Origin of the sequence: Ferruginibacter sp. (genome assembly GCF_028288465.1) — a bacterium.
Classification (GTDB): Bacteria; Bacteroidota; Bacteroidia; order Chitinophagales; family Chitinophagaceae; genus Ferruginibacter.
The window spans coordinates 1-57,671 of sequence record NZ_JAQBNR010000068.1 but is presented as its reverse complement, the minus strand read 5'-3'; the positions used below and the strand labels follow the sequence as shown (position 1 = coordinate 57,671).

35 protein-coding genes (1 of these 35 running past the window's edge) are annotated in these 57,671 nt (G+C 42.3%); 7 read left to right on the top strand and 28 right to left on the bottom strand.

The genetic code is table 11. From position 1 onward, the window contains the following. A protein-coding gene (locus tag JWR61_RS25275; RefSeq protein WP_290337203.1) for a pyridoxal phosphate-dependent aminotransferase crosses the window boundary here: on the bottom strand, positions 1 to 1,033 show its 5' portion. It extends 158 nt beyond the left edge of the window; only the first 1,033 of its 1,191 coding nucleotides appear in the window; the start codon lies at positions 1,031 to 1,033; its stop codon lies beyond the left edge, outside the window. A 289-nt stretch (positions 1,034 to 1,322) separates the two neighbouring features. On the opposite strand from JWR61_RS25275, the gene JWR61_RS25270 reads away from it, so the two are divergent. Then, positions 1,323 to 2,051, top strand: coding sequence for a hypothetical protein (locus JWR61_RS25270; RefSeq protein WP_301930445.1), 729 nt, complete (start codon positions 1,323 to 1,325; stop codon positions 2,049 to 2,051). A gap of 38 nt (positions 2,052 to 2,089) precedes the next feature. Here JWR61_RS25270 and JWR61_RS25265 read toward each other — a convergent pair whose 3' ends face one another. Then, positions 2,090 to 2,578 (bottom strand): hypothetical protein, encoded by a 489-nt coding sequence (locus tag JWR61_RS25265; RefSeq protein ID WP_301930444.1) that lies wholly within the window; start codon positions 2,576 to 2,578, stop codon positions 2,090 to 2,092. A gap of 181 nt (positions 2,579 to 2,759) precedes the next feature. Continuing rightward, a complete protein-coding gene (locus JWR61_RS25260; protein WP_301930443.1) occupies positions 2,760 to 3,089 on the bottom strand; it encodes a hypothetical protein in 330 nt (109 codons plus the stop codon). 321 nt (positions 3,090 to 3,410) lie between these two features. On the opposite strand from JWR61_RS25260, the gene JWR61_RS25255 reads away from it, so the two are divergent. Continuing rightward, positions 3,411 to 4,103, top strand: coding sequence for a DUF1080 domain-containing protein (locus JWR61_RS25255; RefSeq protein ID WP_301930442.1), 693 nt, complete (start codon positions 3,411 to 3,413; stop codon positions 4,101 to 4,103). A 268-nt stretch (positions 4,104 to 4,371) separates the two neighbouring features. Further along, positions 4,372 to 4,998, top strand: a complete 627-nt coding sequence (nth, locus tag JWR61_RS25250) for an endonuclease III (protein WP_301930441.1) — start codon at positions 4,372 to 4,374, stop codon at positions 4,996 to 4,998. A 113-nt stretch (positions 4,999 to 5,111) separates the two neighbouring features. Here nth and JWR61_RS25245 read toward each other — a convergent pair whose 3' ends face one another. From JWR61_RS25245 to JWR61_RS25225, 5 genes are all read right to left on the bottom strand, one after another. Further along, on the bottom strand, positions 5,112 to 6,392 hold the full coding sequence (locus JWR61_RS25245) for a Xaa-Pro peptidase family protein (protein ID WP_301930440.1): 1,281 nt from the start codon (positions 6,390 to 6,392) through the stop codon (positions 5,112 to 5,114). A gap of 193 nt (positions 6,393 to 6,585) precedes the next feature. After that, the gene (locus JWR61_RS25240) at positions 6,586 to 7,422 is read right to left on the bottom strand and encodes a rhomboid family intramembrane serine protease (RefSeq protein ID WP_301930439.1); all 837 of its coding nucleotides are present in this window, start codon (positions 7,420 to 7,422) and stop codon (positions 6,586 to 6,588) included. Between the two features lie 255 nt (positions 7,423 to 7,677). Further along, the gene (locus tag JWR61_RS25235; RefSeq protein WP_301930438.1) at positions 7,678 to 7,875 is read right to left on the bottom strand and encodes a hypothetical protein; all 198 of its coding nucleotides are present in this window, start codon (positions 7,873 to 7,875) and stop codon (positions 7,678 to 7,680) included. 154 nt (positions 7,876 to 8,029) lie between these two features. Then, positions 8,030 to 9,274: a sorbosone dehydrogenase family protein gene (locus JWR61_RS25230; RefSeq protein ID WP_301930437.1), complete on the bottom strand. Its 1,245-nt coding sequence runs from the start codon at positions 9,272 to 9,274 to the stop codon at positions 8,030 to 8,032. 62 nt (positions 9,275 to 9,336) lie between these two features. Continuing rightward, entirely contained in the window at positions 9,337 to 10,011 is a 675-nt protein-coding gene (locus JWR61_RS25225; protein ID WP_301930436.1) for a DsrE family protein, read from the bottom strand. 100 nt (positions 10,012 to 10,111) lie between these two features. Here JWR61_RS25225 and JWR61_RS25220 point away from each other — a divergent pair, with 100 nt between their 5' ends. After that, a complete protein-coding gene (locus tag JWR61_RS25220) occupies positions 10,112 to 11,077 on the top strand; it encodes a c-type cytochrome (RefSeq protein ID WP_301930435.1) in 966 nt (321 codons plus the stop codon). Positions 11,078 to 11,331: 254 nt separating this feature from the next. Here the strand turns inward: JWR61_RS25220 and JWR61_RS25215 are convergent, their stop codons facing one another. Next, a complete protein-coding gene (locus tag JWR61_RS25215; protein ID WP_301930434.1) occupies positions 11,332 to 11,808 on the bottom strand; it encodes a nuclear transport factor 2 family protein in 477 nt (158 codons plus the stop codon). 51 nt (positions 11,809 to 11,859) lie between these two features. On the opposite strand from JWR61_RS25215, the gene JWR61_RS25210 reads away from it, so the two are divergent. From JWR61_RS25210 to JWR61_RS25200, 3 genes are all read left to right on the top strand, one after another. Continuing rightward, the gene (locus JWR61_RS25210; RefSeq protein ID WP_301930433.1) at positions 11,860 to 13,731 is read left to right on the top strand and encodes a CocE/NonD family hydrolase; all 1,872 of its coding nucleotides are present in this window, start codon (positions 11,860 to 11,862) and stop codon (positions 13,729 to 13,731) included. A gap of 288 nt (positions 13,732 to 14,019) precedes the next feature. Beyond that, on the top strand, positions 14,020 to 14,925 hold the full coding sequence (locus JWR61_RS25205; protein ID WP_301930432.1) for a cation diffusion facilitator family transporter: 906 nt from the start codon (positions 14,020 to 14,022) through the stop codon (positions 14,923 to 14,925). A gap of 239 nt (positions 14,926 to 15,164) precedes the next feature. After that, positions 15,165 to 15,605 (top strand): SET domain-containing protein, encoded by a 441-nt coding sequence (locus JWR61_RS25200; protein WP_301930431.1) that lies wholly within the window; start codon positions 15,165 to 15,167, stop codon positions 15,603 to 15,605. 19 nt (positions 15,606 to 15,624) lie between these two features. On the opposite strand, the gene JWR61_RS25195 is transcribed toward JWR61_RS25200, so the two are convergent. The 19 genes from JWR61_RS25195 to JWR61_RS25105 all read right to left on the bottom strand — a co-directional run bounded on the left by JWR61_RS25195 (position 15,625) and on the right by JWR61_RS25105 (position 57,336). Beyond that, a complete protein-coding gene (locus JWR61_RS25195; RefSeq protein ID WP_290337220.1) occupies positions 15,625 to 16,290 on the bottom strand; it encodes an ABC transporter ATP-binding protein in 666 nt (221 codons plus the stop codon). Between the two features lie 164 nt (positions 16,291 to 16,454). Next, entirely contained in the window at positions 16,455 to 18,842 is a 2,388-nt protein-coding gene (locus JWR61_RS25190; RefSeq protein ID WP_301930430.1) for an ABC transporter permease, read from the bottom strand. Between the two features lie 51 nt (positions 18,843 to 18,893). Further along, positions 18,894 to 21,299, bottom strand: coding sequence for an ABC transporter permease (locus JWR61_RS25185; protein WP_301930429.1), 2,406 nt, complete (start codon positions 21,297 to 21,299; stop codon positions 18,894 to 18,896). 103 nt (positions 21,300 to 21,402) lie between these two features. Next, positions 21,403 to 23,787, bottom strand: coding sequence for an ABC transporter permease (locus tag JWR61_RS25180; RefSeq protein ID WP_301930428.1), 2,385 nt, complete (start codon positions 23,785 to 23,787; stop codon positions 21,403 to 21,405). Positions 23,788 to 23,869: 82 nt separating this feature from the next. Continuing rightward, positions 23,870 to 26,308, bottom strand: a complete 2,439-nt coding sequence (locus JWR61_RS25175) for an ABC transporter permease (protein WP_301930427.1) — start codon at positions 26,306 to 26,308, stop codon at positions 23,870 to 23,872. A gap of 146 nt (positions 26,309 to 26,454) precedes the next feature. Beyond that, complete coding sequence (locus JWR61_RS25170) at positions 26,455 to 28,893, bottom strand: ABC transporter permease (RefSeq protein ID WP_301930426.1); 2,439 nt, start codon at positions 28,891 to 28,893, stop codon at positions 26,455 to 26,457. A gap of 333 nt (positions 28,894 to 29,226) precedes the next feature. Then, on the bottom strand, positions 29,227 to 31,677 hold the full coding sequence (locus tag JWR61_RS25165) for an FtsX-like permease family protein (RefSeq protein WP_301930425.1): 2,451 nt from the start codon (positions 31,675 to 31,677) through the stop codon (positions 29,227 to 29,229). Positions 31,678 to 31,869: 192 nt separating this feature from the next. Further along, a complete protein-coding gene (locus JWR61_RS25160) occupies positions 31,870 to 34,254 on the bottom strand; it encodes an ABC transporter permease (protein WP_301930424.1) in 2,385 nt (794 codons plus the stop codon). 233 nt (positions 34,255 to 34,487) lie between these two features. Continuing rightward, positions 34,488 to 36,830: an ABC transporter permease gene (locus JWR61_RS25155; protein WP_301930423.1), complete on the bottom strand. Its 2,343-nt coding sequence runs from the start codon at positions 36,828 to 36,830 to the stop codon at positions 34,488 to 34,490. Between the two features lie 198 nt (positions 36,831 to 37,028). Next, positions 37,029 to 39,452 carry an ABC transporter permease gene (locus JWR61_RS25150; protein ID WP_301930422.1) on the bottom strand — a complete coding sequence of 808 codons (2,424 nt, stop codon included), beginning with the start codon at positions 39,450 to 39,452 and terminating at the stop codon, positions 37,029 to 37,031. 237 nt (positions 39,453 to 39,689) lie between these two features. Next, positions 39,690 to 41,210, bottom strand: coding sequence for an FtsX-like permease family protein (locus tag JWR61_RS25145; RefSeq protein ID WP_367881825.1), 1,521 nt, complete (start codon positions 41,208 to 41,210; stop codon positions 39,690 to 39,692). A 31-nt stretch (positions 41,211 to 41,241) separates the two neighbouring features. Continuing rightward, positions 41,242 to 42,036 carry an ABC transporter permease gene (locus JWR61_RS25140; RefSeq protein WP_301930421.1) on the bottom strand — a complete coding sequence of 265 codons (795 nt, stop codon included), beginning with the start codon at positions 42,034 to 42,036 and terminating at the stop codon, positions 41,242 to 41,244. A 222-nt stretch (positions 42,037 to 42,258) separates the two neighbouring features. Further along, positions 42,259 to 44,634, bottom strand: a complete 2,376-nt coding sequence (locus JWR61_RS25135) for an ABC transporter permease (protein ID WP_301930420.1) — start codon at positions 44,632 to 44,634, stop codon at positions 42,259 to 42,261. Positions 44,635 to 44,855: 221 nt separating this feature from the next. Then, positions 44,856 to 45,899 carry a hypothetical protein gene (locus JWR61_RS25130; RefSeq protein WP_301930419.1) on the bottom strand — a complete coding sequence of 348 codons (1,044 nt, stop codon included), beginning with the start codon at positions 45,897 to 45,899 and terminating at the stop codon, positions 44,856 to 44,858. Positions 45,900 to 46,317: 418 nt separating this feature from the next. Beyond that, the gene (locus JWR61_RS25125) at positions 46,318 to 46,923 is read right to left on the bottom strand and encodes a VanZ family protein (RefSeq protein WP_301930418.1); all 606 of its coding nucleotides are present in this window, start codon (positions 46,921 to 46,923) and stop codon (positions 46,318 to 46,320) included. A gap of 139 nt (positions 46,924 to 47,062) precedes the next feature. Beyond that, entirely contained in the window at positions 47,063 to 49,486 is a 2,424-nt protein-coding gene (locus tag JWR61_RS25120; RefSeq protein WP_301930417.1) for an ABC transporter permease, read from the bottom strand. 424 nt (positions 49,487 to 49,910) lie between these two features. Continuing rightward, a complete protein-coding gene (locus JWR61_RS25115; RefSeq protein WP_301930416.1) occupies positions 49,911 to 52,289 on the bottom strand; it encodes an ABC transporter permease in 2,379 nt (792 codons plus the stop codon). Positions 52,290 to 52,403: 114 nt separating this feature from the next. Then, positions 52,404 to 54,788 (bottom strand): ABC transporter permease, encoded by a 2,385-nt coding sequence (locus JWR61_RS25110; RefSeq protein WP_301930415.1) that lies wholly within the window; start codon positions 54,786 to 54,788, stop codon positions 52,404 to 52,406. Positions 54,789 to 54,876: 88 nt separating this feature from the next. Continuing rightward, positions 54,877 to 57,336 (bottom strand): ABC transporter permease, encoded by a 2,460-nt coding sequence (locus JWR61_RS25105; protein ID WP_301930414.1) that lies wholly within the window; start codon positions 57,334 to 57,336, stop codon positions 54,877 to 54,879. Between the last annotated feature and the right edge of the window lie 335 nt (positions 57,337 to 57,671).

The window sequence follows — 57,671 nt, the reverse complement described above, 5'->3', positions numbered from 1 at the left end:
CGGCCGAATTGGTAATTACATTTTCACCGTCTGATTTACCAAAATAAGAAGATACATCAGGAAAAATATAAAAGGCGCCTTCCGGTTCGCTGCATTTAATGCCAGGAACATCTTTAATTATTTCCATTACTTTAGCCCTTCTGCGGGTAAATTCAGTCGTCATATCCATAGAAGGTTTCAGATCACCGGTTAATGCTGCTACTGCGGCTTTTTGGGTGATAGAACAAGTGGCACTTGTGAACTGGCCCTGTAATTTTTCGCATGCCTTAGCTACTTCCACATTGGCCGCGATATAGCCCAGGCGCCAGCCGGTCATGGCAAAACCCTTACTCAGACCATTGATCAGGATAATCCTTTCTTTCAGGTCGGTAAATTGCGCAATGCTTTCGTGCTTGCCTACAAAATTGATGTATTCGTAAATCTCATCTGCAATGATATAAACATTCGGGTATTTTCTTAACACGTTGGCCAGACCTTCCAGTTCCGCTTTGCTATACACTGCGCCGGATGGGTTGCAGGGAGAGGAAAACATGAACAAGGTTGTTTTATCCGTAATGGCTGCTTCCAGTTGTTCGGGTGTAACTTTAAAACCACTTTCCAGGCTGGTACTTACCTGCACCACAACACCACGGGCAATTTTAACCAGTTCTGAATAAGTAACCCAGTAGGGTGTAGGAATTACCACTTCGTTACCGTCGTCTACCACAGCTAAAATGGCATTGGCCAGGCTCTGTTTTGCCCCCGTAGAAGTAACAATATTTTCAGGCTTATAATCCAGGTTATTGTCGCGTTTTAATTTGGTACAAACTGCTTCTCTTAAATCTGCAAAACCCGCTACCGGAGTATAATGACTCCAGTTGTCGTTGATAGCTTTTATAGCCGCATCCTTGATGAACTGAGGTGTATCAAAATCAGGTTCTCCAAGGCTAAGGTCAATTACGTCAACCCCTTTTGCCCTTAATTCGCGGCCCAGTTTGGCCATTTTAAGTGTTTCCGGTTCTGCAAAGCGATCCAATAAAGAAGAAATATGCATGTAGTTTAATTTTAGGATTGCGAAATTACAGGAAACCAGACATTTATTGCATAGATAAATACAGAAATCATTTTTTGGGTAAAAGTTTTTGAACCGGCAAGGTGAATTCTTAGAAAAAATCTACAGGATGGCTACCAATTTCATCTTCCGGATGAACATAACGTGCACCTGTTTTCCTTCAACCTGATTAGCCGGCCTGCTTATGAGTTGAGCGTATTATCCGGCTAATCGTAATAATCATTATCTTTAAAAAATGCGCAGCTGATTCTCTTCGCTAACCCATTGTCATATGAAAAATAGCTTTTCAATCCTTCTTTTAGTTTTACTGCTCCAGTGCGGTGTGATTGCCGCACAGGATTCCTCCCAGGCCTGTAAAGTACTTACTCCAACATTGAATATGCGCTACACAGGTGAGTGTAAAAACGGCCTTGCCACCGGCCAGGGCGAAGCCTTCGGCCAGCATCATTATAAAGGCACATTTGCGAATGGCAAACCAAACGGCGCCGGCGTTTATTATTATGACGACAGTACTTACCATGCCGGCTTTTTCCAGGACGGCCAAATGGAAGGCAAAGGCGAAACGCATTATATGCACAATGGAAAAGCTGACAGCACCATCAAAGGGTTCTGGAGCGGCAATACTTACCGTGGTAAAGATTATAAAACCTACGATTTTAACGGCGCCACCATGTTTGACCGGTATGAGATTAAAGCTACACCTCAGTCGGGCCGCACCATCAGCTTTGAAATATCTACAACTTCAGGTTCTCCAACCGGTGTTCCTTCCGATTTCCAGGGACAGCCAGGCTATGTTTTAAGACTGGAAGATATTGTTGCGGGTGACCAGGCGATCATAAGAAAGTTATCTACAGTAGAAACGCCTACCAGGTTTCATGTTACATATGATATTGACAGGTTCCCCGTAAAGTTATACGTCACCATGTCGAACGGAAACAACTTTACGCTGAACCTGTATAAAGCGGCCACCTGGTCGGTACGGTTGTATGTAAATAAGTAATATTCCAGTCTGAAAACGATAAACCCCGCTCCCCTCCTCTATTCACACAATTTCAATGTGGCTGCATTGCGGTTGCTCATTTGTATTTTGTTGATTTTTGAAGCCTTGTCGAAATATACAATCAGGATGCCGTATTTGGTTTGGTAAGCATCCCAGGTTACATCTTTTATAGAAGGGTTACCCAGCACATTAAATAAACTGGTTCTTGCAGCCCCTATCAGCGGAATGCTTAGCTTGCCTTTAAAATGTGCCCCGATCTCTATATAATTCCTTTCAGTAAAAAAAGAAATGTCTTTGTCTTTAAAAAAAACACCGCCACAGGTGCTGCCATTGGTTTCAGGCGTGGCACTGGTAAAACATGGGAATTGTTTTTCAACATCTGCCAGGGTTGAATAAGTAAATAACCGGTTCACGGTTCCTTCCAGCACATCCACGTCAAATGGCGGACAAACGACAGTGGTCTTAAGCTGAGCCTGCAGCAGCATTGAACTTATTAACCCTGCCACTAAAAGAATACTTGTTTTCATACTGATATTGTTTTAAATAATGATTGAACCAATTTTGAAATTAACTTGTGCAATGCCCTGTAAAGCAAATTCCTTGCTACAATTCATTTAAACAACTATCTTTTTTATAAAATGGAATGAAACTCAATTCAGGCGTATCCCGCTAAGAGCTCCAGGTAAAACTTTGCGGATTCAGTTTACGTTACTCAAATACCAGGTACATCCCCAGGCAAATTATGCAAATGGCTACGGAAGTAAGTCCGAATAAAATAACATTGTACAAATCAGGAAAAGGATTTAGGATGGTAAGCAGACAACTTACAAAGCCCAGAAAAGCGCCTGCTGCCATACAAATAAACCCTGCCTGCAATTTTTTAGCATTCTTTAATTTTCTGAACGCCCTTAAATGAGTGCTGATGGAAGCTGCATCCAGCCCGCTTTCTTTTAATTTTTGTTCTACGATTTCTGGTTCCAGTTTAGCGGCTATCCATTGCTGAATAATAGTAAGATCAACTGTTAAAGTATCTGACATGGCGGTAGATTTGGCAATCGTAAATGTGTAATGGCATCTGAAACTGACAATTAAAATAGCAAGATTTTTTTAAACTGGCAAATTGGCCTGCATTTTTTAAACGAAAAAAGTAAAAGATAAAGTCCGGTCAGTTACTGAAACTGTCTTATTAATCCGGTGTCCCCGCTGAGTTATTCATTATGACGCCCAGTTTAGGAAGAACAACATGCAACTCTTTTTCAACATTCACTCCCGGTATTAATGCGTATGCAAATTGGAATCATTGAAGCCTATTTTATCAAGATGTGCTATCTTTAGTTGAACGGTTTAAAAAATTGCAATATGAAAAAAATCACACTGCTTGTCCTTGGCTTTTGTTGTTGCTCTGTTACAAAAGTAGCGGCACAGGATACAGCTTACATTCATCCCAATACAAAAGAAAAAGGCTGGCAGGATGTTTTTACAAAAGGCCTCACCAACGCTGTTTTCCCTGCAGGTGTATGGAAAGATTCTGCCGGTATTTTTACCGCGTCAAAAGATGAAGCATTGTGGAGCAAAGATCAGTATGATGATTTTGTGGTTGACCTGGAATTTCAAACAGCTGAAGGAACCAATAGTGGCGTGATAGTGCATGCTACGGATATTAAAGACTGGATACCGCACTCCGTTGAAATACAGATTGCGGATGATTATTCAAAAGAATGGAGCAACGTATCACCCAACTGGCAATGTGGTGCTGTGTTCGGTCATAAACCCGCCACCAATAAGTCACTAAAACATCCGGGTGAATGGAATCATTTTACCATTACCTGCCGTGGAAAAATGATCTGGATTGTGTTAAACGGAACGCTGGTAAACGAATGCAATATGGAGTTGTTTACTTCTGCCAAAACAAATCCCGACGGCTCGGAAGTACCTGCCTGGCTGCCCAACCCGATGGCTACGCTGCCGCTGCATGGTTATATCGGCTTCCAGGGAAAACATGCGGGTGCTCCTATTTATTTCAGAAATATTAAGATCAAGAAACTCAGTTAGCATTTTCACACCACGGAACGACCGATATAAAGGGAACGACGAAATACAGCGAAAGCCTTTATATTCCTTCGGTGCAACCCCGTCAACGGTTAATCCCGATAGCTATCGGGACTGACGGTGGTTGATAAAACTCCTTCATAATTTACTGAGCTTTTCTAACCGCTGACGGGGCTTAACTATATCCAGTTGACGATTAGATAAAAAATTATCCCTTCTTGTAAAAAATGATTGCAAATTATTGTAGGTTTAACTCTTAAAAAATTGATGGATGCCAACAGTTAACTGGTCTGAAGCAGTAAAGCCTTTATTAAAAAAATACCTTGGCAAAAAACACCCGCTGGAGTATAAAAGTGTGTACCAGTTAATGGTGATGGTGGTGTTGTCTGCACAGGATTCTGACAAACATATTAACCAGATTGCCTCCAAATTTTTCACAGCCTTTCCAAACATGAAAGCGCTTTCGCAGGCCACACCGGAAGCCATACAGGAGCAAATAAGTGACGTAAGAAATTTTGGCAATAAATCTAAATGGCTGAGTGAATTGTCGAAGAAAATAAAAGACGATAAAAACATTCCGCTTTCGCTCGATGAGTTGACAGAGTTGCCCGGCATTGGACGTAAATCTGCCAATGTAATAAAGCGTGAAGCTGGCGCCGCTCCTGAAGGCATTGTTGTAGACCTGCATGTTGTACGGGTGGCGCCGCGGCTGGGTATTGCAAGCGGTACAGACCCAAAGAAAATTGAAAAACAACTGATGGAAGCATTGCCTGCCAAACAGTGGGACGCAGGTATGGCCATGTCATTTTTAGGGAGAGAAATCTGCCGGCCAACCAACCCACAATGTGAAGTGTGTGTGATGAACCCGGTTTGTGCTTATTATAACGGAACCAAATAAATTGCCTGGCTAAGCAAAGACACTTATAAACGAATACCTCCCGCAAAATGCAGGAGGTATTTCTGTTTTGATGGTATTCGATAATAGTAAATGTATAGCCGCTAAAGTGAGTATTAAAAAGGTTCCATGATAGATTTGCTTTGTCCCGAAAACCATTTGGGTCCTTCCTCCGTCATGTAAGCGCAATCTTCCAGCCGTATACCAAATTCGCCTGGTATTGAAATTGTTGGCTCTATACTAAAACACATGCCCGGCTGTAATTTTTGCTGGTTGTCTTTTACCATATTGCCCCATTCGTGCCCGTCCATACCAATACCATGACCGGTACGATGCGGCAAGCCGGGGAGTTGATATCCGGGCCCAAAACCTGCATCCGTAATTACTTTCCGTGCAGCAGCATCTACCATCCCACAGGCGCCACCAATTTTAGCGGCAGCAAATCCGGCAGCCTGCGACTGCTTTTCCAGGTTCCATATGTCTGTTTGCCTTTTGGTTGGTTCAGCTCCAAACACAGTCGTACGCGTAATGTCGGATGTATACCCTTCTACCCTGCAACCACAATCCATTAAAACAATATCTCCCTTCTTTAATAGCCTTGGTTTGATGGTACCATGCGGAAATGCAGAAGCTTCTCCAAAAAGACACAATGCCCCATCGGCATCGCCGCCTAAATCACGTTGCGCTTTTCCAATGATGGAAGATAATTCGCCCGGTGACATGCCTTCACGTAACTGGCTGATGCCAACTTTAATGCCACCCAGTGTAATGTCACTTGCCCGTTGCATCAAGGCTATTTCAGCTGCTGATTTTATCATCCGGCAGTTCATGGTAACAGGTGTACCGCTTGCAAAATTCAGGTGGGTCGCTTCTTTCCTCACGCCATCCATAATAAAAAAACGTACCTGCTCTTCAATGCCAACAGTGCCCGATGTAACACCGGCATCTTTCAACACTTTTGCTATGAGTTTATAAGGACTTTCATCTTCCTGCCAGGCATATACATCTTTACCGATGGTAATCTGCTCCCGAAAACGGGCTTCTTCAAAACCAGGGCATACATATCTTACAGGGCCGCTTGCCGGAATAATGGCCACCATCGTACGCTCACTTGGCCACCAGCTGATGCCGGTAAAATATTTCAAATTTGTACCGGACTCCATAATCAATGCCCCCATCTTTTGTTCCGTCAGCAGGCGTTGCGCCTTCTCAATCCTTGCCTCCCGTTCCTTTACAGTGATAGGTGCCACATCCCCGGGCATGAATGGACGCTGATTTGCAGCACCTGCTGCTCTTCCTTTTTCTTCAGGCGTTGTAAACGAGCTCATGCCTGCAACTACTCCTCCGGCAACTGCCATAGCAGACAGATTTATAAAATTTCTTCTTTTTAACGTCATAATAATTGGGATTGTTCGTGATTGATTCCTTTGTCTGAAGATAGTAATTTTATTGTTTCAATAATCCCGCCAGGTAAAACTGTCATTTCATTAATAAACGCAGCCGAAATGAGTGTAATTTGTTCGATTGAAAAAAGGCCAAATAGCAGCGTTTTATATTGTTGTAAAAACTTAACAGGCAAAAATTCGTTGCTCACCTGCTATATTTTTTCAGCTTTTCTTTTTCCGCCTGGCTTAAGCTGTCCATACCGTTTGAATTTATTTTATCCAGAATTTTATCTATCTCTTTTTGCCTGCTGGTTTTTTCAGCATTGTATTTATGATCTATGGAATAATAATCATCGTGCTTTTTAAAGAATAAATTGTCTGCCAGTAAAAAATGCGGCTTTGTAATAATCAAATAAATAAAAACAATTGTTGGAATACAGATGACGAGGATAGTAATATAATTTTCTTCGATAGCCGTCGGCTCAAAAAGCAGTGCTGTGGCCATTCCAACGAGGGCGCCACCCAAATGTGCGTCATGCCCTATATTTCCTTTTTTAGATTTAATTCCATAAATGGCATAGCCAACATACACCATACCGTACAACCATCCCGGCATGGAAAAAGGCAGGCCGAAAAAACCAACACTCATACCGGGATACAAGGCGATGGAAGCAAAGATGATTCCGCACACCGCACCGGATGCACCCACAGCGCTATAATCACCATGGTTTTTATGTACCAGTAACGAAAGCAAATCTCCCCCGGTTAAACTGGCAAAATAGATCACTAAAAATGGCAGCTCCCCAAGGGTGTTTTCAATGTGTCCGCAAAAAGCATACAGGCTGAACATATTAAAAAGGAGGTGTGTCCAGCTCACATGTAAAAAGCCCGAAGTAACCAACCGCTTGTAATCTTTATCAATGAGAATTTTATCTACTTCAAAAGTATAGGTATCAAAAAAAACGGAGTTGGTAAATCCCTTGTACGAAAAAGCGATATTGGCAACAATCATCAGCAAGCCGGCAAGACCAATGTTTGTCATAAGTGAGACGGTTATTATTTAACACAAAAATTTCCGGTGCTCAATATACACTTAATACAAATTCAAAAACAAGCTGTCATCTGCCATATCTTAAAATGAAATACCCGGAATTGTACGTGGTGCATCTGAATTGCAGATTAATTTAAAAATATTTTATGCATTGACTCAACGCTAAAAATAAAGGTTGCCAATCTTCCGGAAATTACTATTGTCCGTTGCCTGTCAACCTTTCAACTAGCAATGTTGCTGCGTTATTTATTTATCCCTGCGGTCGCCTCTGTCGCGGTCGTGATCATAATCCCTGTCATAATCTCTGTCGTATCCGCGATGATGATGATGCCGTTCGTAGCGTTCATCGCTGTAATCCCGGTGGCGGTAATTGTATTGTGTACAACTGGAAAACGATATCACCGCAACGATGGCAACTGCAAATCCGGTAAGTAATTTTTTCATATCGATATGTTTTATACCCTTATGACGAAAATTATATGCCTGGGTTGCTGTTGATATTTCTATTAACGAATATTTACGAGTCATTACATACTACTCGTCTATTTCCGTAATAAAAATTCCTCATTATTAATGAAATTACCGCCCAATCAATCCCCTACTTTTTATACTTCACCCGATAAACATTTCCAGTAAAATCATCGGCGATATACAGGCTGCCATCCGGGCCTTGTGCCAGTCCGCAGGGCCTTGGCTGGCTGGTGCCGACTGCAAAATTGTCTGCAAAAATTTCCCATTTACCAGAGGGTTTATTTTTATTAAAAGGTACAAATGCTACCAGGTAGCCCTTTTGCAATACCGGCGATTTACCATGAAATGCAATAAAAGCACCCTGCCGGTATTTTGCCGGAAATTGGTTGCCGGAATAAAATAGTAATCCATTGGGGGCCAGATGTGCAGGAAAATCCATCACGGGGTTTTGGGCTTTTGCACCACCTGTTTTTTTACCGTCGCCGCCATATTCTGGTGCCAGTATTTTTTTGTGCAATTTAGCATCATAATACACATACGGCCATCCGCCATCACTTCCCTGGTGTACCTCATACATGGTTTCTGCAGGCTGACTTTTGGAATCTTCTTCGCTGTACAGGGCAGGGTAAAGCTCATGAAACTGATCCCGGCCATGCTGCATAATAAACAACGAATGGGTATTGACGTTCCAGTCTAATCCCACTACATTTTTAAACCCGGTGGCATAGCGAATACCTTCTTTATAGCCCTGGTTTAAACGGTTGGTTTTAAATTTCCAGATGCCGCCTACTGAATCCAGCAAGGGGCAGGGCATTGGCGCCTGCAGTGAAGTACCATTAATTAAACAACTGTTGCTATAGGATCCGCAGTTTACATACAGGTTACCTGCATCATCTACAGCAATGGATTTGGAGTTATCGCGGTTATGGTTCACCAGGCCGGTAATAATTTTTTCCGGTTTGTCGCGGTCAATTACTTCGCCCGTGGCATTTAATTTATACCGGTATACATCCTCATTGCTGGAAGCATAGAGATAATTATTTTTTACGAAAATACCTGTACCCGCGTAGTCGCCAAAACCATACTGCACGTTGATGTGGCCCTGTTTATCCGCTTTTAAAAAGTAAATGCCTTTACCATCTTTTAAACGCCCGAGTTTAACATAGATGCCGCCTTGTTTGGTGACAGCCAAATGACGGGCTCCGTCCATTCCGGTGGCAATGATGGTTGATGTAAATCCTGCGGGCAACTTCAACCCTTCAACCAGCTGATGGGTTGAATCGGTCAAAACATTTTCAGGGTTAGCGGCAAAAATAGTTGTTGTACTAAGAAGCAAACAGAGACAACTGGTAAGCAAGGCTGATTTTTTCATTGGTTTATTTTTAGAGCGCAAAGATGCGCTTTTAAATGATTTATGAACAGCAGAAGAAGTTGTTATTTTCTTTCACTCAAATTATAGAGCACATAACCCTTAAGCTGGTAGCCGGATAAAACTGTTTGGGCGGTTAGTGATATTTTCACTTCAGGCAACATATCTTCTTTAGCAAATTTTTTGAAAGCCATTGCCTGGCCACAGGCAATAAAACGGGCGCCGATATTTTTAAGTTCACTGATTAGTTTCAGGTTCGGATTACCTGTTTTATATTTTTCTTTATATCGTTCACTGGTGCAAAATGCATTGAGTGCGCCGGCATGCACTACAATTACCGGCAAAATTTTAGCGATTGGTATACCGGAAGCCACGTGCAGGTTGATGATACGTGCCACTTCAACCAAACCATAATTGGCTTCGTTAATTACAGAGTCCGCATTATTGTCTGTCAGTTCAAAAAGCAATTTATAAGTGATGGTGGGATCGGGAATTTCTGCCGGATCTTTTACCGGCACCACTCCGGAAAACTCACCTGCATTAAAAACGGGATAGACTGCACTGGCTCTTAGTTTATCCCAGCGTTCTATTTCGGCATACTGCTTTTCAATTTTTAAAGAGTCTGCGTGTAACAGTGCTCTCAGGCTGCTGTCTTTTGAAAACTGTATGGAAGGCGGTGTTTGAGCCATACCTGTAAAACATAGTACAGCACCAGTGATGGTAGCGATTATTTTTTTCATTCGTTGCTGGTTTAAAAAGAAAGATACATTTTTTTGTCCTGCATTTTTACCGGATTCTGGTTAAATTTGTTCAGCAGCCTGAAGCGCAGCGCAACGTATTATGATGTATATACTAAACAGCCGGCAAGGCGGCATTTGGGGTTTATTGTTTTTGATAGTGGTTATATCTGCAGGGTGTGGTGAACAATCCGGTCACAAACAAAACTTAACAACAGCGTCAACGGATGTGTGGCAGGCACCCGATACCGCTGCGCTTGCATCCATGCCGGACGGGAATTTAATAAAATATGGCAGGGAGCTGATTGCTAATACGGCGGCCTATCTTGGCCCTAAAGGCAAGGTGGCACAAATAAGCAATGGTATGAACTGTGGCAACTGCCACCTGGATGCCGGCACCCGCCCAAATGGAAATAACTTTGCTTCGGTAGCATTTACTTATCCCCGGTTCAGAATGCGGAGCGGCAAAAAAGAGTCAATACAGTTTAGAGTAGAAGATTGTATGCAGCGAAGTTTAAACGGAAGCGCACTCGACAGCAATGGCAAAGAAATGAAAGCTATGGTAGCCTATATCAAGTGGCTCGGTAAGGATGTTACTTCGAATACAGTAATAAAAAAAGATCCTGATTTACCATTCATCGAAAGGGCTGCTTCCATAAAAAACGGAGCTGCTGTGTATGCCTTGCGTTGCACCACTTGCCATGGCGCAAATGGAAATGGCCTGGCGAAACCAGATTCTACCGGGTACATTTATCCGCCGTTGTGGGGTCCTTACAGTTATAATACAAGTGCCGGTAACTATATGCTTTCGCGGCTGGCGGGTTTTGTAAAACACAATATGCCTTATACCGTTGCACCACAGGCGCCGGTACTCACAGATGAAGAAGCATGGGATGTGGCTGCATTCATCAATTCACAAAAAAGACCGGTTAAAGTTTTTCCAGGCGACTGGCCAGTGTTAGCTACCAAACCTGTGGACTATCCATTTGGTCCTTATGCAGATACTTTTTCTGAATTGCAACATAAGTATGGGCCGTTTACGGCGATTAAAAAAGCATCCTACAAATAGGCCGGTGATAGCTTGATTGATTTTTGATGATTGGTGAATCAATGTCGTTTACTTAGCGAATGAAGGTGGTCGACCTTTTTTATAGGTATCAGTTTTTAATAAGGTCGACCACCTTTCCACGGCACTGAAATTCCTTAAATAAACGACATTGATTGGTGAATACTTACGAATTGGAAGCGATCCACAAAATTATAAAAGCACAAGAGTGCGACGCCAATGCAGTTGCACCAAGCTTCTTAGCCCGGGTAAAAAAACTATTTGTTCTTTGCTTCCATAAACTTCATCAGATTTTTTCGGGCGGTATTTTTAATTTTATTTTGAAAGAAGCTATTCCACCCGAAGAGTGTGCCGGTTAGACCAAATGCCTGTTTGCTCCATTTGTGTACACTGAAGCCATCACTGTGTTCAATTATTTTGCCGCCGGCGAAACGCATGTTGGCTTTCACTTTATTCACCACTTGCTTACCGGTAGCAGAAAAAATATAAGTCGCCGTCCAGTCGCAGGTACTGTACTCATCATCCAGCGCAACAATGTTGCCGTAGGTTAACGAAAATTGCCTGGCATTTTTACACAGCATTTCCCACATGCTCCTCACCTCTCCTCCTTTCAGCAATCCAAACACGGGATCAAAAAAAACAATGTCTTCACTGTAACAACTATTCATGGCAGCTGCATCCAGTTGCTGAAAAGCGGTATAGAATTTTTCAATCAGTTGCGGGTTGGTGTCCATCTTTTTTTATCTGGTATGTTTCGCTAAATTGAGCAATCTAAATGATGTAACATGAAAAAATGGGTATTTCTTTTTTTAGTGGCAGGCTTTTCTTTTTCAGCAACGGCGCAAAATGAAGACAGCAGCTGGTTTGCAAACAATTATTACAAGATAGAACGTATGGTGCCGATGAGAGATGGCATCCGTTTATTTACTGCTTTTTATATTCCGAAAGACAGCGCAGCGCAGCATCCTTTTCTGATGACCCGTACGCCTTATTCCTGTGCACCTTACGGTGAAAATAAATTTTCGGGCTTATGGAGAAGTTACCGCATGGCCTACCTGAAAGAAAAATACATCATCGTTACACAGGATGTACGTGGCCGTTATATGAGCGAAGGCGTGTTTGCGGATGTACGCCCGTTTAATAAAAATAAAAAAACAAAGAAGGATATTGATGAAGCCAGCGATACATACGATGCCATTGCCTGGATGCTGAAAAACATCCCGGGAAACAATGGTAAAGTAGGTGTGCTGGGTACCAGTTACCCCGGCTTTTATGCAACAGAAGCTGCGCTGAGCGGGCATCCGGCGTTAAAGGCGGTGAGTCCGCAGGCGCCGGTTACAGATTGGTTTATCGGGGATGACTTTCACCACAATGGTGCCTTCTTTGCGCTGGACGGATTTTCTTTTTATTCTTCATTTGGCAAGCCGCATCCCGTTCCCACCAAAGATTATGGCCCGGGATTCAGTACGCCTGTCAAAGACAATTATCAATTTTACCTGCAGGCCGGTGCGGTAAAAAACTTAGCTGCTATGATTGGGGACAGCATTAAGTTCTGGCACGAGATGTACAAGCACCCCACTTATGATGCGTGGTGGCAGGCCAGGAATGCAAGGGTTGGTTTATACAATGTGCAGCCTGCTATGTTGTATGTAGGCGGATTGTTTGATGCCGAAGATTGCTTTGGTGCCTGGAACTGTTACAAGGCAACCAGGAAACAAAGTCCGGCTACCAATACCAAAATAGTAATGGGCCCCTGGTTTCACGGGCAATGGAGCGGTGAAGGAAGTTATATGGGCAATGTGCGTTTTGCTTCCAATACCAGCGCCTGGTACCAGCAAACCATGGAAGTGCCCTTTTTTAACTATTACTTAAAAGGAATAGGCAATGCGGATACCATCTCGCAGGCCAATATATTTTTCACGGGGGAAAACAGCTGGAAAAAACTACCCCAGTGGCCACCGGCAAATATTGAAAACAAAGCCCTCTATTTTCATGCCGGTGGTAAATTATCTTTTGATAAACCTGTTGTAAAAAATGCTGCCTTTACAGAGTATACAAGCGACCCGGCTCACCCCGTGCCTTACGCTGATGGCGTGCATGAAGGAAGGACAAGAGAATACATGACCGATGACCAGCGTTTTGCTTCCAGGAGGCCCGATGTGCTTAGCTTTGAGACCGACACACTTACAGAAGAACTGACACTGGCCGGACCGGTGCTGGCCGATTTAATGACCAGCATAACCACAACGGATGCTGATTTTGTTGTGAAGGTAATAGATGTTTTTCCGGATGATTTTAAATATGATCCTTCTTTAAAAGGCAATGGTAAAGACTACCCGATGGGCGGTTACCAGATGCTGGTGCGGGCAGAAATTATGCGGGGCAAATTCAGGAACAGTTATGAAAACCCGGAACCTTTTGCACCTGATAAAATAACGGAAGTGAAATATGCTTTGCCGGACGTGGCGCATACATTTAAAAAAGGTCACCGCCTGATGATACAGGTACAAAGTACCTGGTTTCCGCTGGCAGACAGGAACCCGCAAAAGTTCATCAATATTTATACAGCCAATGACAGCGACTTTCAAAAGGCCAGCATTAAAATATACCATGATGGAGTAAATGCATCGTCGGTTCTTTTACCGGTTCTAAAATGATAGATGATGATATTTTTTTAAAAGCCGTTTGATTTTAGCAGTTTATTTTCTTTTTTCTTGATAAAAAAAAGAAACAAAAAAAATCAAGGCTGCGAATAAAAAAAGTGTTTGATTAATGAAGGCTTAGCAAACCTCTTTTTCAATTGTTAACCCATTTTCTGCAATGATAAAAACAACAAAAAATCAAGATTGCTAAAAAAATAATTTAGTGAAGCAGTAATCATTTATAAAATTGAGAACTGTTTTTGCAATGGGATGAGGAAAGAAAATAATTCCCCGTTAAGAGGTATGGCTAAATCAAATCTTTCTATTTACAGTGCATTAGTGGCAAACCTGGTGATTGCCGTTACAAAATTTGTTGCGGGAATTTTTAGTAATAGCTCGGCTATGATCGCCGAAGGCGTGCACTCACTGGCTGATACCATCAACCAGTTACTGATATTATTTGGCATCCGGCAAAGTAAAAAACCCCCGGATGCGTTGCGGCCTTTTGGTTATGGCAAGGAATTGTATTTCTGGTCATTTATTGTTTCTATTATCATTTTTGGCTTGGGTGGCGGTGTGTCTGTTTACCAGGGCTATGAGCATATCATTCATCCAAAAATGTCGGGCGATATTACCTGGAATTACCTGGTGCTGGCCATATCGTTTGTTTTTGAAGGCAGCTCCTTAATAATAGCTGCGAAAGAATTTAATAAGGTACGCAAAGGTGAAAGCTGGTGGCGGGCGATTGTAAAAAGTAAAGACCCTTCTGCATTTCTGGTATTGTTTGAAGATGGTGCGGCCGTGCTTGGACTCATCATTGTAGCCATTTGTTTATATGCCGGGCACCAATTAAACCTTCCATACCTGGATGGCGTTGCTTCGCTGCTGGTGGGTATTTTACTGGTTGGGGTTTCCCTTATACTTGCAAGAGAAAGCAGAAGTTTATTGATGGGTGAAGGCATTGCTTCATCAACCCGTCAACGGATCAGCACACTGATACAACAAGACCCCGCTGTAGAAAAAACGGTGCATATTTTATCCACCTATCAATCGCCGGAGGAAGTGTTGCTGATGCTGATTGTTGCATTTAAAGCCGATCTTGATACAGCAGAAATAAACGATTCCATTGTGCGTATAAGGGCAGCTATAAAAAAGGAATTTTCTTTTGTACGCTTCATTATTATTCAGCCGGAATTATTTGAAAAATAAAAAAATGATTTTTAGATTTGGTAATACATTGCAATACCATTCCATTATTCAATTTATCTGCACCCTTAAAACTGAAACTGGTATGTTACTTGCCTTGTTGATAAAAATAGTATTCCCCATAAAAACAATAACGCATTTTTAGCAAAGGTTCTGTATCTTTCGCCGGATTGTACCACACGACGACAGATGCAGTTGCCTGCCAGCTACATGCAGTATTATTAACCAATACATTTTACCATATGAACGTAGCAGAACGCAAGCTGGTCGTTAAAGAATCTATGTTGCCTGGCGCAGGCAAGGGATTGTATACAGAAGAATTAATTGAGAAAGGCACTTGTATCATTGAGTACAAAGGCACGGTTACAACCTGGAAAAATGTGGCACACGATGATGGAAAAAATGCCTACGTTTTTTATGTAAACCGCAATCATGTTACGGACGCAAGGGATCATCCGCATGAACTGGCCCGCTATGTGAATGATGCAAAAGGCATTCAGCAGGTAAAGGGGATTACCAACAATGCGGAGTATGTTGTTATTAAAAGACGCATTTATATCTACGCTACTAAAAATATTCCTGCCGGCGCTGAAATTTTTGTTGGCTATGGAAAAGGTTACTGGGATACTATCCGGGGCTACCTGAAAGAGGCAGCACAAAACAGTACCGCAGCAACCGTTTAATGTTTATTAAAGTTTAACCTTAGCGCTGTATTAATCCGTCTTTCAGGCGTATAACCCGGTTACCGTACGTGGCGTTATGTTCACTGTGCGTTACCTGCACGATGGTTACTTTTTCCTGTTCATTTAATTTTTTAAACAGTTCCATAATTTCAGTGGCCTGGTCGCTGTGCAGGTTACCCGTAGGCTCATCTGCAAAAATAACTTTGGGATTACCGGCGATGGCCCTTGCAATGCCCACCAGTTGCTGTTGACCTCCCGATAGCTGTGACGGAAACAAATCTTTTCTGCCAACGATATTAAATTTATCAAGCAACTCCGCTACCCTGCTCTTTCTTTCGGATGAATTGAGGCCTTTGTACAACAACGGCGTTTCAATATTTTCATACACCGTCAGTTCATCAATCAGGTGATAGGCCTGGAACACAAAGCCAATCTGGTTGCGGTGCAGTTCGGTTCGTTTCTTTTCTGTCAACTTGGAAACGTTCTCGCCCAGGAATAAATACTCGCCTTCGTTGGCTTCTTCCAGCAGGCCAAGAATATGCAGCAAGGTTGATTTTCCGGAACCGGAAGGGCCCATGATGGAAACAAATTCGCCTTCAGCAATATCAAGGCTTACATCGCTTAATACATAAGCTTTTTTTGAACCGGTGTTGTAGTACTTGTAGATCTTTTTTAGTTGTATCATGTTTTATTTTGCCGTTCAGGCGTTTAGATATTTATGTTTATGTATTTGCGGTTGTCAGGTCATTGTCTTTTTTGATGATAATACTTATTTTTTTGTGTTTCAAATTTCTCATTATTTCAACAAACCTGCGTATGAATTTTCTTCCGCAACGGCAGAGATGAAGTTCATTCTGTTTTTAGAGTTTTAACCGGATTAGCAATGGCGGCTTTTACTGACTGAACACTGAGTGTCAGCAATGCAACCAGTATAGCCAGCATGCCGGCCATTAAAAAATATTGCGCCTTTACCGGGATATGATACGCAAAATCATTCAGCCAATACTTCATGCTAATTGCTGCTATTGGTGTTGCGATGATCAGGGCAATGAATACCATCAATATAAATTCTTTCGTGATCAAGGCAATAATGCTGGCAACAGAAGCTCCCAGTACTTTTCTTATGCCGATCTCCTTTGTACGCTGAACGGTACTAAAAGAAGTGAGACCGAGCAAGCCGAGGCAGGAGATGAAGACAGAGAGCACGGCGAAACAAACAAATAATTTTCCAAACTGGTTGTCGGCCTTATACTGCGCATTAAATGTATCATCTGCAAAATTATAAACCAACGGTAATCCTGGTGCGATAGCAGACCATTTTTTTTGAAGGGCACTAACCGTTGATGCCATATTCTCTGATGCAATACCCAGCGTTAAAAACGTAAAGAAACCAGGCGATACCTGCATGGTGAGTGGCATGATTGCTTCATGCAGCGAATGAAAATGAAAGTCTTTGATAACACCGATGATTAATCCATTGCCGCCACGTTGCGAAAATGGTTTTCCGATTGCATCCGCAGCATTATTAAAGCCAAGCCGCTTTACGGCAGACTCATTGATCACCATGGCATCCCGCATGTCTTCGGCGAAATCTTTCGAAAATCCCCTGCCTGCAACTACTTCCAGGCCATACTGTTTCAAAAAATTATAATCAACAAAATAAGCGTCTGCCTGAAGTTCCTGCGGCTCTTTATTTGCACCTTCAATGGTGGTAGGATATTTTGTATTGCTGCGGCCAGGGATGCTGGAAGATATGCTTGCTGAATGTATTCCCGGAATGCTGGCTAATTCCGCCATCACACTTTCTCCGTGTTCACCAATGCGTTCATCGTAATGAAAATCTATTACAAGGTTATGTTCTTTTTTAAATCCCAGATTTTCATTCTGCATAAAGTTCAGCTGGCTGTAAACAACAATGGTAGCAATGATCAGTACAATTGAAATCGTAAACTGGGTAATCACCAATCCCTTTCTTAAAATCAGTCCCTTTACATTGTTGACAAATTTGCCTTTAAGATTGCTGACCGGTTTAAAACGTGCAAGCACCAACGCCGGGTAAAGTCCCGAAAGCAGGCCTGTAACAATGGCCAGCATCAAAAACAATCCGGCAAATTTTATATTACCAGCCATCCCGGTCGCGATAACTTTACCGGTTATGTTATTGACAAAAGGTTGCAATGCAGCACATAAAATAACTGCTATTGCAAATGCAATCAGCGATACCGTTAAGGCGTCGGTAAGAAACTGGTAAGTCAGCTGTTGTCTTGTAGCGCCGGTCACTTTTCTTACACCAATTTCTTTTGCTCTTTTTAAAGAAAGTGCAGTGGTAAGATTGATAAAATTAAAACAGGCGATAAACAATACAAAGATGGCTACAATTGAAAAAACATAGATGTTGGTGTAGTTACCCGAAGCAGTGGCACCTGCCTTGTTGCCTCTTGCCTGGCCATGCAGGTAAAGACTGTTAAGCGGCTCTGCGACCAACGAATATTGCAAATTATTTTTTAACGGATGTTCCTTTGCAAGGCCGGCTAGTTTTGCGGTAAAGCCCGCTGCACTTACATTTTCCTTTAAGAGAACATAGGTTGAAAAACCGAACCTGCTCCAGTTGGTCATCCAGTTGGTGCCTTCTTTAATTAAGGAAGACATGGAAAGAAAGATATCAGTCCGGAAGTGCGAATTTTGTGGAATGTCTTTCATGACACCTGTCACAGTTGCCGTAATCTTCCCATCAAGCGTTAATGTTTTATTGATGCAATCGGTGGTACCAAAATATTTTTTAGCCGCCGTTTCCGATAATACCATGGCATAGGGATTATTAAAAACCGTTGCAGCATTGCCACTTATCAACGGAAAAGAAAAAACGCTGAAAACAGAGGGATCAGCATAAGCCAGTGTTTCCTCCCCGTAAGCATCCTGATCCTTTTGAACAATATAATAATCAAGAAAAATCCGGGTGGTGTTTTCTACTTCGGGAAAGGTGCTTTGCACTGCACCGGCAACAGCGCCCGCCGATGTTTCGTGCGTAATTCCAGCCGGAGTTTCAACGTTGGTGCTTAGCCGCAGGATGCGGTCGGCATTGGTATTAAACTGATCATAACTCAATTCGAAGTGAACAAAAAGCACTGCATAATAAACCACGGAAAAGGCAACCGCCAAACCAACCAGGTTGATGGCTGAAAACAATTTGTATGCCCTGAGATACCTGAACGTTGTTTTAAAATAATGTTTGATCATAACCCCAATTGAAACTCCTTATGCTCTGTTTATTGTTATTAAAAATAGGTCCTACTCGCTCTTTAAATTTTTCATTGGGTTGGCCAAAGCAGCTTTTAATGTTTGCAACACAATCAGTAAAAGTGTCATCAAACCTAATGCAATAATGGGCAACAAAAAAGGTTGTGCTGTTAAATTAATGCGGTAAGCATAATTGTTCAGCCAGCCACTCATTAAATACCAGGCGATGGGCACTGCCACACAAGCTGCAAGCACAACGATTGCCGCAAATTCTTTTATAAACAACAGCGTGATATGCGGCACAGATGCGCCCAATACTTTACGGATACTGATCTCCTTTACACGTTTGTGCACGCTCAGTGAGATTAACCCCAGCACCCCCAGCAACACAATGATGAGGGACAGAACGGTAGCAGTAAAAGCCGCTTTCTTTAATTGAATTTCATTGGCGTACAGGTTCTTCAATGTGTCATCCATAAACTGGTACTCAAAAGAACTCCCGGGCATTAGCTGCGACCATTTTTTTTGTATGGCCTCAATACTGGCCGTTGTGTTGCCGGGTTTCAGTTTAAAGGAAAGATAGCGGTGCACAACAGCCGTGTACACATTAAAAAATACAATCGGACTCATGGCGTCCTGCATGCTGAAGAAATGAAAATTACTGGTAACGCCTTTGACGGTAAATATAGTAGGATCGCCAGGAATACGCAATTGCTGGCCAATGGCTGCAGCCGGCGTTTTATACCCTAATGCGGCAACCGCTTTTTCGTTGATGACTACTTTGCCGGAGTCCTGCATACGGCTGTCAAAAAATTCACCGCTCTGCAAAGGAATCTGGTAAGTGCTGAGGTAATTTTCATCCGTCACCAGCGCCTGCATACCAATCGTTTTGGTTGAATCGCCCCCGCTTTTATACACCTGCGGTTCATTGCCATTGTTGCCGTTGGGTATTTCATAACTCAGTGTAACCGCACTTACCTGTGGCATCGCGGCAAACTCATTCCGGATCGTTTGCATTTTTTTTACACCGGCCGGGCTCCAGTCCCTCGGCACCTGCGACGCCACTACAAATTCTTTATTGTATCCTAAACTTTTGCTAAAAAAAAGTGACACCTGTTGTGAAACAATTACTGCAGCTATCAGCACAACCAATGCAATGGCGAATTGAAACCCAACGAGTGATTTGCGGAGTACAATATTTTCTTTTACCGTTTTTAATTTTCCTTTTAATGAGTTTACCGTGTTATTGGCAGATAGTACAAAAGCAGGGTAAACGCCCGCCAGCAATGCGATCAGCAATACCATCACCAACGGTACCAATACAAAATACAGGGGCAAAGAGGACAATGCCGGAATTGATTTTCCAACTATCCCCGAAAAAACCGGGCTTGCCAAAGGGTAAGCTGCCAGTGCAAATAATGTGGCCACCAGCACCAATACAAATGACTCTGTGAGAAACTGCATGATAAACTGAATACGCAAACCACCCAGTACTTTCCTGACACCAATTTCCCGCATGCGGCTGCCCGCATTGCTGATAGAAATATTGATGAAATTTACAACGGCCATCAGCAAAATAAACAGCGCAATTAATGATAAGGTGTACAACATGCGCTTCACCAAGCCATTGTCTTTTTGAAGATAATACTCAGTTAGCGCAATAGGCCGGATTGTAAGATTTGCTTTTATGCCATCAGGCGCATTGGTTTGTATCAATTGATGAATGGCTTTTTCAACACCGGCGATGGTAGCGCCTTCTTTCAGCTCTATATAAGAAGGAATCGAGTTATTACTCCAGTCTTCAAGACTGGTTCGTCCGAAAAAAGCATAGGTGTTTGTGGGGATAAAGATGGTATTGTTGTTATTACCATTCAGGTTGATGACAGAGTTTTTTGGCTGGTCTTTTAAAACGCCGGTAATAGTAAAATCACTTTTGCCGCCCGAAAAACTCTGGATGGAAATCGTTTGTCCCAAAGCTTCTTTTTGCCCGAAGTACTTGATGGCGGTTGCCTCCGTAATAACGGCCGTGTAAGGCTCTTTCAAAGCCGTAGACGGATTGCCAGCTAACAGTTCAAAGCCGTACATGGATAACATCGTACTGTCGCCCAATTGTATGCCTTCCCTGAAAGACTTGTCTCCTTTTGTTACGCCAGATGTAATGCCATCCCAGCGGTAATAATTTGCAACCAGGGATGGATAATCTTCTTTCAATCTTTTGGCAATGGGGGAAAGTGTCGTAATGGAATAATGTATGTCCTCCCCTTTCCACTCACTCTGTAAAAAGTACTGCCGCCCGGCATGATTTAATTTTTTATTTACCTGCAATTCTCCCCACACGTACGCCCCGATAAGCAAGGTGAAAGTAATACCTGCAAACAGTCCCACCACGTTTACAATGGAATAGAAACGATGTTTAAAAATGTTTCTCCAGGCTGTTTTAAAATAGTTTCTTAACATATAATTTATTTTGACTCGTATCTCTTGAGGACGTTCCCTGACGATTTCGTCTTATCTGTATGCCTTACATTATCAATTATCTACTAAAAAATTATCCGTTAACTTACTCAGCTCTCAAACTCTCGACTGGGTTATGAATGGCTATCCGGAACGTTTGCCACACAATGGTAAAGCCACCAACCAGCAGCATCGAAAAAAATCCGGTTAGCAATGTACCGGCGCCAACTGCTACATGATAAGTAAAGTTGTGTAAAAATAATTGCGCTGCGATATATCCAACCGGCACTGCTATACAACCTGCAATCACCAACAGCCAGACAAAGTCCTTTGACAGCAGCAACAGCAGCTGCATGATTTTGGCGCCCATTACTTTTCTTACACCCACTTCTTTTGTTCTGATCTCTGAACTATAGGTCACCATGCCCAACAAACCCAGACAGGCGATACAAAGTACAATGCTGCACAACAACACCATTAGTAACTGGTCGCTTCCGTGAAAATGATGAGCATACAGTGCCCTATCATACCATTCCGCGGTAAACTCCTGGTAAGGATTTAGTTGCTTCCATATTGCCGCAACAGAGGCTTTTAAATGGTCTGCATTTACAGCAGGATTTGCTTTTACCTGCAGTACCGAAAAGTAAGTTGGGGCATCCCGGATGATCATGGGAAAAATCGGAAAGAACATACTCATGGAATGAAAATCTTTTAACACACCGGCTACGCGGACTTTGCTGCTGTCGCTTAAACGTATCAATTGTCCGACGGCTGACTGTGCATTGTCAAAATGAAGCCGGGCAACCGCCTGTTCATTGATCAGCACCGAACTCCCCGCAGAATCATTTGTTGCGGGCAATATATTATTTCCCGCGACCAGCTGTAACTGCATTACTGAAATAAAATGCTCATCGGCAGAAAGTATTTCCGCTGATGAGTAAAAATCTTTTTCTATACGAAAAGCTCTTTGCTGGTTGCCTCCATTTATTCCAAGTGTGTAAGACGTGGCTGCGATTTCCTCCACGCCGGAAATTTTTTTCAGTTCATTCGCCAGTTTTTTATGATCGGTTCCGTACAATTCAATATTTAAAATATTGTTTTTAGCAAAACCATATTCAGCTGTAGCCATAAATTTTTGTTGCTGGTACATGGCCAGCATAAAGATGATACCGGTGAGTAACATGGCAAATTGTGTTACCACCAGTGCTTTGCGGATCGTAATGCCTTTCATTACCGTCAATGCTTTTTGTCCTTTTATCGCTACCGCGGGACGGATGGCTGATAATATTCTTGCCGGTATGCAGCCAGCAACAATGCCTGCTATGATTGCAAATAAAAACAACATGGAATAAAAGGCCACCGAAAGATGAGCATCTTTAAAAACATCCTGGATAACGTTCATAGGTTTCAACAACTCCAGCACCATCAAAGACAGCAACAATGCCAGCAAACAGAAGCAAACAGATTCTACAATAAACTGGGCAAACACCTGCCCCGGCCCGGCACCGATCACTTTGCGCAAACCAATTTCTTTCGACCTGGTAAGTGATCTTGCCAATGTAAGATTAACATAATTAAACCCGGCCAGTATCAGCGTGATCAACCCGATCCCTATTTCAACCAGCAGCTTGCCGTAAGTAGTTCCTGCAGGAAAATTCAAGAGGTCTTCACGGGAAGGATTGATGTCATTCAGCAATTGAGCCCTGTAACCAAAAGAACGCTGTTCATTATTTGCCGCAATGGCTGATGTAGAAATATTGGCCACTTGTCCAATGGCCTTATCCAGCTGACTTTTTACACTTCCTTGTTTTAACAACACATACGTGTAAGATGCCCATGGGTTTGTCCAGTTATTTGTTTCGGCAATGCTGGCACCGTTGTTTTCAATCGCTGTAATCGTACTGGAAGCAACCAGCAGATCAAAGACTAAATGAGATTTTTTAACTGGCGTTTCAACAATTCCTGTCACTAAAAAATCACCCCAGTCTTTATGATGCAATATCTTTCCAACGGCATTGGCGGTACCAAAAAAGCGGCTGGCTGTTTCGGCGGTAACCACGGCGGTATGCGGCGCATCGTTAAATGCACCTAGTAACAACTGAAACCCGAAGACCTTAAAAAAGGATGCATCAGCAAAAGAAGTGGATGTTTTTAATATCTTACCTGCAGCTTCAAATTCTACTTTTTTTGCGGGCACCACATGTACGACAGCCTCAATAAAAGGATAATTATTTTTTAATTGTATTGCAACCGGATAAGGTGTACTGGCGTAGGCTTCCCGTTGATTTTCTTTAAATGTTACATCCGTAATAATCCGGTAAGTACGTTCCGGCATCGGATGAAATGTATCATAGTTATACGCCTTATTGAAATCAACCAACGCAATAATGCAGATCACCATACCAGCAGCCAGGCCAACAATATTGATGAATGAAAACAACCGGTGTTTCCACAAACTCCGTAAGGCGATTTTAAAATAGTTTCTAATCATACAAATTTGTATTTCCTGTTAAAAGGCTTTGGCGATTATTACGTCACATTCTCCATTCTCCATTAAAAAATTATCCATTAATCTAGTCTGGCTTGAGACTGTCAACAGGGTTTGAAAAAGCCGCCCGCAATGATTGGGATAATACCGTCACCATACTGATCAGCAACATCATCACAACACTCATCAGCAATATACCGGCACTCACGCTGACACGGTAGGCAAAAAATTGCAGCCACATATTATTAAGATACCAGGAAAGCGGTACCGCTATTATAATGGCTATCAGCAGTAGTTGTGCATAGCCTTTGGAGAGCAGCACAATAATCTGCGGCACACTTGATCCGACCACTTTGCGGATGCTGATTTCTTTCGCCCGGGTTTCTGCCGTGTAAGTCGCCATGCCCAGTAAACCAAAGGAGGAAATAAGCACTGCCATCAAAGAAAGAAAACCTAAAATCTTTGCCACATCCACTAAAAAAGAGTGCGTCATTAATAACTGCTCATCTAAAAATGAGTACTCAAATTTTGCATTGGGGTTTACTTTTTTCCAGGTCTTTTCCAAAAAGGCGATGGTTTCAGATGTGTGATGACCGCTGACTTTTATATTGGCATAGCCAAACTCCTTGGGCCTGTTACGAAGTACCAACGCTTCTATCGGGCGTGACACATCCAGGAATTGAAAATCTTTTACCACACCGGCAATCTCTACTGTATTGCCATCTATTAAAATCTTTTGTCCAACAGCGGCGATGGGAGTTCCATAGTTGAAACGCCTCACCATAGTTTCGTTGACTATTATATATCGTTCGCCACTGGTGTCCGGCATTTCGGGAAATGTTTTACCGGCCAGTAGTTTCAGGCTCCAAACATCAATGAACTTTGCATCTACATCAAAGAAACTCACATCCATGCTGTCTTTTGACCGCTCCACTTTAAAAATGCGGGTGCCATTGTTGCTGCCGGTGGCGGGCATAAACGAACAGGCAGAAATGCCGCCAATATCCTTGTTGCCTTCAATAGCCTGCGCAAAACGCTGGTAGTTATCAAGCTTGTATAAACTAACATCAACTATATTTTTTTTATCAAAACCATAATCGAAATTTAAAATGCGTTTTGTTTGCTGGTACAATACCGCCGTGGATATAATAAAAATCAGCGACACACAAAACTGTGTAACCAGCAATACTTTTCTTAAGGTTAATCGCTTAAATAATTTTAATCCACCAAAGTTTTTCATCATCACAATGGGGTTAAATGCGGCCATGTAAATGGAAGGCAGCAGCCCGGCAATGAAACCGATCAGCACAGCAAATGCGACAAACACCAGCAACAACGGCAGGCTTTGCTGAAAGCTGATGTTGATAAATTGGTTCAACCACAAACCCGTAAAAGCAATCGCCAGCAATTTTAACATCACCACTGCCAATACAAGAGCGGCAAGTGAAACGATAATTGCTTCGCAAATAAACTGGGCGAAAACCTGCGCCCTTGTGGCACCCGCAACTTTTCTTAATCCGACTTCCTTTGCCCTCGTTAAAGCCCTTGCAACAGAGAGGTTGGTATAATTGAGGCAGGCTGAGAACATAATGATCATACCAAGAATACTCAAAATCAGGAGCATGACGACAGGCATCGATAAATGCGTTTCGTTACCTATCGGATTGCTGGGCGTAATTTCATTTAAAGCCTGGGCTTTAAAAACAAAACGGCTGCCACTCCCCTTTGGATATTGCATGGCTGCAACCTGGTTCAAATCAGCCTGCAGGTTGGCTTTGGTGTTGGTTTTTTCCAGCAATACGTATGTATAATTGGTCCAGACATTGCCCCAGTCATTTGCATCGAAGCCGAGTTTCTTTTCATTGGCAAGTGCTGGCAAAGTGCTTAAGGATGCCAGTAATTTAAAAGGCAAATGAGTTTTACCAGGCACGTTTTGCAGCACACCGGTAATGGTAAATATACCAAACGCGGTTTCTTTGTTTCCTTTTTCCGGGCCACCGGGATTAACACCTTTATCATTAAACTGTACCGCTTTACCAATCGGGTCTTCGTTGTTAAATAATTCTTTGGCGATCTCTTCTGTGATCACCAGAGAATAGGGATTTTGCAAGGCAGTTGCAGCATCGCCTTTACTCAGTTTAAAATCCATTATTTTGAACAGTTGGCCATCAGCGAAATAGCCACCGCCGGATGCCGCCTTTTCCTTGTACAACATATCACCACCGATATTTCGCACCAGGCTTGCTGTCTGCTCAATACCCGGATAATCCTGTTGTAGTTTTTTTGCCAGCGGAAAAGCAGAACTGGCTGTTTTACTATTATCGCCCCCAATACCATAAGTCAGCACCCGGTAAATGCGATCCTTATTGCCATGAAACTGATCATAACTTTTTTGATCAGCGTAGATATTAATGATGAGCAAACAAACCGACATGCTCACCGCAAGACCAACGATATTAATTAAAGAGAAGGCCTTATTTTTTGTTAAGGTTCTGATAGCTATCTTAAAATAATTTTTTATCATGGTAGTAGCCGAAAGGCGTTTAGACGTTTATCATTTTTGTTTTACCGTCGAGACGTTTTAATTTTTACTTTTTAATTTCTAGTAAATCTTCGCCCAGTAAGCTTTACCTGGCACCCCCCTTGGGGGGCAGGGGGGCTCGGTCGCTCCTACTCACTCCTCAAACTCTTCACCGGGTTCGTCAACGCCGCTTTTATACTCTGGTAACTCACCGTAAGCAAAGCAATCAGCATCGCCGAAACACCCGCCGCAACAAATACCCACCAGGGCATGTCGATGCGGAAAGCAAAATCTTTTAACCAGAAATGCATCAACGCCCACGCAACCGGAACGGCTACAACCAATGCAATTAAAACCAGCCGTAAAAAGTCAGCAGATAATAATTTCACCAGGCTTTCTGTAGTAGCGCCCAGTACTTTCCGTACGCCCATTTCTTTGGTGCGTTGTTCTGCCATGTAAGTAGCAAGGCCAAATAATCCAAGACAGGCAATCAATATAGCCACAATGGAAAGACTCAGGCCCAGCTTGCCTGTGCGCTGTTCTACCTTATACATTTCATTAAAGGAGTCATCTAAAAACTGGTAGCTGAAAGGCATAGCCGGCGACAATTTTTTCCATTCGGTTTCTATGTTAGCTACCAAACTTTTTACATCTCCAGTACTAACTTTAAACGCAGTAGCCCAGCCCGCATCACCCAAACGAAAACAAAGTGGTGCTACTGTTTGCCGCAATGATTCGTAGTGAAAATTTTTCACAATCCCGATAATGTTATAGGAAAAAAGTTGCTTTGAAAACTGTCCATCCCCATAACTATAAATCTTATTTCCAACCGGGTCTTTATATCCCAGCAATGCCGCCGTACTTTCATTAATGATGACAGCACTGGAATCTGCTCCAAAATGTTTTGAAAAATTTCTCCCCTGTATAATCTCCATCCCCATCGTTTTGATGTAGTCATAATCGATGCGCCAGGTCTGCATGTTCAACCCGCTTTTAGAATCCATCACGGCGCTCTTCGAGTAAGTTAAATCGCTTCTTGAAGAATTGGAAACAGGCAAAAACCCCGCAGCACTGGCACCGTTTACACCGGTCATTTTTGCAACTTCATTTTTAAATACTTCGCTGTTCTTGCCAAGCGAACCTGTGCCGTTAACAATCAGCAACTGGTCTTTATTAAAGCCCAGTTTTTTTGTCTGGATATAATTCAGCTGACGATATACCACCATCGTTCCAACAATCAGGATAATAGAAGTACTGAATTGAATAACAACGAGCGCATTTCTTAAACCGCTCTTTTTTACGCCAGCATTTACCTTTCCTTTTAATACTGTTATTGGCTTAAAGCCTGATAAATAAAACGCCGGGTAACCACCTGCTATTATACCAACCGCAAGCGGCAGCAATATTAAAAATGCCAGGTAACCAGGCCGCAGCAAGTCAGTAATAGCAAGGCTTTTACCGGATAACTCATTAAAATATTTCATGCAAAAAGCAGCGATCGCCAGGGCGAGTAACAAGGAAACAAAAGTCATTAAAACAGACTCGGTAAGGAATTGTCCAATCAGCGATTTCCTTTGCGTGCCCATCACTTTCCGCATGCCTACTTCCTTTGCCCTGCCAGCTGAACGGGCCGTAGAAAGATTCATAAAATTGACACAAGCCAATAGCAACACAAAAAAAGCCACGGCTGAAAAAATGTACACATACTCTATGCTGCCATTAATACCCAGCTCCGGACTGCGATCGGAATGAAGATGAATATCTGTCAGTGGCATCAGGGTATAGTCTAATTTATTGCCGGCTTTTTTAAAATCAGCCAGTGAACTAATATTCAAAAATTGACTGGCCTGTGGCAGCACATATTTCTCGGCTACCTGCGCAAAGTTTTTCTCAAATACTTTATAATCGGTACCTTCCTTCAGCACGATATAGGTCTGGTGATTACAACTTAAATAGTTGCCAAAATCGTACTGCACATTGTCCATCGAAAAAATAAAATCAAAATTAAAATGGGCGTTGTGTGGTATGTCTTTTATAACAGCCGTTACCCTGTATAAAGTGCTGTTGTTTTCATTGGTTTCAATGGTTTTACCAACAGCATCGGTGGTGCCAAAATATTTCATGGCCGTTGAAGCATTGATCACCACGGTGTTTGGCTCGTTCAACGCCGTCTTCGTATTACCGGCTACAGCTGGCAAGGTAAACACATCGAACAGCGTAGAATCTGCATGCACCACATTCGTTTCATGGATAAATTCATTGCCTTTTCTTAATAGCTTGGATCCGTTTGAATTGTAAAACCGAACATATTCTTCCACCTGTGGATAGTCTCTTTTTAACGTGGCGCCCATCGGGTCGCAGGTGGTGGCCATATGCAGGTTGGTCCCACCAAAAACAATATCCGTATTCACCCGGTAAATACGGTTTGCTTTTTCATTAAAGCGGTCATAGCTCAGTTCATCCGCCACATATAACGCAATCAAAATAAAACAAGCCAGGCCCGATGCAAGGCCGATAATATTAATGACAGAGAAGGCTTTGTTTTTCAACAAATTTCTCCAGGCTATTTTGAAATAATTTCTTATCATCTTTTAAACTTTTATTGCGTTATGTATCTTTTTTCTACAGGCTAAAAACACAGCCATGGTCATCATCGTTGTGTCACTCCCTTGTACATTTTCAGCCTTGTGGTACTCTTCTTCAATTTGCTACAGCATTTGTTTTATTTGTAATCATTTTCAAAAAAACGGAAACTCCCACGGAGTTAAATATAAAAAAACAATGTTCACATTCTACAGAGAGGTAGCTTCGATGGAGCTGAAAACTATCAGGTATTTGCAATCCCACACCTGACTTAAAAAATAGCCATCAAAAAATTGAACACCCAAAATCAGACATCAAAACATCGGACATCAGACATCTCACTCACTCCTCAAACTTTTAACCGGGTTCACTGTTGCAGCCTGGAAGCTCCTGATGCACAGTATCAGCAGCGCCATTAAAAACATAATCATCCCTCCTGCTAAAAATATCCACACACTGATATCCGTTTTATAAGCAAAGTTGTTGAGCCATTGAACAGAGCCCCACCAGGTGATGGGTACCGCAATCACAAAAGCAATGATAACAAGCCGTAAAAAATCTTTGGACAAGAGCTTGACGATTTGTGTTACGGTTGCCCCTACTGTTTTTCTTATTCCGATTTCCTTTGTACGCTGGTTGGTGATGTAAATCACCAGGCCCAGCAAACCCAGGCAACTGATAAAAATAGCAAGCCCTGTTGCCCACATCAATAAGCGGGAAATGTTTTGTTCTGCCTTATAATACTTAGCAATGTCTTCATCTAAAAAACTGTATTCAAAATCGGTTCCCGGATACACTTCTTTCCACGCAAGTTCCATTTTGCTGATGGCTTTTTTCCAGTCGCCGGGAGCCGTTTGCGGGTACAGGGCAATATTTAAAGTGCGCTGCCATCCCGGATTGCAAGCTAAAACAAGTGGCTTAACGGGTTCACGTAAAGACTGCTGGTTAAAATCCCCTACTACCCCGGCAACGGGTATCTTTTTATTGCTCCATTCAATCTCTTTTCCAATGGCATCTGCCGGGTTTTGAAAGCCAAGTATGTGCAGGTAAGTTTCGTTGATCAAAAATGCATTCACCGAATCTGAATATGGATAGTTAGTACCTGCCAATAATTTCAAATGGTAAAGATGCAGGTAAGCAGTATCTGCAAATTTTTGCTGCACGTCCGTCTCTATTTCTTTTTTGCCATCTTTATATTTCATGGTGCCACTCCAGGTACTGTTTGATGAGGGCGGGTTGGTGCTTATACTGATGCCTGCCACAGCAGGTATAGCTTTTATCTTTTCGGACAGTACATATTTTTTTTGTTTCGAAGTATCATAAAAATTTGTTTGTGTAAGTACCATGGATTCTTTTTTAAAACCCATGTCCTTGGTCAATGAAAATTGTATTTGTTTACTTACCAGTATGGTAGCGATAATAAACACCTGAGCAATTACGAATTGAGATACCGTTAATGATTTGCGTAACCAGGCATTGCGTGACCTTCCTTTGCCTGTATTCGACTGGTTCTTTAATACCAGCACCGGCTGATAAGCCGATAATACCATGGCCGGATAAAAGCCCGACAAAATACTTACAGCAGGTATCAGCAGCAGTAAAAAAATGATGATGCCCGGTTGTGCTGATACATCAAAATGTAAACCCGGGGGAATAAAATCAGCAAATACTTTTAACAGCAACGGCGCAATGATGATGGATAAAATGGTGGCGACAAATGTCAGCAAAAAAGTCTCGCTTAAAAACTGCCACACCAATTGTTTTTTTGAACTGCCCATTGTTTTACGTACACCAATCTCCTTTGCTCTTTGCGAAGCCTGTGCGGTGGTAAGATTTATAAAGTTGATACAAGCCAGCAGCAATAAAAAGGCTGCAACTGCCAGCAAACCATACAAGGTTGGTTTATTGCTGAGTGGCAGATCATATCCGCCATAGTCTGCATTGTAATGCAGGTCGCTTAGAGGTTGCAGTGCATGACTGGTAATGCTATGATCATTGGGATCTTTCTTATGGTATTTTTCGTACAGTGTTTTAACACGGCTTTCTACCTGCGCCCTGGTTGAACCGGCAGATAATTTTACCAGCAATTGTGATGAACCACTGGTGTTGTTCCACTCAGCCCAGTCAAATGGTTTAAGACTTGTTTTTTCAAGCGTAGCCCTTGATATAAATACGTTGAAATTAAAATCGGTATTGTAAGTAAGGTCTTTCACCACACCCGTTACAGTGGTAAGCACCGTGTCATTAAAATACAATTCCCTTCCTACAATCTTGTCGGGTGTTAGTTGAGGAAAATACAAGGCTGCGGCGGAGGTTGTAAGTACCACCTGTGATGGCGCCTGTAAAGATGTATTGGCAGTACCTGCAACCCATGTATAATCGATCAGGTTAAAATAGCCTGAATCTGCGAACACAATATTTTTTTGTTTTTTAAATACAACAGGTTCCTGTTTACCGGCTACGGGCACACTTATCTTGGCAGCATCATCCATGGTATTAAAAGGTGCTGCCTTATCAATACCCGTCAGTTCTTTTCTCACGGCGTCTCCCATCGGTATGGGCACACCCGAATTATGATAGGCTTCCCCGGAAAAAGAAAAATTACTCACCACCCTGTAAATGCGGTCGCCATCTTTGACCGATGTATTAAAACTATAATCGTAATCAACGATCAAAAAAATAACCAATGACGCACTGATTCCGATTGCAAGGCCAACAATATTGATCGCCGAAAAAACTTTGTTTTTGCGAAAACTTCTCCAGGCTGTTTTGAAATGGTTTTTTATCATTGTTTGACTGTTAAGGCGTTTGTATTTTTATTTTTTTTCCGGTAAAGTGTTAAGTTTTTTAATCTTGGAAAACCGCCTACCTCCTATGGTAGCAGCTTGCTAATTCGTAGCTCTTTTTAAATCACCTATGCGCTAAACGATCGAATTGTTAAGCTCTTCAAAAGTCCCCTGGCGGATTTAGGGAGCTTCTTTTTACTCACTCTTCAAACTCTTCACCGGGTTCATCACTGCCGCTTTAATGCTTTGATAACTGACCGTTAGTAAAGTAATCAGCAATGCGCCCAGACAAACCAACACAAAAATCCACCCGGAAATACCGGTTTTATACTCATATGTTTTCAGCCAGTTGTGCATGCTGTACCAGGCGATGGGTGTAGCAATTAAAAAAGAAATAAATACCAGCATCACAAAATCTTTTGAAAGCAATTGCCACAGATTAAATACAGAGGCGCCATTTACTTTGCGTACGCCAATTTCTTTGGTGCGCTGCTCTGCGGTAAAAGAAGCCAGTCCGAAAATACCAAGGCAGGAAATGAAAGTCGCTAAGATGGCAAAGCAGCTGGCCAGTGTACCGATGCGTTTTTCATCACCAAATTTCCGGGCGTAATCATCGTTGGTAAACTGGTATCCAAAAGGCTGATCGGGATTGTATGTTTTAAAAACCTTTTCAATTTTTGCAAGTGCCGCTGCTGTACTGGTAGCGGGATTGATACGGATATTGATAACAGACTGCGGATCGTTGTTGGTAACAAAAACCGTCCGGAATACCGGCTCATAGGGCGATTGCATTACCATATCTTTTACAACGCCTACTACATGATACGCTTTGCCATCCCAGTTGATGACTTCATCTACAGGATGTTGCAGCCCCATAAATTTAACAGCCGTTTCGTTGAGTATAATTCCGAAAGAATCCGTCTTAAATTCTTTTGAAAAATCCCGTCCTTCTTTAATATGCCAGCCAATCGTTTTACCAAAATCAGGCGACACATATACTACGCCAAAATCCCCCTGAACGGAAGGTGGCTTTCCTTTCCAGTCAAATCCATTGTCCTGTTCATCAACATAAGTAGTTGCACTGGAAGCTTCTGAAATTTCCGATACAGCACCGGAGCTTTTCAATTCGTCGCTTACCGCATCAAAGTGTTTGTGAATATTTTCAGTGCGCAGGTAAATGCTTAGCAAGCCGTCCCGGCTGTAACCTACAGGACGGTTTCTTGCATATTGTATTTGGTTAAAAACAACGATGGTACCAATGATGAGCACAACCGAAACCGTGAACTGCAGTACCACCAGTACTTTTCGGGGAACTGCAGCAAAACGGCCCACCTGGAAAGTACCTTTTAAAATTTTTACCGGCTTAAAAGAGGATAAGTACAAAGCCGGATAACTGCCGGCCATAAAACCGGTGATCAACACAAAGGCAACACCCAGCAACCAGAACAAGGGGTTGCTCCAGAGGATGGCCACTTTCTTATCTGCTATCTCATTAAAAAATGGCAACACAAGTTGCACAATCAACAGGGCAAATATGAAAGCCAGTGATGTGACCAGCAATGATTCTGCAAAAAATTGCCCTATCAGCTGCCCGCGCTGCGAGCCTATTGCTTTTCTTATACCCACCTCCTTGGCTCTCTTTTGAGAACGTGCCGTGCTGAGGTTCATAAAGTTGATGCAGGCCAGCAGCAGCACAAAAAATCCGATGATGGCGAACAACCAGACAAATTGCATTCTTCCGCCAGACTGGATGCCATTTTTAAATTCAGAATACAAATGCCATTTACTCATGGGATGCAGAAATACCTCGGGTTTAAATTCGGCATCTGCTTTGGACACCCTTCTTAATTTCAGGTCTTTTATTTGCGTTGAAACCTTGTCCAGGTCTGCATGATCGGCCAGTTGCACAAAAGCCTGGAAGGAATTATTGCGCCAGGGATTGGTCGCTTTCTCCGACCAATAATTATCGTCAATATACAACTGCCAGGGCGCTATAAAAGTGAGGTTGCTGAAGTCAGAGTTATAAGGAAGGTCTTCATACACACCAGTCACTTTTACATCAAACTTGCTGTCAAGTTTTATTATTTTATCAACAGGATCAACCGTACCAAACAACGCTTTAGCGGTTGATGCAGACAGAATAACTGAATGAATATCCTTTAAAGCAGTACGTGTACCGCTAAGCATTTTCAACGACAACATCTCCGTAATCTGCGGTTCTAAAAAATTGCCGCTTTTGGTTATTTTCTGTTCACCAAAAGCAAGGATATGGTTATTGGTCCACGTGGCCATGGAGACATACTTAAAATTATCACCGTAATTTTTTTTGAGTTCTTCCCCGGTTAAATACGGCAGGGAAGTTTGCGTGCCCACATCACCGTTGAAGGTTTGGTGCTGCATCACTTTCGCAAGGCTGTTATAATTGTCGAAATTTTTATTAAAGGTCACTTCATCCCAAACCCACAAGCCAATCAGGATGGCAACGCTCATACCCACCGCAAGCCCGCTGATGTTAATGAAAGAGTAGCCCTTGTTTTTTAACAAGCTCCTCCAGGCAGTTTTAAAAAAGTTTTGTATCATGATCAGCCGTTTATTTTTTGCCGTTAAAGCGTTAAGACGTTTTTTGCTTTTTTGTTGGACTTCCTATTTACAGTACAGAATCGCTGATTAAACTGATCAGAGCTGATTTTTTGGGATAACAAAAATGCCTTTAAAAAAATCCTGCCTTAATCAGTATTAATCCATATAGTCAGTGTACCTATTCAAAATAAATCCATCCTGATCCATTTAATTCCGTGTCATCAGCGTTCCAATCATTCACTCTTCAAACTCCTCACCGGGTTCATCAATGCAGCCCGTACGCTTTGAAAACTAATGGTAGCTGCAGCCAGTAGAATCATGGACAGGCCTGATAACATAAACACCTGCCAGCTCACCGATATCCTGTATGGAAATTGCTGCAGCCATTGGTTGTTGACGTACCAGGCAATGGGAGCCGCAATAATAAATGCTACCAATACCAGTTGTATAAAATTGGCAGATAATAAAGTGACCACACTCTGCACGCTTGCTCCCAATACTTTGCGGATGCCGACTTCTTTTGTTCTTTTTTCTGTTGATAAAATAGATAACCCAAACAAACCGATACAACTGATAAAAATGGAGAGCAGGGCCGCCCACGTAATGATTTGCTTCCATTTTGCTTCTCCCTTGTAGTAGTCTTTATTCCTGGAATCCATAAAGACATAACTGTACGGCTGAAACGGAAACACTTTTTTAAAAACGGATGCGATGGTTTGCATCGCATCCGGAATATTATTGGGAGTCAGTTTTACAAGCAACTGCCCGAAACCAAAATGCGGATCGGCAACAAAAAGCAAAGGCATTATTTTATTTTGCAGTGCTTCAAAATGATAGTCTTTTACCACCCCCACCACGGTTACTTTCCTGTTAGCCCAGAAAAAATCTACCTGCTTGCCGATCGGATCGGTCCATCCCGCCTGCTTTGCAAAAGTTTCATTGATCACAACAGATTGTGTTGAATCGCCGGAAAATCCATTCAATAAATTTCTTCCTTTTACCAGCGGAATCTGCAGAGCGCTTAGATAATTTTCGTCCATGCGTTTGTAGGCAAAGCTCATTTCTTTACCATCCACTTTTCCGCTGGTAATATTGCCATGTCCATCGCTGGCTGCAACCATTTGTATGGATGGTTCTTTTGCCAGTTCGGCTTTTAACAACGCCACTTTTTTTTGATCGGCTCCCCGGCCTAAATCCAGCAAAGCCGTGTTGGCATCATTATAACCAAGATCGGTATGGGTTAAAAAATTAAACTGGGCATACATGAGTACCGTAGTGATGATAAGAAAGGTAGCCAGTGAAAACTGAAAGATGACCAATCCTTTGGTAAGGTAATTTTTGCCATGGAATTTTTGCCGGTTATAGATGGTTTGTAATGGATTAAAACCAGACAACACAAGAGCTGGATAAAACCCTGCAATAAATCCTGTCACCAAAAATAACAATACATAGGTCAGTAACAAGGGTGCATCCAAGAGCGTGAAAAAACTAAGTTGTTTGTTAGCCAGTTGATTGAATACCGGCAGTATCAATATGGTTAAACCAACAGCCGCAACAAAAGCAATCAGGCTTAGCAAAAATGATTCTCCTAAAAATTGTTTAATGAGCTGTTTACGCTGACCGCCCATTACTTTGCGTACGCCAATTTCCTTGGCCCTTTGAATAGAATGCGCCAGTTTAAGATTGATAAAATTGATACAGGCAATCAGCAAAATAAAAATGGCAATGCCTGTAAGGATATAAGCGTAGATGGGTTTGCTGGCGTTTTTAAAATCGCCCTGGCCGTATTCCGTGTCCAGGTGCATGGCAGTAAAAGGTTGCAGGCCAAAATGAATTTCATCTTTAAAGCCATTTTGTTCCCTTGCATTTTTTAATTCATCTTTTGCATTGGCGAAAAAAATACCTGAAAATTTAGAAGCCACTTTTTCGGGGTTTGCATTTTCTGCCAATAAAACGTAGGTACTCATGTAAAAGCCGATCCACTCCGTGCTTTTATCGGTAAAAGGCGTCACCACATCAAATTGTATAGAAGAATTCTGGGGCGGATTTTTTGCTACCGCTGTTATTTTCTTCGGCGCAAATTCACCGCGATTGCCAACTTCTACCGTTTTACCGATTACATTGGTTGTGCCGAAATATTTGATGGCGGCATCTTCTGTCAACACTACTGCTTCCGGATCTTTTAACGCCGTTGCTGGGTCACCCGCCAGCAGGGGAAATGAAAAAACAGCAAAGAAATTACTATCTGCGTTCAGTACTTCCTGCCCAATAACCTCTGTGCCTTTTTTTATATTGGCGTAATCATTTTGCAAACGGACAAAGGCTTTTATCTCCGGTAATGCTTCCTTAAAGGCAGGTCCAACCGGGCTGTTGGTGAGCGACAATTTGCGGTTCTCTTTCTCGTCTTTAATTGCAGTAACCACCCGGTGCAGCTGGTTTTTATTTGTATGAAACTGGTCAAAGCTGGCCTCATCCTTATTGTACAATACAATCAGCATACAACAGGTTAACCCCAGTGCCAGCCCGGCAATATTGATGGTGCTGTACAATTTACTCTTCCATAAATTGCGATACATAATTTTAAAATAGTGCTGCAGCATAGTGTATATATATTTATAGATTCGCCGATTTAGCTGATAAGGGCTGATTTTAACGGATAATAAAAAAGAGTTCAATTAATAATCCGCCGTGATCCGTTTTAATCCGCTGCATCCGTATTCCTATCCAAAAAAATCCGCTCCTATCTGCCTATATCCGCGTCATCCGCGTTCCCATCACTCCGCTTTTAAACTTTTTACCGGGTTCATCAGCGCTGCCTTTAACGCCTGGAAACTTACGGTGGCAGCTGCTATCAGCATCGCTGCTACACCCGCAATTAAAAATATCTGCCAGTGAATGCTGATGCGGTAAGCGTATTGTTTCAGCCAGTTATTCATTACAAACCAGGCCACCGGGAAAGCAACCAGGCAGGAAAAACCTACCAGTTTTAAAAAATCTTTAGACAGTAAACCTGCCAGGCCGCTTGCAGATGCACCAAGCACTTTACGTACGCCAATTTCTTTTGTGCGGCGTTCGGCGGTATAGGCTGCCAGGCCAAATAAACCAAGACAGGAAATAAGAATGGCCAGTGATGCAAACACCTGCGACAGTTTACTGATCAGCATTTCACTCATAAACATTTCGTTGAACTGATCATCTACAAATTTGTATTCGAAAGGATAAGCAGGATTGTCTTTTTTCATCACCGTTTCCATTTTGGCTAACAACTGCTCAGGATTGCCGGACGGTTTTGTACGCACGTACATCAGTGTGGTGAATTTTGGTATACAATAAAATATCACGGGCGACGACTTGCCGTACATATTGCCGTACACATAATCATTTACAACACCGGTGACATTTAAATGAAAATATTCATTTTCTTTCTGCCCCGGCAGTTGCATTGTTTTGCCGATGGCACTGCCATTGCCCAATATTTTTTCCATGGATTGGGTGATGATCACATTGAAAACCTGGTTAGAATCTTTAGGTTTAAAGTTATCACCCATCTCCACGATATCCGTTTCCTGGAAATCTCTGCCGGATGCAATTTGCAATCCAGCAGTGGAAATAAATTCAGGACTCACCACACGTTGGGATATTAATATGTTGCTGGTAGGCGCTTTGCCCGGCCACTCAACAGCCGTGGTATTATTGCCGTCGTAAATGGTTTCATGATCCGTGACCGCTACATTTTCTGCAATGCCTGCACTCATCAGATCCTGTTTGATAACGCTGTAATTTTTAAGCATATCACCCTGCAGGTTCATCTGCACCAGGTTGTTTTTATTGAAGCCGAGGTTACGGCTTTTTACATGCTGTATCTGCTGATAAATAACAACCGTACCAATGATCAGTACGATGGAAACAGTAAACTGCGCAATTACCAAACCTTTGCGGATATAGGCTGCACTGCCAGTTTTCAATTTCAAACCTTTTAATACAAATATGGGGTTAAAGGAGGATAAATAAAACGAAGGATAACTGCCCGCAACAAAGCCGCAGACTAGAATCAGCGCAACAATTGAAATAATATGCATTGGGTTGTTTAATCCCGGTGTTAGCTGTTTTTGTACCAGTGAATTGAAAGCCGGCAACAAAAGTATCATAATAACAATGGCAGCTATCGCTGCAAGAAAGGCCATCAAAAATGCTTCGCTGATAAACTGGATAACAAGCCTTTTTTTACCTGCACCCATTACTTTTCTTACGCCCACTTCCCTTGCTCTTTTTTCACTGCGGGCAGTGGCCAGGTTCATAAAATTAATACAGGCTATCAACAGGATGATCCAGGCAATGGTGGAGAAAAGCCGAACATACACGATACGGCCATTGCCACTTTGTTTGCCGTTATCAAAATCATCATACAGGTGCCAGTCGTTCATACTAAATAGAAAAGCGTGTGACGTCGCCGTAGTGGTTCCCTGCTTTTGCTGGAGGTAATTGTACAACTGTTTATTTACTGAAGCCAGGTCAGCGCCATGTTTTAATTCAACATAACTGCTTACGCAGGAGTTACCCCATTTTTGCGCCCAGGGTGATTGCTTATAATACACTTCAAATGGCGCCACCCACTCAAACTGCAAGGTGGAATTTGGAGGCAGGTCTTTTAAAATACCTGTCACAACATAATCCTGTTTGTTGTCAATTTTAACGGTTTTGCCAAGTACATTTTTGTCATCACCAAAAAATTTTGTCGCCGTTTTCTCCGTTAAAACAATTGAATACAGCTGGTTGAAAGCTACAGCAGCATTACCTTGCACAAATGGCAATGTAAACATGCTGAACAAAGATGGATCCGCATATTTACCGGAGGCATACATCGCTTTATCACCCATCTTAAACAATAAAGAAGTCTGATCTTCAGTTACCCGGCAGGTGTTTTCGATACCAGTTATATCCGCCTGCATGGCGGGTGCCATTACGCCCGGCGTTGACCCGAACGTTGCTGTATACGTATCATATTTTTGATTGACTTTGGTGAAATAGATACGGTCTTTTTTCAGATTGAACTTGTCATAATTCACTTCATCTTCTACCCATAAAAAAATAAGCCCGGCACATACCATGCCTACAGACAAGCCCAGGATATTAAGGGAATTGTAGACTTTGTTATTTAAAAAACTTCTCCAGGCTATTTTGAAATAATTGTAAATCATGCGGTGGGTGTTTTGGCGTCTGCCAGCCGTACGGGCAGGTTTTGACGTTTTTACAATTGTTACAACAGCCATGCCACGCTAAAACCCTTTACCGCAAAGGGTTACAGACAGCTCCTAAAATAAAGTGTACGAAAACGGACAACCGGTGTCTGATTTCGTACATAGAATTATTGTTTAGATGGCGGCATTGGGAAGTACTGTTTCAACAATCACGCAGCTGATTACATGCAATATTTTTTATTCTGATTGTAAACTTTTTATCGGACTAGTGATAGCCGCCCTGATGGCCTGGAAGCCGACGGTAATTAAGGCAATAATAATGGCCAATCCACCAGCCAGTGCAAACATCCACCAATCTAATGCTGTGTGATAGGTGATATTGGAAAGCAGCATACGTACCAGCCATATACCGACAGGAATTGTGATTGCAATTGCGATAAAAACAGGTTTTAAAAAATCACCGGAGAGTAACAGCCAGACCGTTTTGGCACTTGCTCCAAACACTTTGCGGATGGACATTTCTTTGCCACGGCGTTCAGCAAGAAAAGAAGAGAAGCCAAACAGTCCCAGGCAAGCGATAAAGATGGCCATCGACCCAAACAGCGTTGCCAGTGCACCGATGGAGCTCCATTTATCAAAACGTTCGTTATAATCTGCTTTAGTAAAAGAATATTCAAACGGGTATTCGGGAGCAATCTTTTTCGAGGCTTTTTCTATTTGAGCTACCGTTTGCCGCCACTGGTCATTGTTAGTGATGCGTACAAAAAAATGCGACAAGCCGCCTGTTTGTAAAGAAATCTTCATGGGTGCGATAATGCCGGAGGGATTGTTGTAAACAAAATCCTTAAATACACCTACTATGGTAGTGTTGTCTAATTTTGTTCCAACAACGGGTGTCTTTAATCCCATCTTTTTTACTGCAGCTTCGTTGATGATGCAGGCTGTTGTGTCAGTGGTAAATAATGGGCTGAAGTCACGGCCCTCAAGCATTGTAATGCCCATTGTTTTAGTCCAGTCATACTGAACTGAAGATACAATGATAGAAATTTCCTGCCCCGGAATTTTGCCCGGGTAATTGATGCCTGTAACGGCACCGCCGAAGTTGAGAATATTATCTGAACCCGCTGTTACGCTTTTAACGCCCGGGATTTCAGCCAGTTCATTTTTAAAAATACCAAACTTATTTGCCAGGCCCGCGTTGGCCGAAATGTCAATTAAATTTTCCTGGTCGTACCCAAGCGGACGGTTTTTTACGTAGTTGATTTGTTTATAAATTACAATAGTTGCGATAATAAAAAAGATAGAGATCACAAACTGCACCGTAACCAGTGTTTTGCGCAACCCCGCGCTGCTGCGGCCTTCCGCAAACCGGCCTTTCAAAACTTTGATTGCCTTAAAACGGCTCATGATAAAGGAAGGATAGCTGCCAGAAACAAGACCCGTAAACAAACTGATCGCAACCATCAGCGACCATACTTTCCAGTCGCTGAAATTAAACTCAATATTTTTTTCGGTGAATTGATTAAAAGAAGGCAATACCAGTTCAACAATAAAAATAGCGAGTACCAAGGCCAGCAAGGTCATCAATATGGCTTCGGTCAAAAATTGAAAAGCGATCAGCTTACGTGACACACCCAATACTTTGCGCACACCTACTTCCCGGGAGCGTTGCTCAGACCGTGCAGTGGCAATATTCATAAAATTGATACATGCCAGTAACAACACAAATACTCCAAGGGCGATCAGTAAAACTACCACTTCAATGCCGCCGCCATCCGGCTTTCCGTTGTTAAAACTGCGGTGCAATCTCAGCTTGCTGAGCGGATAGACGAACAGGGAAACAGTAGTGTCGCTGGAGCGTTGCTGCAACAGCCTTGTTAGTTTTGCATTTACGGAAGCGATGTTTTGAGCCGGCTTCAACTGCACCCAGGTCTGGAATGCGGTTATCATCCCATTTGTTTAACCACTCGTTGGAAAGAGCGTAAAAACTAAAAGGAAATACCATGTCAAACTGCAGCGTACTGTTTGTTGGGATGTCTTTAATAACCGCCCCAACCCTGAAGGTATTTTTTACATCCGCCACAATGATTTTGCCCATTGGATTTTCATCACCAAAGAATTTTTTAGCGGTATGCTCAGTGATTACAACCGTATTGGGATCCTGCAAGGCTGTAACGGGATTTCCCTGAACTGCAGGAAAACTCATGATATTAAAAATGTCAGGCTCTGCATACATTCCAGATTCATAGATGGTCTTATCTCCCGCCTTCATGATCTGGTTACCGAAGAAACTTACCCTTGCCGCATATTTAGTTTCCGGCAGTTCGTCCCTGAAAGTGGCAGCCATTGGTCCTGCGGTACTGCTGCCCGTTGAAATGCCATCCATCTCTTTCTGATTCTTCATCAGTAAATAAATATCATCAAAATGAGCGTTGAATTTATCGTAACTGAATTCTTTTAGAACAACCAGCATAATGATGATGCTGGTAGCAAGGCCAAGCGCCAAACCAGTAATATTAATTACAGACGATACTTTGTTTTTTAAAAGGCTGCGCCAGGCGATTTTCAAATAATTTTTTATCATAGAATGATATTTAAGTCGTTTGCCCCCATGCCCTAAAGGGGGGTAATTTGAATATTTCAGTACGGTTGTAGTCGCTGCATTTTTAATTATCCATTATCCAGCTGCCAGCCGCACAGGCAGGTCAAGACGTTTTCATTTGTTATTATTTTTTTACTCTTCAACGCTCTCAACCAACACCAAAATTGAACGATGCATTTCATTGCTCCCTTTAGGGGATGGGGATTACTCGCTTTTCAAACTCTTCACCGGATTAAGTAAAGCCGCCCTTACGGCCTGGAAACTCACTGTCAGAAACGCTATCAGCAATGCAAACAAACCAGCCAATGCAAACATCCACCAGCTGATATCAATGCGGTAAGCGAAGTTCTGCATCCACCTTTGCATAACCCACCAGGCAACCGGTGACGCTATCACGATGGCAATACCTACCAGCTTTACAAAATCTTTTGACAACAACTTTGCGATGCCTGCAACCGTAGCGCCCAGCACTTTTCTTACGCCAATCTCTTTGGTGCGTTGCGCTGCTTCAAAGGCAGCAAGGCTAAACAATCCCAGCGCTGAAATCACGATGGCAATAACAGCAAACACAATCATGAGGAAAGAAGTCTGCTGGTCTTGTTTATATAAATTATTGAACGTGTCATCTAAAAAATTATACTCCAGCGGACTGTCGCTCACATATTTTTTCCAGACAGTGTTGATGGCGCTCAATCCCGTTGCAGCTTTTTCCCCGGCAATTCTCACCGTAAAAAGATTTCTCCATTTAGCATTGTTGAATATTACCACCGGGCCCGATTTTTCATGCAGGCTCTTATAGGCAAAATCATTTACCACGCCAATCACACGGCCGGTATCTCCTTTAAAAACAAACCATGTACCTGTTGCCGGTAACGGCAGTTTAAAGTCTTTCACTGCAGTTTCATTCAATATAAAACCATGTGCACCATTATTATTTTTTTCACCAAACCATTCACCTTCTTTCATTTTTAGTTGCATCGTCTTTTCAAAATCTGTGTCGGCAGAAAGTTGTGTTATCTTAGGATTGTAGCTGGTATCACGCCCTTTCCAATCGGCGCATTCCGTACACACGCTGCCAAGGTTTACCAGTGGCTGGTTGGAAGTGGCCACTTTTTCGATGCTGCTTTCAGCAAGCAGGTCCTGCTTCATCGCCGCCATCACCGATTCCCGCTTTCCTCTTTCGATGGCTTGGGGCAACATAAACGACAGGGTTTGCGACCTGTTATAGCCCGGGTTTTTATGCTGAATAAACTGAAGCTGGGAGTAGATTACAATGGTGCCCGCAATTAATATCACAGAAACGGTAAACTGCAATACCACCAGGCCTTTGCGGAAAGTGGCGTCTTTTATTTTCAGTACGGTGTTGCCACGGAACACATTCAATGGCTTAAAAGAGGATAGCAACAAGGCAGGATAAATACTGTTGAGCAGCAGGGCCGCCAATAATGTGCAACCCAATACCTTCCATGTGTTCAGGGATGTCAGCGGCAGTTCAAATGATTTTTCTGTTAGCTGGTTAAATACCGGCAGGCAGCATTTTATCAGCACCAGTGTTGCAAACAACGACAGGAGACTGATCAATAAAGACTCCGTAATAAATTGCAGGAAAAGATGCGACCGGTCAGCACCATTTATTTTACGTACGCTCACCTCCCTTGCCCGCAGGCTGGCCCTTGCAGTAGTAAGATTTACATAATTGATGCAGGCAATCAGCAACAATAAAAAACCAAGTATAGAAAATACATACACCGTGTTGAGGTTGCCGTGTATAAAAACAGAATTGCCTATTTCTGTTTCAAAGTGCATGTCTTTTAAAGCGATCATCGATATCGGCGTGGCATCTCCCTTGCTTTTTGAGGCCATCAAATCCGTTATCTTTTTTTCTATAATAGCGGGCTTACTCCCCGCACTGGTTTTTACAAAAGTGATATAGTTGGCATTGCCCCACTGCTGGTCGTTTTCCCGTATCTGCGGATTGGTCATCAGTGCACTGATGGGTATAAAAGACGTGTATTGAAAACTTGAATTGGTAGGTGCATCGGCCACCACACCTCTTACCTGGTAATTCACTGAATCTACCCGGATCGTTTGCCCCACGGCAGTAGCGTTACCAAAATATTTTTTTGCTTCGGTACTGGTTAATATGATGCTGAAAGGATTGGCATCAAAAGACGCCGCATTACCTTCTTTAAAATCATACTTAAAAATATTGAACCAGGCTTCATCTACATAGGCACAACCTTTACTGTAAAACAGGTTGTTTTTGATGGTAAAAACTGGCCAGTTGCTCGTGTACAAGCGGGTAGCGTTTGTAATTTCCGGTACTTCTTTTTTTATGGCATCTGCCAGTAAAAGCGGGGTACTCTCCCAAACCCAGCCCTGCGAGGGCAGCCTTGTGGTAAGCCGGTAAATACTGCTTTCTTCTTTGTGGTAATCATCAAAATTCATTTCGTTCTGTACCCACAACAGTATAAATACGGCAGCCGTCATCCCTACCGATAAACCAAGTATGTTGATGGCAGTGGTGCCTTTATTTTTTAGCAAACTGCGCCAGGCAATCTTAAAGTAGTTTTGTATCATGCTGTTGCCCCTTGGGTGTTTGCAGATTGGTTACAACAGCCATGCCACGCTAAAATGCTTTACTGCAAAGGATTTCAGATATCTCCTTAAAAAAAGTGTACGAAACCGGACAACCTGTGTCTGATTTCGTACAAGTGGATATTTATAAAAGGCAGTCTGCCAGATTATCAATATTCGGCGGAATTATTTACTTATCACCCGTAGATCATCCAATCCATCTGCTATTTAAAAGTCAGCACCAGTTTACCACTATTGGCATTTACTTTTACCTGAGTACCACCGCCATTTACCTGGCCGTTGATTTCTTTCTCATCAATCTTTCCCTTAAAATTTCCCAGGTCATCCGCTTTAATTTTATCCGCACTTAAATCCATATCATAACCTTTACCGGCGGGCAGTTGCAGATCAATTTTACCGCCGCTGTTGCCGATCTTTATAAACTTGCCGGCTGTTGTGATGGCCACTTTTATATCGCCGCCACTCGTGCCGGTTGTAAGGTTGCATGCAAGGCCTGCCATATCAACATTGCCGCCCGATGTATGGGCATTCAGATCACCTTTTATATCATTGGCCCGTACATTGCCGCCGCTGGTAGTTGCCTTAATATCACCATTTAAATTCACCAGTCTCAAATCGCCGCCCGATGTAGAAAGCTCTACTTTGCCGGTACAATTATTGGCTTCAATATTGCCACCACTGGTGGTTAAATCAATATCATCGTCCGAATCTTTTACATCAATATTACCACCACTTGTAGTACCTTTTAATTTCCCCTTTACGTTGTCGATGTTAATATTTCCTCCGCTGGTAGTCACCCGTTGCTGACCTGTAATGGCTTTCAGGTTGATGTTTCCGCCGCTGGTGGTAAGGTGTGTGACAATATTTTTATTGGTATAAATCCTGAACGAAATAGACAACCCATTTTTCCAGTTCATATTCTGACGCCTGGGTTTTGCGGTGGCCGTTAATTTATTGCCAGCAACCTCAACGGATAAATCATAGTATTCATCCAGTCTTTTTTGTATCTCTTCTTTTGAAACAGAAGCGCCTTTGTTTCTGTTGGAAGGCCAGATAAACACCTCAATTTTTTCCTGGCCCGCTCCTACGCTTTCCACCGAAACATTGCCGCCAGATGTAGTAGCTTCTACTTCGCTTACATGTTGCCCGGCCAGCGATTTGGTTGAATATGGTGTTTCATACTCCTTTTGTGCCCATGCCATGCTGCAGCTGCAGCTTACCAATAAAATCAGCAATATTCGTTTCATGTTGTGTTGTTTTTTATGTTTTAAAGAATGTATTTATTTTTTGTCCGGGCTAAGATGCACTGTGGATCATCGTTGCGTCGCCCTCTTGTACTGTTCAGCTTTAGGCAACGTGTTTTCAATTTCAGGTTTATTCGCTTCCTCAATAGTTCAACTTCTAAAATTTCGTTCCTACCTTTCAGCCGCCGTCAGGGTTTATAACCGCTGACGGGGCTTAGTTTCCGTTCAGTCTTCGCCAGTAAAAATCAATGGTTGGCAGGCTTCGTGAAGCTTTACGTTTATCCATCTTATTTGTTACAGCTCAATCAATTTCTTTTAAAAAAATAATCTCCAACAAACCAATACTGTTCAAACCAAAAAAAATCAGCCAGCAGACATCCGCCATCAGACATCATTTGTTTTTTCCCTGATCCACAAATGCTCACACCAATCGAACATTCCTTTTAACACCCGGTCCGAAATCTTTTGGAGGTTGCCCCTTCGGATAAAATGCATACACCAAAACACCCGCAACAATAATTACTATTAGTGCTGCAAAAACAACCGTCTTAAATTTCCCTGAACGCATCCAATTCATCAAAATCAAAAACGTCCAGTAGCCAACCATAACACCCAACCCATTCAGTATTACATCATCGATATCAAATATGCCCACGTGCAACACCACCTGCATTCCTTCAATCAACAAACCACTTGCAACAGCAATGGCCAGCATTTTCTTCCATGTTATGTTCCTAAAAATCAGGGGAAGAAGAAATCCGACTGGCACAAGCAACACAATGTTTCCAACAATATTAAGGCCCCCGATAATCAATCCCTGTCCGCCAAACAGGTAAAGCAAAATAGTCTTGAATGGCACCAGGTTCGCCGGCCCATCATGCGTTCCTCCAAACCTAAACATCAGCGGTCCAATCCTTATGATCGGCAGATCTTTAAACACCATTATCTTAATCAGCAGCAGACTATAAGCGATGAGCAGTAAGGTTGCTACTAAATGTTTCTTCACAGCTTCCAGGTTATTGTTCATTACAATTTTATCATTGGTTATTGAGCAATTGCTACATTTTAAATCCCCATCCCCGAAATGGGGTAATTTTGATAGTTTATTGCATTTGCAGTTACTGCATTTTTAATTATCCATTAACCCATTATCAATTATCCATTACCTACTCCGCTTTCAAACTCTTCACCGGGTTCACCAACGCCGCTTTCACGGCCTGGAAACTTACGGTCGACAAAGCAATCAACGAGGCAGCAATGCCTGCTCCGGCAAATACCCACCAGCTGATGGTTGTCTGGTATGCAAAATCCTGCAGCCATTTGTGCATGGCCCACCACGCCAGCGGAAATGCAATGATGCAGGCGATAAGCACCAGTTTTAAAAATTCTTTGGAGAGCATATTGGTTACTTCCAGTACGCTGGCGCCCAGTACTTTTCGTACGCCGATTTCTTTGGTGCGTTGTTGTGCTGTAAACATGGCCAGACCAAACAACCCAAGACAAGCAACCAAAATAGTAAGGCCTGCAAAAATGCCGAGGATGATTCCGATTTTTTGTTCGCCTTTATAGGTATTGTTAAAACGATCGTCTAAAAAAGAATAGCTTAAAGGATCTTCTGAACCCAGTTCTAACCAGCGTTTCGCCAGCATATTGGTTAAGCCTGCCACATCTGTAGTTTTCAATTTTGCAATCAACGTGCCGTGGTTAGGTGCGTAAGACATTACCAATGGAGAAATACGTTCATGCAATGATTTGAAATTAAAGTCCTTCACTACGCCTATCACATGATAATTAATTTTTTCGCCTTTGTTGTTGCTGTATAAAATGTTCTGTCCTACGGCGCCTTTCTCCCAGCCCATTACTTTAGCGGCTGTTTCATTCAATATAACAGCAGATGAATCAGTAGAAAAATCTTTTGAAAAATTTCTGCCGGCTTGCAGGTGAATGCCCAACGTAGCGATATAATTTTCATCCACATCATATCGCAAAGTTTTAATCATTTGCCCAGGATTCTGTTGAGGCGATACAAAGAAATTGTTGTTGTCGCTTGGCCCCGCTGGTAAATAGCCTGAGCCACTCACACTCGCCACGCGGCTGTCATTCACCAGTTGCTGATAGAATGTTTCCTGGTTTTTTCCAAGCGTCCATACGTTGGGTATGATGAGCACCTGGTCTTTGTTGTAGCCGATATCTTTATGCTGCAAAAAATAAAGCTGTTTAAAAACCACTGTGGTACCTACCGCCAAAATGATGGAAATAAAAAACTGGAATACTACCAAACTGCCTCTTAAACCAAGCCCTTTTTTACCGTTGATAAATTTTCCTTTTAATACAGCGATTGGTTTAAATGACGAGAGATAAAATGCGGGATAACTTCCAGCCAGTACGCCCGTAAACAATACAAACAAAACCAGGCCTGGCAGCAAAAACGGATGATCTGCAAAGCGCAGGCTCAGGCTTTGCCCGGTTAAATTATTGAAGACGGGTAAGGCCGTGTAAATGAAGGTAATAGCCAGTAATAATGCGATAGCGCAAATGATGATGGATTCAAACAAAAACTGTTTTACCAGTTCTGATTTTAATGAACCCAGTACTTTGCGGATCCCTACTTCACGGGCACGTTTGGATGCTCCGGCTGTTGAAAGATTCATAAAATTAATACAGGCTATCAGCAGCATGAAAACCGCAATGGCGCCAAAAATATACACGTTGCGCACATCACCCGCCGGGCTCATTTCGTTGGGATAATCAGGGTCCAGGTGAATGGCGGTGATTGGTTTTAAATGAAAGCTGAGGTCGTTGCCTTTTTTCCTGAAGTCAGTAAGGCTGGTTCCCATGGCTTTCAGCATTTGGGGGCCAATATATTTATCTACCACCTGTGGTAATTTTGCTTCCAGCTTTTTATAATCATAATTCTTGGCCAGTAACAGGTAGGTGTGAAAATTAGATCTCATCCAATCATCTACGCCCGCTTCTTGCAGATCCGACATGGAAGCAAAAATTTCAAAATGAAAATTGGAATTCACCGGCACTTCGTTGATCATCCCGGTTACTTTAAGCGGTGTATTTTTATCGCCATTTAAAGTGATGACTTTTCCTATCGGGTCTTCATCACCAAAATATTTACGTGCCATTGCTTTTGTAAGCACCACCGTATTGGGTTCGCGTAAGGCTGTTGCTTCATCTCCTGCAATCAACGGCAAAGTAAACACCTGGAAAAAATTAGCGTCAACAAAAGCAAAGGCATCTTCTTTAAAAGACTTGTTACCAACCGTAATTTTAGGATTGCCGAAATTGCGTAAGCGGGTGGATGCTTCCACTTCAGGATAATCCGTTTTTAATGTTTGTGCTACCGGTGGCATTACTGTTCCTTCGTTCATCTTTTCTCCCTGGATATTTCCCTGGAAGGAAACAGCAAAGATGCGGTCTGCCTTTGTATTGTAACGGTCGAAACTCAACTCATTATTTACAAAAAGCATAATGATTAAACAGGTGGCAATACCAATGGCCAGCCCAAAAATATTGATGGCAGAGAAGGCTTTATTTCTCCGGAGGTTTCGCCAGGCGATCTTAAAATAATTTTTTATCATGGTGTGGTTGTATAGATGTTTACTGCAATCATTGCTTACAACAGCCATGCCACGCTAAAACCCTTGCCAGTAAAGGATTGTGAAATGGCGGACGCTAAAAGGTGTACGATTGCGGACAGTCAATGTCTGATTCCGTACAACGTAGGATGGGTGTGCGGAGGATGGAACGCGGATGACACGGATTTGGTCGGATGGCCGCAGATTTTAGATGGAACACAGATGACACTGATCAGACAGATGCACACGAATTTTAATAGATACGCTGATTACGCAGATTCTATCAGATGTGTACGGATAAGAAAACGGATAAAAACAAATCCGGGAAAGCTGCCCCCATCCCCTAAAGGCGGGTAATTTGAATACCTCAATTTTATCCGCAGGCTCTGCATTATCAATTATCCACTAAATAATTATCCATTAAAACCTAGTCTGCTTTTAAACTTTTTACCGGGTTAGCCAATGCAGCTTTAATAGCCTGAAAACTCACTGTCATCAGAGAGATGATGATTGATAAAAAACCTGCCAGTGCAAATACCCACCAATGAATATGGATGCGGTACGAAAAAGCGCCCAGCCATTTACTCATAAAAAACCAGGCAGTGGGCGATGCAATAATGAGTGAAATAATTACCAGTGTTACAAAATCTTTTGATAACAATGTGGTGATCCCGGTTACGGAAGCACCCAATACTTTTCGTACCCCTATTTCCTTTATCCTGTTTTTAGCCATATAAGTAGCAAGACCAAATAACCCAAGACATGAAATGAAAATGGTAAGCCCTGCAAACAATGCGGCCAAAGTTCCCTGACGTTGTTCATTATCGAATTTCTTTGCATAGTCCTCGTCTACGAATTTAAATTCAAACGGATATTCCGGGTTGTATTTTTTGAAAATAGTTCCTGCTGTTTCCAGATTTTTCGTAGTAGAATTATTCCCGTTTAGTTTTATCTGCATCACGTTGAAACTCATAAAGCTGCTTTTTCCACCACATATCAATATGGGCCTTGTTGGTTCATAAGGGCTGGTAAGAATAAAATCTTTAATGACTCCCACAATATGCCAGTCAATGCCCAGGTCGCTTACTATTTTACCAATCGGATCTTTAAACTTCATTACTTTCAGGGATGATTCGTTTATGATCAGACCTGTTGAATCAGTAGGAAATTGTTTTAAATCGAAATCACGGCCTTGTATAAATTGTAAACCTGCAGTAACACCCAATCCTTCATCAGCTACTAACCGGTCGAAAGATGTTTTATCATTCGGGTCTTTTCCTTCCCAATTTTGTCCCCATCCATCACTCCATCTTTCAGTAAGCGGCGAGTTAGTTTTGGTAATAGATTTAGCAACACCCGATGCAAGCAATTCATTTTTTATCAGTGCAAAATTCTTCTGTATATCACCCGTCATAAAATGATACACAAGGTTGTCTTTGTTATACCCGGTGGCACGGTCACGGGCATAGTCCATCTGTTGTTTTATGATAATAGTGCAGATAATAAGAATGGTGGCAAATGTAAACTGCAATACAACCAATGCTTTTCTTGGTGTTACAATCGCATTTGCTTTTTTGAATGTACCCTTTAATACTTTAACGGTTTGGAAAGAGGAAAGAAAGAATGCAGGATAACTGCCAGCTAACAAACCAGTGAAGAGAATAAATCCTGTAAATGAAATCCATGTATAGATATTGCCAAAGTTGATGGATAGTTTTTTATCAGTAAGCTGGTTGTAGCCCGGAAGGCTTACCTGAACAATAACGATAGCTACAATACCAGCCAGCAAGGCGATAAAAACAGACTCCCCTATAAACTGGCTGATGAGAGACATTTTCTGAGCACCCACAGCTTTTCGTATACCTACCTCTTTCGCTCTTTTTTCACTGCGTGCGGTACTGAGGTTCATAAAATTGATGCAGGCAATTAATAATATTAACCCCGCTATGATACCAAATAATTTTACGAATGTGCTGCGGCCACCGTTGTCTTCAACACCATTGGTGAAGCTTGAATATAAACGCCAACGATCCATCGGGTAAAGAAAAAGCTCCCATTTTATCTTTTTTGCTTCATCGCTGTATTGCTGTTTAAGCACTTTTATTTTAGGAGCAACAGAAGCATACGTTGCATTGGGTTTCAGCAGCACATAAGTGGGTGTGCTGTTATCGTTCCAGCCCAAATCTTGTCCCGGCCTGTATTTTAAATTGGACATGGATATTAAAAACTCAAAATCGAAGCGGGAGTTTTTGGGTAAGTCTTTTAGTACGCCAGTTACTGCAAAGTCCTCTTCATTTTTAAGCCTTACAACCTTACCCAGGGCCTCCTCATTACCAAACAAACTTTTAGCAGTTGTTTCCGTAAGCACAATAGAATGCATATCGTTTAACGCTGTGGCCGCGTTGCCCGCTATCAGCGGAAAGCTGAACATTTGCAGGAAACCTGTATCCACCATGCTCCCGGATTTCATTAATTTTTTATCGCCCACTGAAAAAAGAACACCGTTGTTACTCATTACCCTTACTGCACGTTCTACCTCTGGCAGGTCTTTTTCTAATACGCCGGCCAGTGGTGCAGACACACCATTATCACACTCAAGTTTACCATCAGATGGATAACGATTCCATACCTCGTAAATCCTGTCTTTGTTTTTATGAAAATCATCGTAGCTAAGTTCATCTTGTATCCACAGCAAAATAAGTATTGCAGCAGCCATGCCGATAGCCAAACCCGCAATGTTAATCAAAGAAAACCCTTTACTGCGCCAGAGATTGCGCCACGCAATTTTGAAATAATTTTTTATCATAGCTTAGCTTTTCAGGCATTTAGATGTTTTGCCCCCATCTCCGCCGCGGCGGAGGGTAATTTGAATACTTCAACTTTATTCGCAGATTCTGCATTATCAATTATCCATTAAATCCTATTCTGCTTTCAGGCTTTTAACCGGGTTGGCTACCGCTGCTTTTATTGCCTGGTAACTTACCGTTACAAAGGCTATTGCTACTGCGATCAGTGAAGCGATGGCAAACTGCCACCAGCTGATAGCAATGCGGTAGGCAAAACCTTCCAGCCATTTGTGCATGATGTAATAGCCGGCGGGTACTGCTATGAGCGTTCCAATGAGCACCGGCTTCAGCAAGTCTTTTGATAAGAGCAATACAATTTTTTGAACCGAAGAGCCCACCACTTTTCTGATACCGATTTCTTTTGTTCTTTTTACTGCAGTGAAAGATGCCAGTCCGAATAAACCCAGGCAGGCGATACAAACTGCAATAATGGAGAAGATGCTTAAGAGTGTTTCCTGTCTTACTTCTGACTTATAGAGCTGGTTGAATTTTTCATCCAGAAAAGTATATTCAAAAGGATAATCAGGTGCAGCGGCGGAATACATTTTTTTGATGCGGTTGATCGCCGGTGAAAGTTCAGCTGTTTTTAATTGCACCAAAGCAAGCCGCCGGTCGCCCGCTTTGGTTGATATTACCAGCGGATTGATGGGCTCTTTAAGGGAGGTAAAATGATAATCTTTTACAACACCAACGATGGTACGGCGCAGGCTGTCCTGCGAAATATTTTTTACCCATTTGCCGATGGCCTGTTCCGGCGAATAGCCCAGTTTTGCCGCGGCAGATTCATTAATGATAACAGCATCGGTTGAATCTGTTGGAAAGGAGGAGGAAAAATCCCTGCCAGCAATGATTTTAAGACCCAGCGTTTTTACATATTCAAAATCCGCAAACTCGGTATTGAGACTTAACTTTTCATCAGGTTTTCCTTCTGCTTCAAAACCATAACTATCATGAAAGCCGCCGGGCTCTCCCGACATTAAAGACACGTTGCTTACCGATGGATCTCCCTGCAGCTGGTTTTTAAAAAGCTGTTTGTTGTCATAAATTTTACCATTGTCTATGCGCACAATCATCGTCTGTTCTTTATTAAAACCAAGGTCAGTACTTTTTACATAATGCATTTGATTCATCACAATCGTTACGCTAATGATAAGCAATACCGAAATAGCGAATTGAAAAACAACCAGCGCCTTCCTGAAAAAAGCACCTTGCTTACCGACCTTCAATTTTCCTTTGAGGGATTCAATGGGAGAAAAAGAGGGCAGCAGTAAAGCGGGATAACTGCCGGCCAATACACCTACTACAAGAATAACACCTGCAATGAAAACATAGAAACGGGCATCTTTATAATAAGGCGGCAACTGGTAGCCAAGAAAATTATTATAGGCAGGCATTAACAATTGTAACAGCGCAACTGCAAGCAATGCAGCCAGCACAGCAAACAGCAACGATTCAAATAAAAATTGCGTGGCCAGTTGGCCTTTTACAGCACCCAACACTTTTCGTAATCCAACTTCTTTCGACCGGTCGGATGCCCTTGCTGTTGCCAGGTTCATAAAGTTAATACAGGCGATCAGCAATATTAAAATAGCAATGCTCATGAAGATGTAGACCATCTTTTTACTGCCATGTTTTACATTGTCGAATGGCGATTCACCTTCAAAATAAATACCATTGAGCGGGTTAATGGTAAGGCTTGTTTTAAAACCATTTTCCCTGTAAAACTTACCCATGTATTTTTCCATAAAATCAGGGAAAAGACTTATCAGCTTAGCTGGATTAACTTCAGGGTTCAGCTGCACGTACACAAACAAACTGTTGGAGGGCCATTGATTAAACCACTGTTCATTGCGCCAGTTGGATATTGGCACCACCATATCGAAGTCGAGGTGAGAATTCACCGGCACATCGGCAGCAACACCTGTCACGGTTAATTTTAATTTTTTGTTCAGCTCAACTACTTTGCCAATAGGTTCTTCATCACCAAAATATTTTTTAGCCGCAGATGCCGTCATCACAATACTCTGTGGATTATTCAGCACGGTCGCAGGATCTCCTTTTAACAAATGAAAATTAAAAAACTGGAAGAAATTGCTGTCGGTGAGATAAATCTTTTTCTCGTTAAACGAAACCTCTTTATAAGTCACCAGGTCATTGTCCGGCGATACACGCAAAGAATTTTTAATGGCATCGGGATAATCATTCTTCAGCGCAGTCGCGTACGGTGGTGACAGATAAGGTATCTGCCGGGTAACGCCATTCATGTTACTCACCCGCATTACCCGGTAAATATCTTTTCCATTTTTATGAAAATTATCATAACTGAATTCATTCATGATAAAAAGAAAAATCATGAGGCAACAGGTAATGCCAATAGTTAACCCAAGAATGTTAATCAGCGAAAACAATTTTTGTTTCCTGAAATTTTTTACTGCGAGTGATAAATAATTTTTAAACATAGTTTTAAGTTTTGTAAGCATTCCCTAACGGGCGTAATTTGACGACTTCAATTAGTTTGCAGTATTTGCAGTATCAATTATCCATTAATTAATCTGCTTTTAAACTTTTTATCGGGTTAACAATGGCTGCTTTGATCGCCTGGAAACTTACCGTCATCAGGGTGATCAGCATGGTGCCGGCACCCGCGAGTATGAACATCCACCAGCTAAGGCTGATGCGGTACGGATAATTCTGTAACCAGTTGTGCATAAAATACCAGGCAACCGCCGATGCTATTATAAATGCAATGATCACCAGCATGATAAACTCTTTTGAAAACAAATACACAATGCTTCCTTCTGATGCACCAAGCACTTTGCGGATGCCTACTTCTTTTGTGCGCTGCACCGCCATGAAGGAGGCTAGTCCGTATAAACCAAGACAGCTAAGGAATATAGCGATGGCCGCAAAGATTTTATACAACTGTGCTAACTGGCTTTCCTGCTTGTAAAAGCTTTCAATTTTATCATCCAGAAACCTGTAGTCATATACCTGGTTTGGCAATGTTGTCTCCCATATCTTTTTGATGGCTTGCATGGAAGAAGCAATGTTTGTGGTAGACAATTTTATGGAAGCCTGCCGGTACATTGTTGAGTTGGTGGCAATGAGCAATGGAGACAAATCCTGTCGCAACGACCTGTTGTTAAAATCTTTCAATACACCCACAACAGGACATTTTATTAAGCCTCCCATTATGCTGACCTCTTTGTTCAATATGTCTTCCGGTTTTTTAAACCCTAATCTTTTTACGAATGATTCATTCACTAAAAATTCTCTCGTCCATCCCGAAGGCTGTAAATTTCTTCCGGCAACAACTTGTAATTTATAGGTCGGCACATAATCTTCGTCCGCGAATTTGGTGATCGCCTGGAAGTCTGCATCTTTCGCTGCATGGTCAAATTTGAAATTGCTAAACATGTTGTTATTGTCTTCAACAGGTGTGTTGGAGCTGAAGCTGACGGCCTGTATACCGTTTGATAATAACTGCTGTTTTAAATAGTCAGTCATCTTGCCACCGGTACTGTCTGCACGAAATGCAACATTTACGATGGCCTCCTGATCGAAGCCCAGCGGCTGTTTCATAAAATAATTCATTTGCTGTACAATGGTGAGTGTGCCAATAATCAGTGCCTGTGCAATGATGAATTGAAATACTACCAATCCTCTTCTAAGGGAAATGCCACCGTTGGTATTGGCGCTTTGTTTACTCTTTAATGCGGTTACAGGATTGAAACGGGATAACACAATGGAAGGATAAAAACCCGCCAGTGCGGTTACCACAATGGCCAACATCAACAAAAATAAAATGACTGTCGGGTTGTTCAGGATGTTGAAGGCAAGCGATAATTCCAGTAATTGATTTACGTAAGGCAACGCAAAAATTGTAATGCCTGTTGCCAGTATTACAGCAACGGTTACTATTAAAAATGTTTCAACAATAAATTGAATTTGCAGTTGCGATTTATTGGTGCCCATCACTTTTCTTACGCCCACTTCTTTGGCACGATTGACGGCTTGCGCAGTGGATAGGTTGATGAAATTTACACACGCTATCAATAATATGAATGCTGCAATCAGCCATAGTACATTGATGAGTTGGTGGCTGATTATTTTGCCGCTGTAATTACCTGCGGCAGCATCGTAATGCACCGCACTGATTGGTTGCAGCACATAATTATCCTTACCGTCGGCAGACTGCACTTTTTTAGCGAATGCGCTCAATTGCTGATTGAAATTGTCAGCAGACATATTTTGCGGCAGCATTGTATAACAACCAAAATCGGGCGCTGACTGGTTCCAAAGCGGTTGATCAAAACCGTATTTTTTGTCGCCTGTAAAATCTGTTCCATAAGCAACCACTAATTTGAGTTGGAAGTCAGTGTTGGCAGGTATTGTAGCGAGAATACCGGAGACCTTCAGCGGCGTTGCCGGGAACTGAAACAATCCAGCGCCCATGCTGTAATAACCTTTTATTTTAATGACTTTTCCGACAGCAGTTTTCCAATCGCCGAAATAATTTTCTGCCACTTCTTTGGTGAGCAAAACATTGTCCGGATCTTTTAATGATTCATATGAACCGGCAAGCAGCGGAAAATTAAACATCTTAAAAAAAGCCGGCGATGTATAAAATACGCCGCTTTGTTCTTTGAAGTTTTTTACACCTGTTCCGTTAGCATCTGTTACCTGTAATTCATCATTGTGGCTGGCATACACCGGCGCCACTTCTTCCAATTGAGGGAATTCCGTTTTCAGGGCTGCGGGCATTGGAAAAGGAACATTTTTTCCATAAGTAATCGTGGATGCGTCTGCGTGATGAGATTCCGTCAACACCCGGTAAATGCGATCTTTTTTTACATGAAAATTATCGTAGCTGGTTTGAAATTGTATGATAATGAAAATCATCATACAAACGGCAATGCCTGCGGCAAGCCCTGTGATATTTACGATTGCAAATCCCTTATTGCGGGATAAATTACGCCAGGCTATTTTGAAATAGTTCTTAATCATGGTTTGGTTGGATATGTTTACTACTGCTGCACACTTATCACAACAGCCATGCCACGCTAAAACCCTTGCTAGTAAAGGATCATAGAGTGACCATCAAAGAAAGGTGTACGATAGCGGACAGTTAATGTCTGATTCCGTACATCGGTGAATGGGAACACGGGTGATGCTGACTTTGACGGATGTGAATGAATTTTAATGGGTACGCTGATTATGCAGCTTTAACGGATATTGACGGATAACACTACAGCGGTGGATTGGAAGACGAACGACTCGAATTTCAACGATGTGCACGGATAAAAAAAGTATAACCCATATCCGGTAAATCTGTTTCTATC

What these genes read in the sequence shown, in the direction of transcription:
- JWR61_RS25125 (WP_301930418.1), bottom strand. Translation starts at nt 46,923, where the DNA reads ATGAACAATAACCTGGAAGCTGTGAAGAAACATTTAGTAGCAACCTTA.
- JWR61_RS25210 (WP_301930433.1), top strand. Translation starts at nt 11,860, where the DNA reads ATGAAAAAATGGGTATTTCTTTTTTTAGTGGCAGGCTTTTCTTTTTCA.
- JWR61_RS25205 (WP_301930432.1), top strand. Translation starts at nt 14,020, where the DNA reads ATGGCTAAATCAAATCTTTCTATTTACAGTGCATTAGTGGCAAACCTG.
- JWR61_RS25165 (WP_301930425.1), bottom strand. Translation starts at nt 31,677, where the DNA reads ATGATAAAAAACCATTTCAAAACAGCCTGGAGAAGTTTTCGCAAAAAC.
- JWR61_RS25235 (WP_301930438.1), bottom strand. Translation starts at nt 7,875, where the DNA reads ATGAAAAAATTACTTACCGGATTTGCAGTTGCCATCGTTGCGGTGATA.
- JWR61_RS25155 (WP_301930423.1), bottom strand. Translation starts at nt 36,830, where the DNA reads ATGTATCGCAATTTATGGAAGAGTAAATTGTACAGCACCATCAATATT.
- JWR61_RS25270 (WP_301930445.1), top strand. Translation starts at nt 1,323, where the DNA reads ATGAAAAATAGCTTTTCAATCCTTCTTTTAGTTTTACTGCTCCAGTGC.
- JWR61_RS25150 (WP_301930422.1), bottom strand. Translation starts at nt 39,452, where the DNA reads ATGATTTACAATTATTTCAAAATAGCCTGGAGAAGTTTTTTAAATAAC.
- JWR61_RS25220 (WP_301930435.1), top strand. Translation starts at nt 10,112, where the DNA reads ATGATGTATATACTAAACAGCCGGCAAGGCGGCATTTGGGGTTTATTG.
- JWR61_RS25240 (WP_301930439.1), bottom strand. Translation starts at nt 7,422, where the DNA reads ATGACAAACATTGGTCTTGCCGGCTTGCTGATGATTGTTGCCAATATC.
- JWR61_RS25175 (WP_301930427.1), bottom strand. Translation starts at nt 26,308, where the DNA reads ATGATAAAAAATTATTTTAAGATAGCTATCAGAACCTTAACAAAAAAT.
- JWR61_RS25170 (WP_301930426.1), bottom strand. Translation starts at nt 28,893, where the DNA reads ATGATAAGAAATTATTTCAAAATAGCCTGGAGAAATTTGTTGAAAAAC.
- JWR61_RS25160 (WP_301930424.1), bottom strand. Translation starts at nt 34,254, where the DNA reads ATGATACAAAACTTTTTTAAAACTGCCTGGAGGAGCTTGTTAAAAAAC.
- JWR61_RS25195 (WP_290337220.1), bottom strand. Translation starts at nt 16,290, where the DNA reads ATGATACAACTAAAAAAGATCTACAAGTACTACAACACCGGTTCAAAA.
- JWR61_RS25130 (WP_301930419.1), bottom strand. Translation starts at nt 45,899, where the DNA reads ATGAAACGAATATTGCTGATTTTATTGGTAAGCTGCAGCTGCAGCATG.
- JWR61_RS25225 (WP_301930436.1), bottom strand. Translation starts at nt 10,011, where the DNA reads ATGAAAAAAATAATCGCTACCATCACTGGTGCTGTACTATGTTTTACA.
- JWR61_RS25110 (WP_301930415.1), bottom strand. Translation starts at nt 54,788, where the DNA reads ATGTTTAAAAATTATTTATCACTCGCAGTAAAAAATTTCAGGAAACAA.
- JWR61_RS25230 (WP_301930437.1), bottom strand. Translation starts at nt 9,274, where the DNA reads ATGAAAAAATCAGCCTTGCTTACCAGTTGTCTCTGTTTGCTTCTTAGT.
- JWR61_RS25255 (WP_301930442.1), top strand. Translation starts at nt 3,411, where the DNA reads ATGAAAAAAATCACACTGCTTGTCCTTGGCTTTTGTTGTTGCTCTGTT.
- JWR61_RS25115 (WP_301930416.1), bottom strand. Translation starts at nt 52,289, where the DNA reads ATGATAAAAAATTATTTCAAAATTGCGTGGCGCAATCTCTGGCGCAGT.
- JWR61_RS25120 (WP_301930417.1), bottom strand. Translation starts at nt 49,486, where the DNA reads ATGATAAAAAATTATTTTAAGATCGCCTGGCGAAACCTCCGGAGAAAT.
- JWR61_RS25260 (WP_301930443.1), bottom strand. Translation starts at nt 3,089, where the DNA reads ATGTCAGATACTTTAACAGTTGATCTTACTATTATTCAGCAATGGATA.
- nth (WP_301930441.1), top strand. Translation starts at nt 4,372, where the DNA reads ATGCCAACAGTTAACTGGTCTGAAGCAGTAAAGCCTTTATTAAAAAAA.
- JWR61_RS25190 (WP_301930430.1), bottom strand. Translation starts at nt 18,842, where the DNA reads ATGATCAAACATTATTTTAAAACAACGTTCAGGTATCTCAGGGCATAC.
- JWR61_RS25215 (WP_301930434.1), bottom strand. Translation starts at nt 11,808, where the DNA reads ATGGACACCAACCCGCAACTGATTGAAAAATTCTATACCGCTTTTCAG.
- JWR61_RS25265 (WP_301930444.1), bottom strand. Translation starts at nt 2,578, where the DNA reads ATGAAAACAAGTATTCTTTTAGTGGCAGGGTTAATAAGTTCAATGCTG.
- JWR61_RS25245 (WP_301930440.1), bottom strand. Translation starts at nt 6,392, where the DNA reads ATGACGTTAAAAAGAAGAAATTTTATAAATCTGTCTGCTATGGCAGTT.
- JWR61_RS25180 (WP_301930428.1), bottom strand. Translation starts at nt 23,787, where the DNA reads ATGATTAGAAACTATTTTAAAATCGCCTTACGGAGTTTGTGGAAACAC.
- JWR61_RS25105 (WP_301930414.1), bottom strand. Translation starts at nt 57,336, where the DNA reads ATGATTAAGAACTATTTCAAAATAGCCTGGCGTAATTTATCCCGCAAT.
- JWR61_RS25135 (WP_301930420.1), bottom strand. Translation starts at nt 44,634, where the DNA reads ATGATACAAAACTACTTTAAGATTGCCTGGCGCAGTTTGCTAAAAAAT.
- JWR61_RS25200 (WP_301930431.1), top strand. Translation starts at nt 15,165, where the DNA reads ATGAACGTAGCAGAACGCAAGCTGGTCGTTAAAGAATCTATGTTGCCT.
- JWR61_RS25185 (WP_301930429.1), bottom strand. Translation starts at nt 21,299, where the DNA reads ATGTTAAGAAACTATTTTAAAACAGCCTGGAGAAACATTTTTAAACAT.
- JWR61_RS25140 (WP_301930421.1), bottom strand. Translation starts at nt 42,036, where the DNA reads ATGATAAAAAATTATTTGAAAATCGCCTGGCGCAGCCTTTTAAAAAAC.